This window comes from Paenibacillus sp. BGI2013, assembly GCF_002843485.1.
Lineage (GTDB): Bacteria > Bacillota > Bacilli > Paenibacillales > Paenibacillaceae > Paenibacillus > Paenibacillus amylolyticus.
In genome coordinates this window covers 634,388-683,509 of the sequence record NZ_PJFA01000004.1, presented here as the reverse complement: position 1 = coordinate 683,509, position 49,122 = coordinate 634,388, and the positions used below count along the sequence as shown (strand labels likewise).

Here is a 49,122-nt window from a genome sequence, read left to right as displayed (position 1 = left end):
ATGAATTAAAAACGCTATTGTAATCTGCACGCCCATGAATGACAAACATCGGAAAGCCGTATGAGGGAAAACCTCACGTACGGTTTGATGAGGAGAGGCTGGGTTTTGCCAGCCTTTTACTCTAGTACCGATGAACTTAAAGCTTGTCAGACTATACGTATACATATAAACTACATATGCACCAGTTTTAATTTAATTATGGGATTCGTATATATTTGGAGGTTTCCGCGTTGTCAAAAACGAGAAGATTTACGATACGCTCCAAAATTTTATTGGGCTATCTTGTGGTTGTGCTTTTGTTTGGAGCTGTTCTGTTAGTGCTTACGGCCCAAATTAATGTGTTACAGAAGGAAAATGATTTTATCTCCCATCATGATCTGGAAGTACATAATCTGACCAACGCGATTGAAAAAAATGTCTTGAACATGGAGACAGGACAGCGTGGATTCATGATTACAGGTAATGAAAGTTACTTGGAGCCTTATTCCCAAGGCCTATCCCAGTGGAGTTCCAACTATGATCAGTTGAATGCTCTCATTAGCGATAATCCTTCACAGCAGCAGAGTCTGCAAAGCATCAAAGCTCATATTACACGCTGGATTGAGATCGCTGGGGAGCCGTCGGTGGACTTGAAAAAGCAAGGGGATCAAGCGAAAGTTGTTGCATTCTTTCAATCTGATCCGGGTAAAACTGAAATTGATCTGCTGCGCTCTCAACTTACAACCTTCCGTAATACAGAGATCGCTCTGACCGAGGCGAGGGTTACTGAACTTGCCAGACGCAGCTCCACACTGCTGACGATTATGTACACGCTGTGGGGTATTATTGCAGCATTATCCATTGCAGCTGCGATTGTGATATCCGGAAATATCGTCAAAACGTTGCGAGATGTTATGCAAACCATCAGTGATATCTCCAAAGGTGGAAACCTGAAGCAGCGAATTCAGGTGCGCACACATGATGAAGTGGGAGACCTGGGCCACGAAACCAACAAATTACTGGATGAAGTACAGGAACAGAATCGGGTCAAGGACCAGATTACAGGCATTGCCACACTCTTACAGAACCCGACCAATCTGGAAGGATTGTCCCGCTTGTTCCTGAACGAGCTTGCCGTGTTGTTTGAAGTTCCCTATAGCGTCTTATATTACTGGAAAGACAATCGACTGTTGCGCGTGGCTGCATATGCTGGGGATGGAGAGAAAGAACGTTCGCTCGGTAAAGTGTCGCTTGCCCCGGGTGAGGGGCTTGTAGGTCAAAGTGCTGTGGAGAAGCGAGTTTTACGCATGAATGATCTGCCCCAGAACTATATCCGAATCTCTTCGGGTCTTGGGTATACATCTGCCACATCACTTACTGTAGTCCCGATCCTGTTCGAAGGCAGAACGATTGCGGTAATCGAGCTTGCTTCAATGAAGCCGTTGCAAGAGAATGATATGAAGCTAATGCAAGAACTGACGGATATTTTTAGTGTTTCCCTACACTCTACCGTCACTCGCATGGAATTACAGCAATTATATGATGAGTCACAAGTTCTAAATGAAGAATTACAGGCACAATCGGAGAAACTTCAGGCTCAGACCGAAGAGATGTTGTCTCAGACGGAGGAACTGCAGATGCAGACCGAAGAACTTCATATGCTTAACGATCGTCTGGAAGTACAGAAGAGTGCTGCAGAGACATCAGCCAATGAACTTTCGGTTGTGGCAGATCAGTTACGAACGAGCTCGGGGTACAAATCCGAATTCTTGGCGAACATGTCCCATGAACTGCGGACACCGCTCAACAGCATGTTGATTTTATCTGAGATATTGTCTGAAAATAAAAATCAACACTTGAATAGTGAAGAGCAGAACTATGCTTCAGTCATTCACAAATCAGGAAAAGACCTGCTGAATCTGATCAATGATATTCTGGATCTATCCAAGGTGGAAGCCGGACAGATGGAAGTGGATTTCGATGATGTCTATCTGGGCAGTGTTCCTGAAGTTATGAACCAGTATTTCCTGAAAACAGCGGAACAGAAAAAAATAGATTTCCGAATTCAGCTCCAAAGTCCTTTACCGGAAACGATCGTGACGGATGAGATGAGATTGCATCAGATTCTCCGAAACCTGCTCTCAAACGCATTCAAGTTCACCAGTGAGGGTGAAGTTGCCTTAACCATCTCCAAAATGAGTCTGGCTCATCCTGAATTGAAAGATCAAGAGACCGACGTGATTGCTTTTTCCGTCAGTGATACAGGGATCGGAATTGCGGATAACAAACTCGTGCAGATCTTCGATGCTTTCAAACAGGCGGATGGAGCTACAGCACGTAAATACGGGGGAACCGGACTTGGCCTGTCTATTTCTCAATCGCTTGCGAATTTGCTGGGGGGTTCGATCTCGGCAACAAGTCGTGAGGGGCAGGGCAGCGTGTTCACGCTATTCCTGCCACTGCGAAGAGATGAACCTGAGACTATGAATGCATCGCGGTTGTTCCTGGATGAGGTGGCTACCACTACACCTGAGATCAATAAGCTTCCTTCAATCACTTTCGGACAATCGGATGTTTTATTGACACCTCTGGAAGAAGCGTTGCTCAGCGGACGCCAAGTACTTGTCGTTGATGATGATATACGTAATGTATATGCCCTGGCTAACGCCCTTGAGCAATACGGTATGAATGTCATTTCAGCGCAGAACGGGTACGAGTGTCTGGAATTGCTGGAGCGTGGAGGAGTCAAGCCTGATATCATCATGATGGATATTATGATGCCGGAACTGGATGGTTATGAGACAACTCGCCAGATCCGTGAACGACTTGGTCTGACTCAGCTTCCGATTATTGCGCTGACAGCCAAGGCCATGAAAGAGGATCGGGAGAAATGTATTGCAGCAGGTGCTTCGGACTATCTCAGCAAACCACTGAATATCAAAGATGTATTATCCCGTATGAAATTATGGATGAATCACGAAACCATGGAAATCTGATCTAAAAACCTATGCCGATTACAGGAAAGTGCGCTGTAATTAGGTCATAGGTTTTATTTTTTGCCGTGTAAGCTTTATTCGGAAAATTGATGTTATAATACTTAACGACAAATAAAAGTTAAACACATGAATATGGATTTATTTAGAAGAAAAATGCGAGAATTAGTTTCGTTAACCAGAATGACATAATATTGTGTTATATATATGGGAGGTAGTGTCCATGCAACTTACGGTTAAAGAGGCTTTACAGGTGTACCCGTTGTCAGAGGCCAAACTGGTTGCGGGTGGAGAAGGGACTTCACGGATGATGAAATCCGTTAACGTCATGGACGCTCCTGATATCGCGGATTGGATCAAATCCGGAGAAATGTTGTTCACCACCGCTTTTATTATGAAAGACAGTGAAACGGATGCATTACGTTTGATGCGACGTTTGAATGAACGCGGCTGTGCAGGACTCGGCATCAAACTTGGACGTTTCTGGCAGTCCATTCCCCAAGGTATTGTTGAGGAAGCCGATCGGCTTCGGTTGCCACTCCTTGAGCTCCCCTTTCAATTCACCTTCTCCGACCAGATGAATGCCTTGTTCAAGGCTGAACATGAACGTAGCAACCGATTGCTGCATGAGGTTGTGCAAAAGCAGAAAAAATTAATGCAGTTTGCACTGCAACAGCAGCCACATCGGAATGTATTTGCCGAACTTGCCACGGTGCTGAACTATCCGCTTGCTGTCATTGGTTCACGTGGGCATGTGCTATATGGTAGTGAAGGCATTGCAGGGGATGCTGTAACCCAAGGCTGGCCTTGGAAATCCGTCATGCACCGAGTGAAATGGAATCAGGGAAGTTGTCATCGCGTACCCATCAAGCAAAATGATGAAGAATACGGATCGTTGCTTGTGTTTACCGATTCAGCCTTATCACTTAGAGCGGAGGAAGAGCTGTTCCAACAGGCTGCGGATGTACTGGCATTTTATATGGATATGACTTATCGCGAGCATATTAATCCGACTGTGCAAGATGAGATGCGTACACTGCTTTCACAGTATCTGGATAACAAAATGACTGTTCAGGAATTGACCACTTTGAGTGAAAACAAAGGTGTACATCTATTCCAGGGAACTTATCAGTGCGTACTGATTACACTTGAGCCGACTCTGTTTGCCGAGGGAAAGTTGCTTAAACAGATTCATCGTGAGTTGCAATACAATCCGCTGATGCAATTCACGGCCTCACAGCATTTTCAGATCGAAGATGGCATTCTGTCCATCTACACCTGTCCAACAGGGCGAGATTATGGAGAGGAGCTGTCAAGTTTTCTCTTGAGCCGTTTCGGTGATGTTCTGGCAGCGCAAGAAGCAAAAGGAGCACCGGCTCCGCGTTTCTGGATCAGCAAAATGAAACATGAGCCCAAATCGCTCCGTGAAGCATACCAGGAGTGTCTGGATACTCGACAACTGGCTCGTCGATTCGGCATGAAAGACCGTGCGTTGCAATTTGAAATGCTCGAATTTGCCTATGTGTTCCAACACGTACCGGATAACATCATGGAGAACTACTGCAATAAAGTACTCGAACCACTACTTGCCAGGGATGGTGATCCCAATCAGGTGCTGATGAATACATTGGAGTCCTTTATCGAGAATGACGGACTGATCAATGAAGCTGCCAAGCAACTGTTTGTGCATCGCAACACCGTTACCTATCGGATGGAGAAAGTCGGCAGCTTGCTGCAAATGGACTTTAAGAAAACGAATGACCTTCTTAAGTTAAAGCTGGTATTCACCTTCCGCAAGTTTGTGCGGGACAAAGCAGCTGCAAGACCGCACAATGTCCAACTCTAGACCGCACATTGTGCAACATGACAATGCTACCGGGTTAGACCCCCAAGAACCGCATTCCGTTGATGGAGTGCGGTTTTTTCATGTTTAAGGGTAACTAAAGCTGCTCTTCCCGTGCACAGCAAACAAATCACAACTCTGATGTTATGTTATATTACAAAATTGCGTAAATATTGTTGTCGCGACATTGAACGGCACTTAGAATGAAGAACAATAATCCACAACAGACCGGAGGTTCTAACATGAGCGACTTAATTAAACTTGTTAACAACTGGTCTATCACACAGTTTGTGCATACGTTTGGGGGCTTATTTGAGGAATCACCATGGGTGGCTGAGCGAGCCGGGCTTTTACGACCTTTTGATTCATTTGAACAGATGATGAAAGTGATGAAAAACGTGGTTCAGGCATCGGATGACCAGGTGAAGTTGCAGTTGCTTCGAAATCACCCGGATCTTGGAGCGCGAATCAGCATGAGCAGCAACTCCGTTCAGGAGCAGGCTGGTGCAGGGCTGGATTCACTTTCACAGGAACAATTCAACGAAATTCAACAATTAAACAAAGTATATACAAGCCAATTTGGCTTTCCATTCATATTGGCCGTTAAAGGCCATACCGCAAGTTCCGTCCTCGAATCCATGCGGCAACGTCATCGCCGAGGCAGGGAAGAAGAATTCGAGACTGCAATGAAGGAAGTATTCAAAATTGCGGGCATTCGTTTGGAGCAGTGGCTTGCACAGATCGGTCATGAACATGAGTTCGTGAGCAAGCCAGCCACAGTGCAGCAGCGGACGATGTATTACGGTAAAGGGGATGTGTGGATGTACCGTTCCTACGCCAAACCGTTGACGGGTATCCAGTCCATTCCGGAATCTCCTTTTATGGGACGCAGCAATATTCTGTTTGGATTGAACATCAAGGTGGCTGTGCAGGGGGATGAATTCTTGCCTTCTTTTGCAGAAGGGGATAATTCGCTGGTGGTCGCAACCGATTCGATGAAAAATTTCATTCTCAAACATGCAGCGGATTACACAGGAGCGACGGTGGAAGGATTTCTTGCGCTGGTAAGTCGGCGTTTCCTGGAGACGTATCCGCAGATGAGCAAGGTTCAGATGACAGCGGACCAGATTCCGTTTGAAGATATACCCATTGGATTAGAAGGAAGTTATCGACCGAGTGCGCTCGTATTTCGTTATTCGCAGAATGATCGGGCGACAGCTGCTGTGGAAGCAGAACGATCAGGAGACTCGATTGAACTCAGCAACCATTTCAGTGGTGTAGCCGATCTGAGACTGATCAAGGTCAAAGGCAGTGAATTTGCCGGATTCATGCAGGATGAATATACCACTCTTCCAGAGACATGGGATCGACCGTTATTTATTTTTCTGAACATCAATTGGCGTTATGAAGATCCGAGAGATGGCATGGACGATCAGCGTGGACGGTATGTAGCGGCGGAACAGGTCAGAGATTTGGCTGCTGCGGTATTTCATGAGTGTCGATCCGCTTCCATTCAACATCTGATCTACCAGATTGGACGAAGGTTGTTAAGTCGATTCGAGCAACTGAGTGAGGTTTCATTTGAGTCCAACAACCGGACATGGGAGACAGTGCTGGAGGAAGTGAACGAGGGGGAAGGCAAAGTGTTTACCGAGCCGAGACCGCCATATGGATTCCAGGGTTTCTCGATGACAAGGGATGATCTGGGAACAGACGGCCGTGACTCCGGGAAAGCAGGTGACGTCTAATGGCGCTGTCTGATGGACGAATTACAACTCATGTGCTGGATACATCCAAAGGCGTGCCTGCTGCGGGTGTTCGGATCGAGCTGTATACCCTGAAGAGGGATGGGGAGCAGGAAAGCAAGACAAAAGTGGCTGAGTCGGTGACCAATGCGGATGGACGTTTGGATGCACCGCTGTTGGATGGTGGCAAGTTGGAGCCAGCCATATATGAGCTTCAATTCCATGTCGAGAGTTATTACGCACAGCGTTCGTTGGAGGAGCTAGGCCAGGCATTATGGACGATTGTTCCGATTCGTTTTGCCGTATCTGATGGCTTAAGCCATTACCATATTCCATTATTGATTGCTCCAGGAGGTTACAGTACATACCGGGGAAGCTGAACATGCACACATCCGGTTCTGATTCAGGGGGAGGGTCATCCACATGACAACATTTGATACCATCATCCGGGGGGCCCGGGTGGTGCTGAGAGATCGGGTAGAGCAACTGGATATTGGCATAACTGGTGAAAAAATAACGGAACTATCCACGCGGCTGACCGCTGGTGAAGCGACTTGCATCATAGAAGCTGAGGGGCTTACAGTGATGCCGGGTGTCGTGGACATTCATGTACACTTCAATGAACCCGGACTCGCCAGTTGGGAGGGATTTCGATCGGGTTCGGCAGCCCTTGCCGCAGGGGGAATCACGACCTATGTCGATATGCCGCTTAACGGTGTACCACCAACCACAAGGCCGGAAGCATGGGAGATGAAAATGAAAGCAGCGGCAGACCAATCCTATGTTGATTATGCCTTCTGGGGAGGTTTGGTTCCCGGCAATCGTGAGGAACTTGCGCCACTGGCAGGGTTGGGTGCTGCCGGATTCAAGGCATTTATGTCTGAGCCGGGAGGCGAAGGGGAAGACATCTTTGCCAGAGCCGATGACCACACGCTATTGGACGGAATGCATGAAATTGCAACATTAAAACGTGTGCTGGCACTTCATGCAGAGGACGAAGGCATGGTTGCCGAACTCGGCGCGAAAAGCATTGCGGAGGGAAAGACTGAACCGATGGATTATGTCCGGTCCCGTCCTGTTGAAGCCGAAGTCGTCGCGGTTGCGCGGGCATTGAGATACGGTGAACAGACCGGGTGTGCGCTGCATTTTGTGCACATTAGCACCCGGGAAGCACTGGATCTGATTGCAACGGCCAAACGGCGTGGGCAGGATGTCACTTCGGAGACATGCCCTCATTATCTGACGCTAATTGATCAGGATGTGGTCCGATTGGGTGCTGTAGCGAAATGCGCTCCACCGCTTCGCAGCTCTTCCGAACAGGAGCTGTTATGGGATGCACTGACGTCAGGATTAATTGATGTTATTGCTTCAGACCATTCTCCATGTCCGCCATCCATGAAACAATCCGATAACTTTTTTGAAATCTGGGGCGGTATATCCGGTGCACAAAGCACACTGCTAATCATGCTGGAGGACGGACATCTTCAGCGTAATATAAACCTCCCGTTGCTCGGAAGAGTACTCTCCCTGCAGCCTGCCAGAAGGCTTGGTCTGGAGAGTAAAGGGGAGATTGCAGTTGGCATGGATGCAGATCTCGTTCTGATTGACTGGGAGAGAAGCACAACCCTGAACACGGAGGATCTGCTCTATACGCATAAACAGAGCCCTTATGTGGGACGTACATTTAACTGTCAGATTGCAGACGTATTTTGCCGTGGGCAACGGGTATATAACTCGGAATCCGGATTATCTCCTGTGCCTCTCGGGCAACACATTGTGGCTTACTCTTCTAGTCCCATCGAAGCGGGAATGGAGGAGACGCCATGACAGAATCTGGAGTATACCGGTCATCCGGTACAAATAATGCACCTCTTCCTTTGCCGGATGTGGAACAGGTGGAGCTGCAAGCCATGCTTGACTGGCTGTCGACATATGGCGCGGATGCACAGGGCGGCGTTACAAGACTGTTGTATGACTCGGCTTGGTGTGAAGCACAAGGTGCCCTTGCAGCCAAAATGCAGGAGAAAGGGCTGTCTCCCGAATTTGACCAGTCCGGTAATCTGTATGGCACACTCAAGAGTGAGGGTAAGGAATCAGCGACTGGTGCTGAAGAATTGCCGATTGTGACCGGATCACATATTGATACGGTGGTGTATGGCGGCAAATATGATGGTGCTTACGGTGTGGTGGCTGGTGTTCTTGCTTTGGAGTATTTACAGAAGCATTTTGGAGCACCGAAGCGAACACTTCAAGTGGTATCGTTATGCGAAGAAGAGGGAAGTCGATTCCCTTTTGCGTATTGGGGTTCACGCAGTATAACAGAAATAACGGCTCTGGAAGATGTAGAGCATCTGAAGGATCAAGACGGCGTTACCTTTGCACAAGCGATCCGGGATGCGGGTTTTGGACCTGATAGTGCATATAGACCTGCCGCGAAAAATTACGGTGCCTTTATTGAGCTTCACATTGAGCAAGGTCAGGTTCTGGAACGTCTTGGACATTCGATTGGAGTTGTATCCGATATCGTAGGTCAGAAGCGGTTCAGTATTACCGTAAGCGGGGAAGCGAATCACGCAGGAACGACGCCGATGTCCTGGCGCAAAGACGCACTTGCCGGAGCAGCCGAGATGATTACTGTGGTAAGGAGTGTCGCATTGGATGCAGGAGAACCGCTTGTAGCTACGGTTGGGCGAATCACGGCCGATCCGGGTGTTGGGAATGTAGTTGCAGCACGGGCGGTGTTTTCACTCGATATCCGCCATATCCGGCAGGAGAGTATTGATCGCTGTTGGCAGGATATGCTCCAGGCATTTAGTCGTATCGCAGCCGAGCAGCAGCTTGTACTGGACTGGGAAGAGCATCTATCCGTCACACCTATTCCCATGAACGCACAGATGATCTCAGACATTCAGGATACCTGTGAGCAGGAGCAGTTGTCCTACTGGTTAATGCCAAGCGGCGCGGGACATGATTCGCAGATTTTTCAGCCGGCTTGTCCGACGGCCATGATCTTTGTGCCGAGCCAGGACGGTATTAGTCATAATCCACTTGAATATACAGCTGAAGCAGACCTGATTCACGGTTTTCAGGTTCTGGTCCGGCTACTCTATAAATACGGTTACGGGAGTTGAATGCAGATGTCCAACTATAAAGAGTTATCTCCGTCCTTGCGGACCATTATGACCCCGGGACCCGTTGAGGTTGATCCGCGTGTGCTAAGAGCATTATCCTTTCCGATCCTGGGGCAGTTTGACCCGGAGTTCACATCCTTGATGAACGAGACAATGGCGATGCTGCGAGAGCTGTATATGACAGATAACGAGTGGTGTTATCCAGTTGATGGTACATCCCGTTCAGGGATAGAAGCTGTGTTGGTCAGCCTAATTCAGCCCGGTGACAAAGTTCTCGTTCCGATCTACGGGCGATTCGGACATCTGCTGGTTGAAATCTCGGAACGTTGCGGTGCAGAGGTTGTCTTTTTTGAAACGGAATGGGGAACGGTATTTGATCCGGAAGAGGTGATCAAGGCGATCCATACCCATAAACCAAGTCTGGTTGCAATGGTTCACGGTGAGACTTCCACCGGTCAGATGCAGCCCCTTGCCGAGATTGGCAAAGCCTGTCGCGACCTTGATATTTTACTCGTTGTAGATGCTGTAGCAACCATTGGTGGGACTCCGGTAGAGACGGATGCCTGGCATCTGGATGCGGTAATGGGTGGTACGCAGAAATGCCTGTCTGTTCCTTCAGGGATGGCACCTCTCACATACAACAGTCGAGTGGAGCAGAAACTGATGAGCCGCAAAACAGTTGAACGCGGACTGCGAGATGCAACCAGTGCGAGGGCAGAAGGCCGCACGATTGCCAGCAATTATTTTGACCTGAGCCAATTGCAGGATTACTGGAGTTCAGCACGGTTGAACCACCATACAGAAGCTACCTCCATGCTCTACGGTCTTCACGAAGGATTACGTATTCTGCTGCAAGAAGGATTGGAGGCAAGGTTCCAGAGACATCTGGTGAATGAACGTGCGTTGGTTGCTGGAATTCAGGGAATGGGACTACAGTTGTATGGGGATATGTCCAGTAAACTTCCGGTGGTCACTTGTATCACGATTCCGGAGGGGATCGATGGTGAGTCGGTGCGCAGCATGTTACTGAACGATTTCAGCATTGAGATTGCCAGTTCATTTGGACCGTTGAAAGGGCAGATCTGGCGGATCGGTACAATGGGATTCAGCTGCCAACGCAAGAACGTACTTCATGTGCTGGGAGCGCTGGAAGCTGTTCTTCTCCGTCATCGTCACGTATTACCAGCCGGTGAAGCGGTGCAGGCCGCATTGGATGTGTATGCAGGGAAGGAGGGTGCCTTATGTTAAATCAGATGCCAATCTCCAGAGAGGTTATGGTCACCTCTCCTCATTATCTGGCAAGTGTAGTGGGAAGCTCCATCCTCCAGCAGGGCGGGAATGCTTATGATGCCGCTGTTGCGGTCAGTGCAGCTCTGGGTGTGGTATATCCGCATATGACCGGACTTGGCGGGGATGCCTTCTTCCTGATTCATGACGGAGCCAGCGGTGAGATTACCGCCTATAACGGAAGTGGCCGCTCAGCCGCAGGCATTCATGCGGATACGTTCAAAGCGATGGGCATGAATGCCATCCCTCAACGTGGTGTGCTTAGTGCCATCACAGTTCCGGGAATGGTGGATGCCTGGTGGGAAGTCTGGTCACGGTACGGTAAGTTACCGTGGGAGCAGTTGCTTGAACCTGCCGCGCAGTATGCGGAAAAAGGATGCCCTGTATCCCGGAATCTCCGCTTGTGGATGGAAAGGGATGAAGATTTCATTATGGGGCATACACCGCTGCGAGCGGTATTTGCGCCTTTGGGTACACTTTTGCAGGAAGGTGAGCTGCTGATCCAGCCTGATCTTGCTGCCTCCATTCGTCTGATTCAGACGGGTGGAAGAGACTCTTTTTATACAGGAGAACTCGCGAATCGTCTGACTTCGGCTATTCGTGAGGATGGGGGCATGCTTGCCCCAGCAGACTTTGCAGGGCATCGGGGCGAGTGGGTGAAACCCGTTAGCACGGAGTATCGTGGTTATGAAGTTCATCAGATGCCGCCCAACTCGCAGGGATTCTCGATGCTGATGATGTTAAATATGCTGGAGCATACGGATCTGTCCTCTGTAGCACGTACCTCACCGGAATTCTATCATCTGATGGCGGAAGTGGTGAAAAAGGCGTTTCGTGATCGTGATCGTTATCTGACGGACCCGGATTTCAGGGACATTCCGCTGGATCATCTGTTATCCAAGGATTACGGAGACCAATTGTGGAATGAGATTCAGTCTGCTCCACCTGTGGCACAGCCGTTTTTGTCCAAAACGATAGGTCAGGACACCGCGTATGCAGCGGTTGTTGATAGCGAAGGCAATGCCGTTTCATTCATCCAAAGCCTGTATTTTGACTTCGGTGCAGCGTATGTTCCGGGGGATACGGGGGTTATCATGCAGAACCGGGGGTCGTTTTTCTCCTTAGATCTGAGGGATGCCAACGTTCTGGAACCCAACAAACGCTCATTCCACACCCTCATGCCGGGCCTTGTTACACGAGATGGCAAACCTTATATGCTCGTGGGTACACAGGGGGGAGAAGGGCAGCCGCAGACACAATTATCTGTGCTTACCGGAGTGCTTGATTATGGGCTGAACATTCAGGAAGCAATCAGCCTGCCGCGTTGGGTGTATGGACGTACCTGGGGCGAAGAAGGCGATACGATGCGTGTGGAGAACCGATATCACGATGACGTATGTGCAACCCTTGCCCAATGGGGACATAACGTTGAAGCGAGAGCGCCGTGGGACGGCATTATGGGACAGTCGCAAGGCATTGTCATTCGTGAGGACGGCATGATTAGTGGCGCAGCAGACCCTAGAGGTGATGGTATGGCTATTGGGTGGTAACAGCTACATTGGACATTTATAAGTTCAACTAGATATTTACACGATAACAGCGATCGGAAGATTGGTCTGTCATCGGAGTGCAAGTGTAAATATGTATGAGTTGTAATATATAGACAGACACAGATAGGGGAGATTGGCATGGGAACGATCCTGCTGAAAGGTGCACAGCTTGTGACGATGAATGCAGAAGAGGAAGTGTTCATTGGAGATCTGTTGATCGAGGATAATAAAATCAAGGAGATTGCAGCGCACATCGACATGCAAGCTGACCAAGTCATTGATGCTCGTGGTAAAGTGCTGTTGCCAGGTTTCATCCAGACGCATATTCATCTGTGTCAGACCTTGTTCCGTGGACGTGCGGATGATCTGGAACTGATGGATTGGCTCCGTCAACGTATCTGGCCGCTGGAAGCAGCGCATGATGAGGAGTCCGTGTATTATTCGGCAATGCTTGGACTCGGCGAATTGATCTCCAGCGGAACCACGACCATTCTGGATATGGAGACGGTACATCACACGGACTCGGCGTTTCAGGCGATGGCACAGAGCGGCATCCGGGTCATCTCTGGCAAAGTGATGATGGATCATGGAGACGAAGTTCCGGAACCCCTGCGTGAGGATACAGCAACTTCGCTACAACAGAGTGTGGATCTGCTGGAGAAATGGAACGGGTTTGGCGGAGGTCGCATTCAGTATGCTTTCTGTCCACGCTTCGTTGTATCGTGTACCGAAGAATTGCTGGTAGAGGTGCGCGACCTGTCGAATAAATATCATGTCAAAGTCCACACCCATGCCTCCGAGAATCGCGGAGAGATTGAACTGGTAGAACACGAACGCGGAATGCGTAACATCGTATACCTCGATCATATCGGTCTGGCGACCCCCAGATTGGTACTGGCACACTGTGTATGGCTGAGTGAGGAAGAGAAGGAGATCATCCGCAAACGTGGTGTCAAAGTCACTCACTGTCCTGGATCAAATATGAAACTTTCCTCCGGGGTAGCAGATATTCCGGATCTACTGAATCGGCAGATCGCGGTTGGGATTGGGGCAGATGGTGCCGCATGCAACAATAATCTGGATATGTTTCAGGAGATGCGCCTGACGGCCCTGATGCAGAAGATTCCTCATGGTCCAACGGTGATGGATGCTCGGACCGTATTACGCATGGCTACCATGGGCGGAGCAGAAGTGCTTGGCTTGTCGAAGGAAATTGGCAGTCTCGAAGTGGGCAAAAAGGCAGATATGCTGCTGCTGGATCTGGATGATTTCCACACATACCCTTCCTATGAGACGGATGTCTATTCCCGCGTAGTGTATTCCGCAACACGTAGCTGTGTGGATACCGTTATTATCGATGGTAGCATTGTACTCAAGAATCGTAAGATTCAGACGATTGATCGTGGCATTGTGCTGCGTGAGTCGGATAAGAGTATTGCGAGATTGATGAAACGTATCTGATCGAAGGAAGTTTATGCAATTCCAGAAAGGATGGGGACCGCTATGGAAATGCATGATCTGTGTGCAATTGCAGCCCGTGAAACGCGCTGCGTGCTCGCAACAGCGATTAAGGTAGAGGGTCATGCTTACCGTAAGCAGGGAGTCTCTATGCTGTTGACTGAGGATGGCAAAATGGTTGGCAGTATCAGTCCGGGATGTCTGGAGAGTGATCTTCAGGCCCGGGTGAGCCATGTGCTGGATACAAACCAGATGGAATTCGCGGAATACGACATGCGTCCCGAGGATGATCTGTCTTGGGGTGAGACGATTGGGTGCGGCGGACTCGTTGTTGTGTTGCTTGAACCTGTGTGTGGTGAACTCCGACATATTTTGCAGAAGATGCATGAGTGTCTGCAATCCGGGGCTACAACAACGTTAATCCGAACGTTCCAAGATGATTACACAAGGGTTGAATATGGATGGAAACGGATTGAGCCTACAAGTACACGGCGCCAGCCAATCTTACGTCCTTCGCTCGTCCCTCTTCATGATCGCGTGGCGAATTATAATCCAGCTTCATTGCAAATTGAGGTACAGCACAGCAGTGGTAATATCAAGCATGAACATTCGGCATCAAAACAACATTCTCCCGACATACCTCGCCTTACGCTTGTGCCTGACATGGTAACTGCTACGTCAAATGGAACTCACTCTTCCCATCTATCCGGTGATTCACAACATATCTCTGATACTGATGCTGAAATACCTACAAATGACGGGATTTCAACGAATCCCTGGGACCTTCCACAGCAACTCACTTCACTGTACACGCCTAAACCTCGCCTAATTATCATCGGAGCCGGGAATGATGTTATACCTGTTGCCAGACTCGCCCAATCCGCAGGATTCCGTGTTGTGGTAGCCGATTGGCGAGAGTCTTTATGCACCTCGGAACGATTCCCTGGAACCGAACTTGTACTGGGTTTCCCATGTGAGATCATGCCTCTGTTAAACGTAAACAAAGGGGATTATTTAATTCTGATGAGTCACAACTTTCCTCGCGAACGTGAACTGCTGGAGATGTTAGTGGACTGTGAGTATACGTACCTTGGCATCATGGGTTCCAAAACACGAACAGCCCGTCTGCTGGATGGCTTACCACCGTTGAAATATGTGCATTCTCCCGTTGGTTTGAGTATCGGAGCAGACGGTCCCGAACAGATTGCCATCAGCATTGCAGCAGAATTGATCTCATGTAAACATAAGGTTTCTTCATTGAGTTCTGAGGTGCAGAAGGGGAGCGTTGTGCATGCGAATGACGGGCATAGTTCTGGCAGCAGGTAAGAGTCGTCGGCTTGGTCGGGATAAACTCTCGGTTGTCATGCCAGACGGGAGGTCCCTGGCTGGCTGGTCACTGGAAGCTGCGCTGAATTCGGAGCTAGATCAAGTGGTCTGTGTGGTCAAACCGGAAGATTCGCTGGCATGGCTGCCTGTAAAATGGTTTGATTCTGCCGCGTATGCCTATCATCCCACAGCAAGACTTCGAATTGTGGCCTGTGCTGACTATGCTTGCGGTATGGCCAATTCTCTTCATTCTGGCGTATTGTCGGCCATGCAGTACAAACCGGAGGGCATTCTCATGTTACTGGGTGATCAGCCTTTATTAAAGACGCAGGATATTAATCGGGTGACTACAGAACTGGCTACCCACAAGTTATGTGACTATGTCGCAGCTACCGACGGTGAGGGAGGCAAGCCGCCCGTTGCTTTTCGCTCCCATATGTTTGGCCCTCTGTTATCCTTGCATGGAGATGAGGGGGCACGCAAGATTATGCGCAGCGCTAACTATTCAGGTGTACATGTACTTCTGTCTGAGACTAGTTTCTGGGATGCGGATACAGAACCGGAATTGGAACGCATTTTGAGTCATGTATATGAATCGGGAAGGCAGACTAAATAACAGGAGAAGATTAATGACTATGTATAATTTAATGAAATGATCAGGTCAGCCAAGCATTCTGGTTGGCCTGTTTGTCTTCTTTTCAAGTATGGTGAAAGAGAGCCAATGTTGGCTTTCGATAGATCATGATGCATCAAGCACAAATAAAACGCAGGTTTTATACATTTATCCAAAACGATGTAAAGGTAATTGACGTTGCTGCTGAACTCTCATATGATTTGAAGAATTATCTGGATCAGACGGTTGAATTTCCTGCCCAAGGAAGAGAGAGAAAGGGGATGCAGCGATGGTAACACCGGCATACGGTTCTGGAGCCATGCCATCGGTATGGCAGCCTGAGAACCTGCAAGAACTGCAAACGTTGAGAAGTAGACTCAAGGGGATATGTTGTTTCTCGGCAGGTGGAACATTGTTACGAACCCAGTGGGAGGGTGGCTTGGTTCCAGCGCCTGAACACATGATTAGTCTGGGTTGTATTCCTGGAATGAGCGGTATATCTATTCGTGGAGATGAGATGGTCATTGGCGCAATGACCCGATTAAAGGAATGTGCTGCACAAGCGTTGCTGCATCATCTGCCGATCCTGCAAGAAGCGGTGAATGCAATTGCGGCCCCTTCCATTCGTAATGTGGCAACCATTGGCGGGAACATTGTGTCCGGAGTAGGGGATACGCTGCCTGCTTTGCTTGTATATGATGCGGAGCTGCACTGGTTGACAGACAGCGGCATTGAGATCCGCAGTGTGTCTTCCTGGCTTCAGGGTGGACGGGATGGCAGCCGTAATCCAGGGGACGTATTAATCTCGATTCATATCCCGATGAGACCGTCATCTATGTTTGATGTGGACAGTGAGCACAGACCTGCTGCACGAGAAGTTTCCTTTTACCGCAAGCTGGGTCGACGGGAGACGTTCAGTGCTTCGCTGGTGACGGTTGCGTTATACGGTGAGATTGATTTGGATAACCGCTGGACCAAGATTGCGATTGCGGCTGGTGGAGGCTCAGGCATGGCGATGCGACTTCTGAAGTCGGAACAACAGCTTCTTGGTAGCGAAGCTACTGTCATGCAAGCAGCAACTCTTGCAGCTGCTGTGACTGACGAATTTACGACGTATGGCGATGTATTTGCAACGGAACATTATCGCAAACAGACCGCAGGCAACATGCTTGGTGCCGGGCTATGGGAAGCACTTCACGAATAGAAGACTTCGATCAAGGAAAGGAGGAGAGGCATCATGCTGCTGAATCGGAAACAGAGCGGGAAACGCTGGCACCTGCGGCCAGATGGGGCACCCAAAGTTACAGGCCAACTTCAATATCTGACGGATATGACGTTACCTGACATGATCCATGGCAGAGTATTGCGAAGCGAATATCCTTATGCTCGTCTATTGTCTATAGATACTTCGGAAGCTGAGGCGTTGGAAGGTGTCTATGCGGTTTTGACCTCCAAAGATGTGCCTGGTCTGAATCGTTTTGGCATAGCGACCCCGGATCAGCCTGTGTTCTGCGAGGATATTGTTCGTTATGTTGGGGACGCCATTGCAGCGGTTGCTGCGGATTCCCCGGAACGTGCGGCGCTTGCACTGGATGCGATCCGTGTAGAGTATGAGGAACTCACTCCGCTGAATAGTACAGACGCTGCATTGGCTCCCGGCGCACCAGAGCTGCATGAGCATGGTCCAGGTAATGTGCTGCATCGGACGGAGATTAAACGCGGAGATGTTGAGCAAGCCTTTGCCACGTGTGATCATATCGTGACAGAGACGTATTATACGCCTCGTCAGATGCATGCGTACATGGAGACAGAAGGTGGCCTGTTTGTCCCGGATGAAGAGGGAAGGCTGAATGTATACGCGGCAACGCAACATGGCTATAAAGACCGGATGCAGCTTGCACGCATTATTGGCTGTCCTGAAGAAGATATCCGGGTGGTGTCTTCACCGATTGGTGGTTCGTTTGGCGGAAAAGATGAACTAAACGTACAGCCCTATGGTGCACTACTGGCCTTGAGATGCGGACGTCCTGTGAAAATGCATAATTCTCGTAAAGAATCCGTGCGTGCAGGACTGAAACGTCACCCAATGAAGATTGAAATGCAGACCGGCATGAGTCGAGAAGGCATCATCCAAGCGCATCGTGTCCGTATAACAGCAGATACCGGAGCGTACGCCACACTTGGTGCACCCGTACTGAACTTCTGTACCGAGCATTGCCTTGGACCGTACGCTATTCCAAATGTGGATGTGGAAGGCGTATCTGTATATACGAATAACGGGCTGTCAGGTGAGTTTCGCGGATTTGGCGGGAATCAGGCGATTTTTGCCATGGAAGGCCAGATGGATCGACTTGCAGCAATCATGAACATGGACCCTTGGGAGTTCCGCAGACGTAATATGAGGGAAAAGAATGATCCTGGACCACTGAATCAACGCATTCTGGTTACGGATGGACTGTCCCAAGTGTGGGAGGCATTGGATCGCTCCGAACTGTGGCAAAAACATCAGAGTCCCCCGGCAGATCCTGCTCTGCCGCCGTGGATCAAACGCGGAGTCGGAGCAGCCATCGCCATGCATGGTGCAGGGCTGGGTTATGGCATTCCAGATCCTGCAGGAGGCCGCCTGTCCCTGAACAACGAAGGCAAGATTGAGGTGGCGTTCAGCTACGAGGAATTTGGTCAGGGGCTCATTGCAACGCTGGAAATTATGTTATGTGATCTGTTCCAATGCAGTACATCGGATCTCAGTATTATCATCGGCGATACGGATCGTGTGCCCCACAGCGGATCAAGTACAGCTTCACGTTCAACAACGATGGCATGGATGGCTCTTCAACGCTTGCAGACTCCATTTCGTTCCCGTGTTCTCGCTGTCGCGTCTGAAATGTCAGGCGTTCCGGCAGATGAACTGTTAACAGGACCTGGTGGTATATGGCGCAAAGGCCAGCTTCCTGCCGAAAGTTCAGAAGTAGAAACAGATGTGCAAAGAACAGGAAAGAGCGAGAAGGCTGAAAGAACTGAAGTGGCTGATATCGTTGCTGGAGGGACTGAAAGTGATCAAACTGCTGAAAGTAGTTATTTAGGTGCATCTCAATACCTGGCGAAACAGGGAGTTTCATCAGGCTTAGTGATCTCGTATGCCGAACTCGCGACGCAGGGCGAAGCCGATGAATGGATTTTTGATACAAAGTTTGATTACCCAACTACGCCAGACAACGTGGTAGGCGGGCATTATTTGTATACGTATGCGGCGGTTGCGGCAGAGGTGGAAGTAAATACTTTGAGCGGAGAAACCAAGCTTCTTGATACGCGCCATGTTGTAGCGGCAGGCCCGGTTATCAACCCGATGGGTTATATCGGACAGATTGAAGGCGGGAGTGTCATGGCACTTGGATTCACGTTAACGGAGGATGCGGTCATGCAGGACAGCCGTTATGTAACCACGAACCTCGACACGTATCTGATCCCAACCATTCAGGATATTCATACCAATCTGGAGGTTGAGGCTATTGAAGACTTACCCGAAGGTGATGCATTTGGCCCTAGGGGGATCGGTGAGATAGGCTCCGTTGCGCTTGCGCCGGCCATTACAGCCGCAATTCATCAGGCGACAGGCGTATGGGTTAACCGTCTTCCTGTACCGAGGGAACAACTGGTCAGACCTTTAAATGTACCTTTGCAGGAAGGAGTGAGTCCATCATGAGTAAACCACTTGAGAATCACTGGACAGCCGTTGTGAATGGCGAACAGAAACATCTGGAGATCGCGCAAACGACCCGACTTGTCGATGTGCTTCGGACTCATTTGCAACTAACGGGTACCAAAGTATCCTGCGAAGTTGGTCGCTGCGGCGCATGTATGGTTCTGATGGATGGAGAACCCGTGAACTCCTGTCTTGTCATGGCTTATCAATGTGAAGGCAGTGACATTATGACGATTGAAGGTCTGCACGGCGAGGAGAAAGGCACTCTGCATCCGATTCAACAGGCTTTTGTGGAGGAAGGTGGCTTTCAGTGCGGCTATTGCACTCCGGGCATGGTGATCTCAACCAAGGCATTACTGGATGCACATCCTGAGCCTTCTCAAGAACAGATTGAAACGGGATTGTGCGGGAATCTGTGTCGTTGTACCGGCTACGGTGGCATTATTCGGGCGGTACGCAAGGCAGGGGAACGCTGTGTGGTAAAAGAAACGTCTGCCGAGGAAACCGTAAGTTGAGGCGGGATCTAGGCCGAAGATATAAGCAAGGACAATTGAAGAAACATACGTGAAAAAGCATCCGAATAGGAATGCTTTTTTTTTGTTGTTTATCAGTTTTTCTTTCAAGTACACATCTAATGTGAGATGAAGTTTCATACGCTAAATTGATTGGATTATGAACCGTTTTCGTCAATTATCAAGTCGGAAGAGAGAAAGGAGATATAATGTTCAAAGTACTGGTACAAAAGAAGTTTAAACATTTAAATAAACCATATATTTACAAAAATTGATGCGCATGCTATGTTTAAAATGAAAGCGCCATCATGAATGGGTTCATTGACATTTCATTATCATATTTCACTTGGGAAGGAAGATGGAATTGATGAAAAATTTGCTCGAAAAGGCAACCGCAATGATGCTGGCATTGGTCCTACTGCTTGGATTAATGACAGCGCCCGTTCATGCAGACACACCATTGTTCACCATCGAAAGCGAAGATGCGCAGCTCACCCCGGATCTTCAAGTGGTTACTTCAATCTATGGGCAACCCAAGCCCGGATTCTCAGGGGCCGGATTTGTCTGGATGCAGAACTCTGGCACATTAACCTTCACAGTAACTGTCCCGGAAACCGGCATGTACGCGATCTCCACACGATATATGCAGGAGCTCAGTGCAGATGGCAGGTCACAAAATTTAATCGTAAATGGTGTTACGAAAGGGGCGTACATGCTGCCTTACACGACAACATGGTCAGACTTCGATTTTGGCTTTCACAAGCTGAATCAGGGTGCCAACACGATTGAACTGAAGGCTGGCTGGGGCTTCGCGTATTTTGATACTTTTACAGTGGATCATGCTGATCTGGATCCCCTGAATGTGCAGCCAGTTCTCACTGATCCTGAAGCTACACCGGAAACTCAAATTTTGATGAATTATTTAACGGAGGTATACGGAAACAACATTATTTCTGGTCAGCAAGAGATCTACGGAGGAGGGAATGACGGAGATACAGAGCTTGAATTCGAGTGGATTCATGATCTTACTGGAAAGTATCCGGCAATCCGTGGCTTTGATCTGATGAACTATAATCCGTTGTATGGTTGGGAGGACGGTACAACCGATCGTATGATTGATTGGGTGAATAACCGTGAAGGTATTGCAACAGCTTCCTGGCATATCAATGTGCCTCGTAATTTCAATACGTATGAGCTTGGGGACTTTGTGGATTGGAAAGAGGCGACCTACAAGCCAACAGAAACGAATTTTAATACAGCCAATGCGGTAATTCCCGGTACCAAAGAGTATCAATACGTGATGATGACCATCGAGGATCTGGCAGAACAATTGCTGATTTTGCAAGATAACGATGTGCCAGTGCTTTTCCGTCCGTATCATGAAGCAGAAGGCAACGGCGGGCTGAACGGGGAAGGTGCATGGTTCTGGTGGGCTTCGGCAGGCGCAGAAGTGTACAAAGAGCTATGGGATCTGCTGTATACCGAACTGACCGAGACGTATGGCTTGCACAATCTGATCTGGACCTACAACAGCTACGTATACAGCACTTCTCCTGCCTGGTATCCGGGCGATGATCAGGTAGATCTTGTCGGATATGATAAATACAATACGATCTACAACCGTTATGACGGTTTGTCCGGCGTACCGAATGAAGATGCGATTACCTCGATTTTCTATAAGCTTGTTGAGTTGACGAACGGTACGAAAATGGTAGCCATGACGGAGAACGACACGATTCCAAGTGTGAAAAATCTTACAGAGGAGAAATCAGGATGGCTGTACTTCTGTCCTTGGTATGGCGAGCATCTGATGAGTTCTGCTTTTAATTACCCGGCAACATTGAAAACGCTTTATCAAAGTGATTATGTCATTACGTTGGATGAGCTGCCAAATCTAAAGGTTAACAATCCCAATCCCAGTGCATCCATCACACCTGGAAACGTCGAATTTGACAAATACACACCCAATCAAAGCGATAAAACCGTAACCGTGAATGCAAACGGCAATACGCTAACTGCTCTCCGGGCAGGTAACAATGCGTTGACCGCAACGACAGACTATACCTTGAACGGAAGCACATTGCTGTTGAAAAAAGCTTATCTGGCAACCCTGCCAGTTGGCGAGCATTCGATTGTTCTGGACTTTAATCAAGGTCAGGACCCTGTGTTAAAAGTCAAAATTGTGGATTCAACACCGGGTACAAATGCTGTGATTTCTCCTGTGAATGCAACATTTGATAAAGCGACGAATTCAGCACAGGATATTACCGTATCTCTCACCTTAAACGGCCGTCAGCTTACAGGCATCACAAAGGGGAATGTTACACTTGTATCAGGTCAGAATTATACAGCATCCAGCTCTGCTGTTGTTCTGAACAAATCCTATCTTGCTACACTACCGCTGGGCCAGAACGTATTGACCTTTCACTTCAATGGAGGAAATAACGCTGTGTTAACGGTGAACGTCGTAGATAGCACGGTTACTGTGCCAGCGGGTGATTTGACGATTCAATCTTTTAACGGCAATACAAGTGCATCCACCAACGGCGTCTCACCCAAGTTCAAATTGGTCAACTCAGGCAATTCGGATATTCCGTTAAGTGATGTAAAACTTCGGTATTACTATACAATTGACGGGGAGGAAGCTCAGAGTTTCTGGTCCGACTGGGCCAGTATGGGCAGTGCGAATGTAACGAGCAATTTCGTTAAACTGGCGACTCCAGTTACCGGAGCGGATCATTATCTTGAAGTGGGTTTTACAAGTGCGGCGGGATCACTGAATGCGGGCCAGAGCGCAGAGATTCAAACGCGCTTTTCCAAAAATAATTGGTCGAATTACACTCAGACTAACGATTACTCGTTCAAGGCAACCGGTAGTCAGTTCGCAAACCATGATAAGGTTACCGGGTATGTGAACGGTCAGCTGGTATGGGGGATTGAGCCGTAAAGGTAGATAGCACGTTTAATGGGCTGGATCAGGGTTTGAACCTCTGATTCAGCCTTTTTATGGTGTAGAAGGTGTACACCGATTAGACGGAATGTTCTTTTTCACTTGTAGTATGTGACGACGTATCCACGTCTGTTAATATGCGATCTATTATCTTTTTCGTATGGCCCATAATGAACTGAAGAAGTACACCTGCACAACATACGGTTATCAACGTTCCAACCCCGATTGGCCCACTGAGCAGAAACGCCAGAATTAAAAATACAAGGTAAATGAACGTTCTCGATACAAATAAGGGTGTTTGAGTGATTTCATGCAAGATTAATGTTAAGCGGTCAATCGGAATGGGTGCAAAATTGGTCTGTAAATAAATTGCCGTGCCGATACTTATGATCACTAAACCAATGACAAAAGTCATTAATTTGCTGTACCAAACTTCGGGTGTGATCAAGGAATCAGATACATAAAGCCAGATATCAATCCCCACACCAGTAATGAATGCAGTGACGAGACCCAGGAACTCGGGTTTTTGCTGCTTCAAAAGCGAATTACATCCAATTAATAGGAAAGCAATGATGACCTCCCAGCTTCCTACACTAAGCCCTACATGATGTGACAGCCCTACCAGAAGCGCATCAAACGGTGAGGTGCCCAGTTCAGATTGGATGGTAAGGGAAATGCCAAGTGTTAAGATGAGAATACCTGCGACAAAAAGTACATATTTCAAATTCATTCAACCTCTTTTTTGATATTATGTTGCAAATACAACAAAATTGAGCTAAATTTAATGTAACCCTTTTTTAGTGCATTTGCAACAAACGATTAACTTGTTAAAGGAATGTGAATATAGATGACGATTCGTATAGAGAGATGTACCATTGAACATGTATGTGAACTGCAGGAGATTAGTTATGAGACGTTTAATGAAACGTTTAAAGCGCAAAATTCACCCGAAAATATGAAAGCTTATCTGGAAAAGGCGTTTAATCGGGAGCGATTAGAAACTGAACTGTCCATAGCGGATTCACAATTTCTTTTTATTTATGTCAACCATAAAGTGGCAGGATACATGAAGGTGAATATCAATGATGCTCAGACGGAGAATATGGGTGTGGAATCCCTTGAGATCGAGCGTGTGTACATCAAGAAAGAGTTCCAAAAACATGGCTTGGGTAAGGTACTGCTCCATAAAGCCATAGAGATGGCAACAGAACAACACAAAACGAATATCTGGTTAGGCGTGTGGGAGAAAAATGAAAATGCCATTGCATTTTATGAAAAGGTGGGTTTTGTACAGACAGGAGCCCATGCTTTTTACATGGGAGATGAGAAACAGATTGATTTTATAATGACCAAAAAGATATTGTAACTGGATCATCGAGTGAAAAGCTTGGGAGAAAAATGCTATTGAGCAGAATTCTTTCAGGCTTTTTTATGTTTTGTCAGAACCGTTGAATCATTAAATGAAGAAATCGACGAATGTTAATACATAATAAATATTATGTAAACTTATTATTTTCGATGACCTTCATAAGCTGCATCTATGGCTTTAGTAAAAGTTAAAGGCCTGATTAATACATAACTGGCAGTATAATTTTGCTCAATAATCGTGAAGGTAATAGGCTGATCTCAAGGGTCATCAACACAATTTATTAGTTTATTTCTACGTTTGGACAGTCAGCCGAAAATCGTTTTCGTTCGTAGTTTGTTAGATAGCGTTACGTTCTTAATAATCAGTATATAAGTTGTATATACCTCATGTTAAAAGAACTTTTTGCTCATGAAACAGCGTGTTAATTCACAATGTTGAATTATTCAGTTTTCGAGCGGAAAATGGAAATTAAAATTAATATTTCAAGTGAGAAATCAGGTGGATTGGACTCTTAAAACCAGCCGAAAAAAGGAGCGAAATCGATCAATATATTAATTGGATAAATAAGTTATAAATCGTTAAAAAGGCGCTACTACGCTGATTATAGATCAATTTCATATGGATTTGCGATGGATTTAGTACCGCTTTCACGTTATGCTTTTGGAAATTGGAAAGGAAGTGGGAAAAATGGAACGCGAACTGGCGTTGGAAATTGTCAGAGTAACAGAATTGGCTGCGTTAGCTTCAGCACCCTGGATGGGACGAGGCGACAAGAACAGTGCAGATGAAGCGGCTACTTTGGCCATGCGCGCCATGTTCGATTCCGTGTCCATTCGCGGCACGGTGGTAATCGGTGAAGGAGAAATGGATGAAGCACCCATGTTGTACATCGGCGAGGAAGTAGGCAACGCTGAGGGGCCTGAGGTTGACGTGGCTGTAGACCCGCTCGAAGGTACAGAAATCGTGGCCAAAGGACTAAACAACGCTCTATCGGTTATTGCAGTGGCGGGAAAAGGTAACCTGCTCCACGCACCGGACATGTATATGGAGAAACTGGCGGTAGGGCCTGCGCTTGTAGGCAAGGTCAGCATTGAAGACCCGGTTGAAGTCACACTGGAGAAAGCCGCTGCTGCATTGAACAAAAACATCTCGGACCTCACTGTGATGATTCTGGATCGTGTGCGACACGAGAGTACCATCAAGACGCTACGCAAGGTTGGCGTACGGATCAAGTTTCTCAGTGACGGTGATGTTGCGGGTGCGATGGCACCGGCCTTCCCGGAGGCGGGCATTGATCTGTATGTCGGATCTGGAGGAGCGCCAGAAGGTGTGCTGGCTGCCGCAGCGCTATCTTGCCTTGGGGGTGAGATCCAAGGTCGTCTGATGCCTGCCAACGCAGACGAATTCCAGCGCTGCTTGCAGATGGGGATCGATAATCCCTACAAAGTGTTAACGATGCAGGATATGATCGGCACGGAGGATGTCATTTTTGCCGCAACGGGTGTGACGCCAGGTGAGATCTTGGGAGGGGTACGATATCTTGCGGATGATCGTGCCGAGACGGATTCGATAGTTATGCGTGCCAAAACCAAAACAATTCGGTTTATTCGTTCCCAACACTTCCTGCCGAACAAAGAAGTGTTGCACAAAGTAAGACAGCTCCAATCCACGCCAGAACCCTCGGATCGCATTCCGAGTCATGCGAAAACGATGGAGCAAGCTGAGTTTAGTCAATCCTCCGTTGATCTTGGCGTTACAACGACGTTGTGAGCTGCACTCCCCATAATTGAACAAACAGGATCAACTGAAATCGTTGTATTTAAGGTTGATAAGTAACTTGAACCCCTAAGATTACAGGGCACGGATTCAATGAAAGTACCATCTCTGGCAAGATAATAATGAGGGCTTGGATTAACCCGAGCTCTCATTATTTTTTGTGTCAAAAGCATTGACAACGGTTACATGGCATGAGAAAATGTACGCGCGTACATAAATATCGATTTTTAATTATTACATCATTAATAGGTGAGCTAGAAGGGGGTGAAATTCATGGCATCTCGTAAAGAAGTGGCTGATCTTGCGGGTGTTTCCGAGGCGACGGTCTCCCGGGTGCTTAATGGGGTAGGTCCTATTAAAGAAGAGACACGCCGCAAGGTTCTTGAAGCTTCCGAACAGTTAGGCTATGTGCCCAGCGCGCTTGCTCGCAGTTTTGCCAGAAGTAAAAGCGGAAACCTTGGCGTGGTATTACCTTATGTTCCGAAGGCGCATCTGTTCTCGGCGTATTTCTTCTCGGAAATGCTGAGTGGGATTGGTAGCAAAGCCAGAGACAATAGCATGGACCTGTTGGTTATGTTCCGAACACCCGGTGAAGTGATGAATTATACGGATCTGTTCCGGCGTCAGAAAGTGGATGCCTGCATTATCCTTGGTGCCAGAGATGATCATGAAGAACTGGCGGCCATGCAGCAACTTCATCAGGAAGGACACCCATTCTGTGTCATGAATCAGCATTTTGAGGGCCAATCGTTCACGGAAGTGGATGCGGATCATGTGGAAGGAAGCAGACTTGCCATACGTCATCTTACGGATCAGGGGTATCGCAAAATCGCTTTTCTCAATGGTCCAGACAGCTATTCCAACAGCCAGGAGCGAATGGAAGGCGTTTGTCTTGGCCTGCAAGAAGCAGGTATGGAGCTGGAGCCGAGTCTATTGCTTAAAGGGAATTATAGTAGAAGAAGTGGCATTGAGGCGGCAGCGATTGTAGCAGATCGCCTACATGAGATTGATGCTGTATTTGCGGCCAATGACCGGATGGCCATTGGTGTCATGCATGGTTTACGTGAGCGGGGAATAGGGCCTGCGGATTTTCCTGCATTTGTGGGTTATGACGACTCCGATGCCGCCGAGATGGCGGTTCCGCCGCTGAGCAGCGTCAGGGTTCCATTTTTTGAGATGGGTGAACTTGCAGTATCGAAGCTTATGCATGGGTCTGTGGGTGATACACATGAAGCGAATAACTCTGTTGTAGCGGTACCCAAATCTGCGAGAGCGTTGTTGCCTACCGAACTGATTATCCGTGCTTCTTCTATCCGTCAATAGTTTATTGGTACACATATTGAAAGACTTTTTATTATTCCAAAGGAGGAAATGATCATGTCAAATCGTCTTCGTGTCGGAATGGTTGGATACAAGTTTATGGGGAAGGCCCACAGTAATGCCTATCGCAGTCTGCCGATGTTTTTCCCGTCTGCTCCGTTGCAGCCTGAGATGTCTGTGATCTGTGGACGTAACGAGCAAGGAGTTCAAGAGGCGGCGAATCAGTTCGGCTGGTCCGAAAGTGTGACTGATTGGCGTGAACTAGTGAAGCGGGATGATATCGATCTGATTGATATTAACGCGCCAAGTGATGCCCATAAGGAAATTGCGTTGGAAGCAGCTCGTCAGGGCAAACATCTGTTTTGTGAGAAACCACTGGCCCTGTCGCTTGCGGATTCGCGCGAGATGCTTCAGGCAGCAGAGGATGCTGGAGTCGCACATATGGTCGGGTTCAACTACCGTTTCTCACCAGCGGTGCAATTAGCGAAGGATCTGGTGGAGAGCGGACGACTGGGTAAGATCTATCATTTCCGTGCTTTTTTCTTGCAGGACTGGATCATGGATCCTTCGTTCCCGCTGGTATGGCGTTTACAAAAAGAAGTGGCTGGCTCCGGTTCCCATGGGGATCTGGGCGCGCACTTAATCGATCTGGCTCGTTTCCTTGTTGGTGAATTTCAGGAAGTCATCGGCATGAGCGAAACCTTCATCAAAGAAAGACCACTTGCAGCAGAGATGACCGGGCTGAGTGCCAAGGGCAGTTCGAATGCGGATGCACCGAAAGGAGAAGTGACCGTCGACGACGCTACGTTGTTCCTGGCAAGATTCGCAGGAGGTGCGCTGGGCAGCTTCGAGGCTACACGTTTTGCAGCGGGGCATCGGAGTACAAACTCGTTTGAGATTAACGGCAGTCTCGGCAGTGTACGATTTGATTTTGAACGGATGAATGAACTGGAAGTCTATTTCACAAAGGATGAAGAGGACGTACAGGGATTCCGCCGTGTACTGGCAACCGATCCGGCACATAAATATGCTGAAGCTTGGTGGCCTGCCGGACATACGATTGGATTCGAGCACACGTTCACCCATGAAATGCTGGAGCTGGTGACAGCGATCTCTGAAGGACGCCAACCATCACCGAGTTTCCACGACGGGGTCGCTTGTCAGGCTGTACTGGAAGCAGTAGAACGTTCGGTAACAGAACGGCGCTGGGTGACGCTTGAAGAGATGTGAGCAAGCAAGACAGTGACGTCAGAAATAAGGTTGAACACATAAAACTAGGCGAAAGCGAGTGAATAAACGATGAGTAAAGCACTGATTGTATGGGGCGGCTGGGATGGACATGAACCGGAGCAGGTAGCAGCGATTTTTGAACGTATTTTGAAGGAAGAGCAGTTTGAGGTTGAAGTCTCGAATACGTTGGAGTCTTATGCGGATGCAGAGAAGCTGATGGGTCTGGATCTGATCGTGCCGTTGTGGACGATGGGACAGATTGAGCAGGAACTGGTCAATAACGTATCAGCGGCTGTCCAGAGCGGTGTGGGCTTGGCTGGTCTTCATGGCGGGATGTGTGATGCCTTCCGAAATAACGTAGATTGGCAGTTTATGACGGGTGGACAATGGGTTGCCCATCCAGGTAACGATGGTGTGGAGTATATGGTGAACATGAAGCGCGGCTCTAGCCCGTTATTGGATCATATTGAAGATTTTCAGGTAAAAAGTGAACAGTACTACCTGCACGTAGATCCGGCAGTGGAAGTGCTGGCAACAACTCGTTTCCCAGTGGTGACTGGTCCGCATGCAGCGAATGGCCCCGTAGATATGCCTGTTGTCTGGACGAAACGCTGGGGCGCAGGGCGGGTATTCTACAACTCCCTGGGACACCATGCAGACATTGTAGACATGAAACCCGTGACTGAAATGATGCGTAGTGGATTCAAATGGACAGCAGCAGGCAAAGAGCTTGCCAAGAGTCGAGTAAGTGCATCAACCGAAGTGTACACAGGTATGGCGGACAACCAGAACTAATGAGATTGTAGTTGGATTGCAAACGTAACTTCAGTGTTAACCATTCATCCTCAATGGATAAACCATTTCTGATCCACGGCGAAGGGAGCCCCAGGTATGAAAACAATGAAAGTAGGCATTATTGGCTGCGGTAAAATCAGCGGTATTTATATGGAAAACTGTCACCGGTTCGAGGTGCTGGAACTTGTTGCTGTTGCGGATCTCGACCGGAAACGTGCCGAGGAGCAGGCAGCAGCCTATAACGTGCCTAACGTATACAGCGTCGACGAAATCTTGGCTGATCCCGAGATTGAGCTGATCATCAACCTGACGATTCCTTCCGTTCATGCGGATGTATGCTTGCGGGCACTTGAATCTGGCAAACATGTTTATGTAGAAAAACCGCTCGCGGTTACCCGTGAAGAAGGGCAGGCCGTGCTCGAAACAGCGAAGCGTAAAGGATTGCTTGTGGGCTGTGCACCAGAAACGTTCTTTGGTTCAGGTATCCAGACTTCACTTCAATTGGTGGAAGAAGGGGTAATCGGCAAGCCGGTGGCGGCGACCGCATTTATGATGAGCCGTGGTCATGAGCACTGGCACCCAGATCCGGAGTTTTATTACGCGTCAGGCGGTGGGCCAATGTTTGACATGGGTCCGTACTACCTCACGGCATTGGTCCAACTGATGGGACCGATCAAGTCAATTGCAGGCATGACAGGTAAGGCCATGGAAGAACGGACGATTACGAGTGAGAAAAAGAGAGGTCAGACGGTTCCCGTCGAAATTCCAACTCACGTTACCGGTCTGTTACAGTTTGAACAGGGAGCCATTGGCACACTGATTACAAGTTTTGACGTATTTGGCGGAAGTGCATTGCCACCGATTGAGATATATGGCACGCACGGTACATTGCAGGTACCTGATCCCAATACCTTCGGCGGTCCAGTTCGTTACCGTTTGTTAGGTGAACATGAATGGACGGAAGTTCCACTTCTCCCAGGATATCAGGAAAATACACGCGGCATCGGTGTGGCAGATATGGCCTATGCAGCACATAGTGGACGTGCACACCGTGCGAGTGGGGAACTGGCATACCACGTACTTGAGGCCATGTGGGCATTCCACGATTCATCGGATGAACAGACGTTCTACCAGATGAAAAGTTCATGTCAGCGCCCGGCTGCGTTGCCGGTGGACCTGCCATTGTATACATTGGATAAATAAGATAGCCATTATGCTTTATATCATGACGAACAGCCCTTTTCCTTCGAACAAGGAAAGGGGCTGTTTTTTATTAAATCAAAAAAATCTGGGATAACAGCGATCGGAAGGTTGTTCTGTCATCGGAGTGACCAGTGTAAATATTCTTTAGTTCAATTTGTATAGCCGATTAAGGCTCAAATCCCGCCTGACTGATCCAAATCTCATCCTCGGCAAAAACGTTTTTCATCCGCTGAACCACAGTCTGATACGCATCTGGATGATACCAGTGCTCCATCCCCACTTCTTGATAAATCGACTCCATGCCGAGTCGCCGGGTTCGCTTGCCCTCGCTGCCATCGCCCATGAAATAATCGTCAATGCATACACGCTGAACCAGAGGTCTCAAGATGGCAGCAAACTGTTCACTGCTGGGTAATACGGGAGCAATCGCAACCTGCGTGGGTATTCCGGCATCCCGCAACTGTTCCAGTGCACGTAATCGGCCTGCAATCGGGGGAGCGGAAGGACTGAAATGCTTGCGCATATCGTCCAGATCCGTCTCCACCGTCATGCTGACCCGAACCCGGTTACCTAACTGTTGTAGCAGATCTATATCCCGGGTAACGAGTGGACTGCGGGTCTGGACTAATACAAAATCGGGCGGATGCTGTAACATGGTTTCAAGCAATGAACGCGTGATACACTCCTTGTATTCGGCGGGTTGATACGGGTCGGTACTGGATGACATGAACAGAGTGACTTTCCCTTTGGTCTGGGCACGCTGCAACTCTTTGGCGAACACCCGGGAGGCCTCTTGTTTTACATCCACCCAGCTTCCCCAATCCTCTTTACGAAATAGGGAGACAGGCATCTGTCTGACATAACAATAAGAACAACCGAAGGCGCAGCCTGTGTAAGGATTCATTGTATGTGTATAGCCATTAAGGAACCCTGTCCCCTTGTTGAGTAACGTTTTGGGTACTTTGTAAGTAAGATTTGTCTTCATAAGTTCTCATGCCTTTCGCGGTAGTGTGCAGGTGTGAGACCTGTGTGTTTGCGAAATACAGTAATGAAATAAGCTGAGTTAGGTATACCGACATGGCGGCCAATATCGGTGACGGTAAGTCCGGTATGTTCAAGCAACTTCCGGGCTTCGGTAATTCGTTTATCCTGAATATATTGAACCGGTGTGCGGCCTGTAATCCGCTTGAACACACGATGCAGATGATATGGACTGCCATGACTTACAGTGGCTAGGACATCCAAGGTTAGAGGTTGGGCGTAATGATGTTCGATGTAATCCGTGATCCCGTATATCCACTCCTGATCAGGTACCCGCTCTCCTGTAGGTTTGCAACGTTTGCAGGGTCTGAACTTTAATGCTAACGCTTCTTCAACATGTTGAAATATCAGCACATTTTCAGCTTTGGGTGCTCTGGACTTACAAGAAGGTCGGCAAAAGATACCCGTTGTCTGCACACCGTAAAAGAACGTTCCATCATAAGAATTATCGTTGTGGATGATGGCGTGCCAGTATTTTTCATCTATAGATTTGGGCAGTATGCGATCTTGATCTGGACTTTCCACGGTGATCACCTCATCTTTAATTATACCCCTGATTCCAAGGGAATGACGAAGTTTAAACTTAAAAAGCAAGATATCAATATTTGGGGATATGGCTCCTTCCTTCAATCTGAACGAAATATGAGCTACAATATACAGAATGGAAGTGGTTTATATCTCAAATGAAATTTATAGATGAAAGAGGTAGGTAAGCATGGTTCGTTTTGGAGTAGTGGGTACCAACTGGATTACAGAAAGGCTTCTTGAAGCCGCAGCACAGGTTGAAGGATTCAAATTAACCGCCGTGTATTCAAGAACTGAAGATAAGGCTAATGCATTCGCAGATAAATATGATGTTGAACACCGCTTCACCGATCTGGAAGAGTTGGCGGCAAGTGATGTGATTGATGCAGTCTACATCGCAACACCGAATACGGTTCATGCGGAGCAGGCTGAGCTTTTTCTGAGAAACGGTAAACATGTATTGTGCGAGAAACCTCTGGCTGCAAATAGCGCCGAAGTTCGGAGTATGATCGATACTGCACGAGAACACGAGGTTCTGCTCATGGAAGCGATGAAATCGACCCTTGTTCCCCAGTTCAAAATGGTGCAGAAGAGCCTGCATAAAATCGGTCCTGTCCGCAAATACGTAGCAGGATACTCTCAGTATTCTTCGCGTTACGACAAGTACAAAGAGGGGATTGTCCTGAACGCGTTCAAGCCTGAACTCGCTAATGGGGCGTTAATGGATCTCGGTGTGTATTGTCTCTATCCATTGATTACGTTGTTCGGTGAACCTAACCGGGTTCAATCCCAAGCGATGATGCTGAAATCTGGCGTGGATGGACAAGGTAGTGTGCTGCTGGACTATGATGGGATGGATGCGGTCGTTACATACTCCAAAATCTCCAACTCTCATCTACCAAGCGAAATCATGGGTGAGCTTGGCAGCATCATCATTGACAAGATTGGCTCACCGGAACATGCAGAGATACGTTACAATGACGGTACGGTGGAGCAGCTCACAGTCAAACAAAACCATCCGGCGATGTATTATGAAGTGGAGGAGTTCGTGAATCTGGTTGAGCAGGGCCAAAAGGAGTCTGACATGAACACGTATGAACGCTCTTATGTGACGATGCAGGTTATGGATCAGATTCGGAAGCAGATTGGGCTTGTGTTCCCTAACGATTGATTCAAGCGCAGGAAAGGAAGCTGAGACGAGATGAGCAGAGATGAGCAGAGCAACAGTAAAGAAGTGCAGAAGAACAGTAGAGAAGATCAGCAGTCCAATGATTCTGGAGGTTTGGAACTGAAACAGATCGTTTTCATAGGAAGAACCTTCGAAGAATATATGAAGATGTTCAACCTGAAGGTGGACGAGATTAATGGCAAGTCTATTCTGGATTGTCCAGGTGGAGCATGTTCGTTCAGTAGCCAGGTGCGCAAGTTGGGTGCTGATCCCGTGGCCGTGGATATTGCCTACGAATACGAGATCGACGAGCTTGAAGTAAAGGGATTTCAGGACATTGAGCATACGATGAAACAGATGGAACCCGTGCAAGGGATATATGTGTGGGATCAATTTGGATCAATCCAGGGGTTAAAGGAAGAACGAACTCGTGCCATCACAGATTGCATCGCAGATATGAGAATGTTTCCTGACCGTTATGTGGCGTCTGTGCTCCCGGATCTACCCTTTGCCGATGAACAATTCGATCTGACGTTATCCGCCCATTTCCTGTTTACTTATGCGGATCGATTGGATGTTGATTTTCATGTTGCAACCATAATGGAGCTGCTGCGTGTGAGCAAACGAGAGGTTCGCATTTTTCCAACAGTGGATCTGTCTGGCGAACGTTACAAGCACATGGATGAGTTGAAATTAATACTCGAAGAACGTGGGTGTACGGTATCCGAAGAACCAACTTCATATGAGTTTCAACGGAATGCTCATACCATGCTTCAAATTGTTAAACATAATCGAACAAGATAGGAGGTTTTTTGGATGAATAAAGTTCTTATACTTGGGGGTACACGTTTTTTCGGTAAACGTCTGGTGGATCACTTGTTGTGGGAAGGAAAGTCTCAGATCACAGTCGCAACTCGTGGTAAAACGGATGTTGACTTCGGACCCGAAGTAAACCGAATCAAGATGGATCGTGAAGACCCGGAATCTCTGGCAGAGGTTGCGCAGACAGACATGTGGGATGTCGTGTACGACAATATCTGTTATTCCCCAGATGCGGCGAAAGCGGCATGTGAAGCTTTTGCAGGACGCACCAAAAGATACGTTCTTACATCCACACTCTCGGTATACGGTGATCCCCGACCTGGATTTAAGGAAACGGATTTTGACCCGTATACATATCCATTGCAGTATGGGAGTGCGGAGGATTTTTCGTATGGAGAAGGCAAACGGCTTGCGGAGGCTGTATTTTTCCAGGAAGCGGATTTCCCGGTTGTGGCGATGCGCATTCCCATTGTACTCGGGATTGATGATTATACGAGAAGACTTCATTTTCATATTGAACATGTGCAAAAAGGAAAACCGATCGGCATGCCAAATCCGGATGCGGAGATTGGATTTATCAATTCCACAGAAGCGGCAAGATTTCTCGCTTGGCTTGGACATTCGTCCATTACCGGTCCGGTGAATGCAGCTTCCAAGGGTGCGATTACGCTGTCAGCCATGATACATCTGATCGAGACGGTCACGGGCATGCAGTCCCAGATCCTCACGGAAACGGTGAAAGAGGACATGTCACCCTTCGGAATTGAGCAATCATGGACGATGGAGACGACCAAAGCTGAACAAGCGGGATATACGTTCGAAGCTCTGATGGACTGGTTCCCGGGACTCGTTCGTGAGGTCGCTCTTGCATTACAGTCGGAGCGGTAGAATATCGGCTCGGATGGAACTGAAGGAAACGACGAGTCTGAATGAAACAGACGAACCAAACGGCTCGAACGACGGATTATTTCAGCGAATGAACTTCAAACAGGGTGCAACCAGAGCGTAATCTCCGGTGCACCCTGTTTATGTTGTACATTTTTCGAATTTGAACAGGACCTAATCCAGATAAGTTGGACTAATCATTTACACGATAATATTTAGTCAACTCACGCGCTTAACTCTATTTTTGCTTACGTGGAGCAGTAGCTGAAGCCCGTATGCGCAGTTCTGACGGTAGAATGACGGTTTGGGCTTCGGAAGGGGACTTACCCTCAATTCGGTCAATCAGCATCTGTACGCCCTGAAACCCAAATTCATATGCTGGCTGTGCAGCTACAGTCAGGAAAGGATCGAAGGCAGAAGCCAGATCCAGATCGTCGAAACACACAACAGAAATGTCTTCTGGTACACGTAGTCCCCGTTTGCGCAAAAGCCGAATGACCCCAATCGCCAGCATGTTGTTGGCTGCAAAAATGGCTGTTGGTTGATTTGGTTGAGAGAGTAGTCGATCGAGTCCCTCTACATCACTGAAATCCCGGTACCCGGTTCGAAGCACAAGCTCGGGATCAATATCAGCTCCGGCCTCTCGTAAACCCGCTATATAACCTTCCTCCCGCAGTCTGGCGGTAGAAACCTCCGAAGAACCATTGACCAGTGCAATGCGCCGGTGGCCCAATTGCACCAGATATCGGATCAGAGCAATCGCGCCTTCCCGGCTATCTCCAGCAATGATATCTGACGTAATGCCAGGTACGGTGCGGTCTAGAAAGACAAACGGAATGTGACGTTCCTGCAGCTGTTTCAGATGTTGGAGAGAACGATCTCCCGCTGGGGCAAAGAGTACACCATCCACACGAGTAGACAGAATCGCATCTACATAATCCTTTTCCTTTTTGTAATCCTCGTCACTATTGCCGAATAAAAGACGGTACCCACGAAGATGGGCTGCATCTTCAGCACCACGCGCCAGTGTTGTATAAAAAGGGTTGGTAATATCCGTAATAAGCAGGGAGAGCATCTGGGTTCGTTGAAGCACAAGGCTGCGTGCATTGGAGTTCGGGATGTAACCCAGTTCGTCGATCACCTGTTGCACACGTTCACGTGTCGCGGAACTTATACGGCCTGTATGATTAATGACCTTGGAGACCGTCATGGCGGAGACGTTGGCTTTTTTGGCAATATCGTAAATGGTAATCATTAGAATCTAACCTTTCCGCAACTTAGTCTTACCATTCTATAGGATAATGTCAATTGACAGCAAGATAGGCTCGTGCTATGTTAGGGTTACCGATAACCCTAAAGGGTTCTGAACGTCTTTACTACATAAACCATTTCGTTGAATTCGCTCATGCACGTTCCATTTTCTTGAATAGAGGAACTACATACATAGCTAATTAATGAAATGGTTTATTGTTATTTTTTTAAATATGTAAACGCATTCAAACTAAAATAAGGCTCTTGGCAATCTGTGTATGCAGTTCTTGTATACCATTCGGGTATCGGTTGTATTTCCTTCATTATTTCATTCCAATCAATGCATATGAATCAGACAGAAGGTTTCTCAATTCAACCCAAATTCTATGAAACGAATTGAAGGAGGACATTCCAGTATGACACATCAGGATTATCGTTATAAACAGGCTTTCCCCAAGATTGGTATTCGTCCCACGATTGATGGAAGACGCAAAGGCGTTCGGGAGTCACTGGAAGAACAAACGATGCGGATGGCGACATCTGTTGCCGAGTTGCTTGCAGCAGAACTACGTTATCCTGACGGGTCCGCAGTGGAGTGTGTTGTGGCTGAGACCTGTATTGGCGGAGTAGCTGAGGCGGCCGCAGCATCAGAACTATTCAGCCGTTCCAACGTGGGCGTAACGATCACCGTGACACCGTGCTGGTGTTATGGTACGGAAACGATGGATATGTCACCATCCATTCCTACAGCCATCTGGGGTTTTAACGGGACTGAACGTCCGGGTGCAGTCTATCTGGCAGCGGTACTTTCTGCTCATGCACAGAAGGGGATTCCTGCCTTTGGAATCTATGGAGAGGATGTTCAAGACGGCGGGGATACAACAATTCCCGAGGACGTGCGTGAGAAATTGCTCCGGTTCAGCCGCGCGGGTCTTGCAGCCGCGACCTTGAAAGGGCAAGCGTATCTGTCCATTGGATCGGTATCCATGGGGATTGCAGGTTCGATTGTGAACGATTCATTTTTCCAAGAGTATCTGGGCATGAGGAACGAATATGTGGATATGAGCGAATTGACTCGTCGTATCGAAGAAGAAATCTATGACCCCGAGGAGTATAAGCTCGCACTGGCCTGGGTGAAGGAGAATTGTAACGAAGGTCCGGACAACAACGCTGCCCATCTGCAAACGGATCGCAAACGCAAAGAGTACGAATGGGAAACCGTTGTGAAAATGACCCAAATCGTGCGTGACTTGATGGCGGGCAACCCAAGATTGGCAGAGCTTGGTTTTACAGAGGAATCGATGGGTCACCACGCGATTGTATCCGGCTTCCAAGGGCAACGGCAGTGGACGGATCATTCACCTAACGGAGATTTTCTGGAGTCGATATTAAACTCTTCCTTTGACTGGAATGGCAAACGTGCGCCTTATCTGGTTGCAACGGAGAATGACAGCCTGAACGGGGTATCGATGTTATTCGGTTCGTTGCTGACGCATACGGCACAGATCTTTGCTGATGTGCGGACGTATTGGAGTCCGGATTCGGTACAGCGTGTGACGGGGCACCAGTTGGAAGGAAACGCAAAGGACGGCATTCTGCATCTAATCAACTCTGGTTCGGCAGCCTTGGATGGCACTGGACAACAGTCCAGAGATGGTAAGCCTGTACTCAAGCCATTCTGGGAAATTACAGATGAGGAAGTTCAGGACTGCCTGAAAGCAACATCGTGGAGACCGGCATCCGTAGAGTATTTCCGCGGGGGCGGCTATTCAGCGGATTTCCTGACCAAAGGCGGCATGCCTGTAACGATGACACGTCTGAATCTGGTCAAAGGACTGGGACCAGTGCTGCAAATCGCTCAGGGTTACACGGTCGATCTGCCTGAAGATGTACATGATACGCTGGATCAGCGGACAGATCCAACCTGGCCATCCACCTGGTTTGCTCCTGTTCTAACTGGAGCGGGAGCTTTTACTTCCGTATACGAGGTCATGAATCAATGGGGCGCTAACCATGGCTCCATCTCGTATGGACACATCGGTGCTGATCTGATTACGCTTGCTTCCATGCTTCGCATTCCGGTAAATATGCATAATGTACCTGAAACGGAAATTTTCCGTCCGCGTGCATGGGGGTTGTTCGGCACAAGTGAGCCGGAGGGCGCAGACTACCGTGCTTGCAGTGTGTTTGGCCCGTTGTATCGTTAAATAAAGTTCCATTCCTGTCAAACGCCATGTTCCTTGTGAAATGAGGTAACATGGCGTTCTCTTGAAAACTGTGTTCAGAACTCGAATACGGCTTATCGCGTAGAGTTAAGGAGGCTTGAAAGAATGGGCGATCAAGCAACACACGTGCTTGCTGCCGATTACGGCGCTGGGAGTGGACGCGTAGTCCGGGGTTCTTTTGATGGAAGCAGACTCTCGTTACAAGAAGTGCATCGATTCAACAACGAACCCGTGCAACTGGGGGATGGACTGTATTGGGATTTCTTGCGACTTTTTCATGAATTAAAACAAGGCATTGTGAAAGGGACGCAAGGCGTCTCTCCATCGGTCCGTTCTATAGCAGTGGATACGTGGGGAGTGGACTATGGACTGGTGGATGGTGCGGGAAGGTTGTGCTCGAACCCGCGTCACTATCGGGAAGCACGCAACGCACAGTGGATGGAAGAAGTTCTGCACATGGTGAAAGATGAAGAACTGTATGCCATGTCCGGCGTTTTGCCGCAGCAGATCAATACAGTATTTCAACTACTAGGCAGTGTACGAGAGCAGGCCGAAGGTTTGCGTACGGATGTGCGCATGTTATTTATGCCGGATTTATTTCACTATTATCTATCCGGTCAGAAGGCTTGTGAGTATACGATTGCAAGTACTAGCGGGCTGTTGCATGCAGGCGAGGCGCGTTGGAATGAACATCTGATCGGGCGTCTCGGTATACCGGAAACATTATTTCCAAAACTCGTTCAACCGGGTACCGTGCTGGGCGATCTAACAAATGAGTTGTGCGCCGAGTTACGGACTGGACCGATGCAGGTAGTCTCTGTGGGCTCACATGATACGGCATCTGCCTTGGCAGCGATTCCTGCAATGGATTCGGATTTTGCTTTTATCAGCTGTGGTACCTGGTCTCTTATGGGGGTGGAGCGTGATACACCTGTATTGGATAACCGAAGTCGTGCATTAGGATTCACCAATGAAGGGACGGTAAGTGGAAAAGTACGCACCTTGAAAAATCGTTCAGGCTTGTGGTTGCTACAGGAATGCAAACGACAGTGGGAGCGGGAGAATCAACCTTTTACACATGAAGAACTGATTCAATTGGCTACCTTGGCAACGCCGCATCAAAGTTATGTATCGCCGGGAGATGGCGTGTATTTGGCGCCAGGAAATATGTCTGAACGAATACGGCAACAATGCAGTCTCACCGGACAGACTGTGCCTGAAACGACTGGAGCGATTGTGCGCTGCATTCTGGAAAGTCTTGCATTGGAATTCAGACAGACGCTGGATGAATTGCAGTTGATTACAGGTACAAGACCTCGTGTCATTCATATGGTTGGTGGCGGTGTGCACAATCGACTATTATGCCAGTTTACAGCCAATGCAGCCGGTGTCCCGGTAGTGGCAGGCCCGGCAGAGGCGACTTCAGCCGGGAATTGCATGCTGCAATTCCTTGCGCATGGAGAAGTGAGTAGCTTGGCCGAGGTACGGGAGGTCATGGCTGCTTCCTTTTCCCCCGAGACCTATGAGCCTGAGGATACAGAGCTGTGGCAGGAAGCTTATGAAAACTACCAAAGTCTGAATCAAATCAAAAGGTAATGAACAGATTCAATGCAATGAGCATTGACGCAAAATGCTAAAAAGAAAAGTATGAGGAGTGGTGAGCAACATGTCTGAACAGCAAGTAAGGGAAGAGTTGACGAAGTATGCACGTAGAGCAGTTGCCCAAGGGTTGGTGGTAGGACCCGGTGGGAATCTGAGCGCTCGCTCTGGGGGAACAATGTTGTTGTCTCCGAGTGGTTATGCACTTGAGGATCTGGAGCCTGACGAATGGATCGCCATTGATATCGAGACAGGAGAGACTCGTGCGGGATCAACACGTCCATCTTCCGAAGTATTGATGCATCTGTACAGTTATCGTGTGAATCCTGATATCCAAGCCATTGTGCATACGCACCCGGCATACACGATCGCACTTAGTCTCGTTTTCGATGAATTGCCACACTTGTTCCCTGATCAGTCCGCCTTGGTAGGTGATATCGGATTTGTTCCATATGTTCTACCAACGACGAAACTACTTGCCGATGCAGTCTCAGCAAAGGTAGAAGAACATACGGCACTCATTCTCGTCAATCACGGATTGGTTACGACCGGTAAAAACCTCCGCGAAGCCTATTACCGCACTCAGGTGGTGGAAGAAAGTGCGAAAGTATATATGATCGCCAAAGTAGCCGGGGAACCCAAAGTGCTTACTGCCGAAGAATATAAGGAAATTCAATCGCTTGAAAGTGAAGCCTACCGTGTGCAGTTATTGCAACAACTCAAGTCCTGATACCTGATTTGAGTATTAATGATTACATTTGTGATCTTAAAAGATTGCTACGTTAAGGGCAGATTGCATCCTCCAGATAAACGCTGGAATAAAGGATGTGAAATGCTCTTTTTTAATTTTGATTTTGAATTGAAAAGGTGCACAGTATAGCTGAGGGAATAATTCGCACTATTTCGATGAGAATTGTTGAAATTATGATGTCTGCAAGGTATACTAACGTTAATCATCAGTGAGTAACAACTACGAAGAAGATTAAAAAACAATTAAGTATCTAAGAGGGGTGAGATCAGTGGGTCCTGAGCTAAACGAAATGGAGTTGGAATACGAACTGCTAAAGCAGCTTCGAGACGCTAATGCTCCCATCGGGGCCAGTACGTTGGTTCATACTTTGGGCAAAACGTATGGTCTGAGTCAGGCAACCATCGGAAGAAGACTTATGGAGATGGATGTTGAAGGTTTTACAGTTCTGGAAGGTCGAAAGGGAAGAACTTTGACCGAACATGGTCTGGATCGAATGAAGACGTTGGAAAAAGATTTGCAGCAACAAAGCGTGAATTCACAGTTAATTCAGATGCTGAACCATTCCGGGGAAAAGGCTCTGCTAGATGTTCTCGTTGCCAGAAGGGCTCTTGAACGGGAGATCGCTTCCCTCGCAGCACAGCGTGCCTCGAAAGAATACATAGTACTGTTGCAAGCATCGATTGCGAACCAGCATGAATTGCTTTCCAAGAATATTATACCATACGAGGAGGACCGGGAGTTCCACAGATTGCTGGCTTATGCTGCGCAAAACCAAATTCTTCTGCACGCCGTTGAACTGGTATGGGAGACAAGCCGCGATTTTCTGGAAACCGCGTATATTCGCCGGAGAGTAGGAAGCGAATTAGTTGTGGATCATCAGCAGATTCTGGATGCTATTGTAGCGGGCTCTCCGGAGCAGGCTGAAGCGGCAATGGTGAATCATATCAACCAAATGATCGATGATGTCAAACGTTATTTCGCCATGCAAAACCAATAACATTCCTTAGAAACAGACCCGGTGATAAAGGAGTTGAGCTTGTGGACACAATCTACCGTCTAGGCATAGATATCGGAGGTACTTTCACGGATGCGCTGGTGATGGACCATCAGGGCAGGGTGATTGCGGCGCTGAAAACGCCATCGATTGCAGTAGCTCCTGAACAGGCGATTTTTAACGCACTTGATCAGTTAAAGGCGAGTGGCGTGAATATTCATGAGATTGATCTGTTTGTGCATGGAACAACGCTTGGCGTCAACACGTTGATTGAGCGAAATGGCGCAGTTACAGGTCTGCTGGTCACTAAAGGATTCCGTGACATTCTTGAAATCCGCCGGTTGCGACTTGAGGATACAACCAATCTGTATGGTGACAAGACCGATGCACTAGTACCGAGACATCACGTTAAGGAAATCGATGAACGGGTCATTGCGAGTGGGGGCATACTCCAGCCACTGAATGAGGAACAACTGTTGCAAGCGGTGGATGAGCTGGTGGAGGATGGCGTTACCGCTTTGGCGATTAGCTTTTTACATGCTTATGTGAATCCCGCTCATGAGCAGCTTGCGGAAGATCTGATCAGGGAACGTTATCCGCAACTGTTCATCTGCCGAAGCAGCGCCATCTGGCCACAACAGCGTGAGTTCGAACGAACACTCGCAACGGCCATGAACGCTTATGTAGGTGAACGGATGGGGTCTTACTTCCTGCGTCTGCAAAAAGGGATCCAGGCATACGGCCTCAAAGCCAACTTGCTGTCAACCATGTCCAACGGTGGAATTATGACGGCTGCCAGAGCGGCTAATGAGCCGGTACGTACGCTTCTGTCCGGGCCTGCTTCCGGTGTAATCGCCGCGACCCATATTGCTGAACGAGCGGGCATTCATCAGGTCATCACATTTGACATGGGTGGGACAAGTGTTGATGTTGCCCTTATTGACAAAGAACCGAGTTATTCTTCTGAGAACAAGGTTGGAGACTTTCCTGTCATCATTCCCGCTGTTGATGTAACAGCGATTGGGGCTGGTGGTGGTTCAATTGCTTGGCTTGATTCCGTAGGCGTACTCAAGGTTGGACCGCGCAGCGCGGGAGCCAATCCCGGTCCGGCATGTTATCAGCGCGGGGGAGAAGAGCCGACAACCACAGATGCCTATCTACAGCTCGGTATCCTGCATGCTGACCATTTCCTTGGCGGACAAATGCGTCTGTATCCCGAACTTGCAGAGCGTACTCTGGGCAATCTGGGAGAGAAGCTTGGACTGAATGCCGAACAGACTGCACAAGCCATTCTTGATGTGGCAACTGCCAATATGTACGCCCAGTTTTCTCCCCTCATGGCTCGCAAGGGCGTTGATCCCCGCGATTTTACGTTGCTCGCATATGGTGGAGCCGGCCCGATGCATGCTTTTCTGATGGCACGTGAGGTAGGTATCGGCAGAGTGTTGATCCCGCCATCTCCGGGAACATTGTGTGCCATGGGCTGCACGGTTGCCAATCTCCGCAATGATTTCGTTCATACGTTACACAAAAGTACCCAGACTCTGGAGTCTGGTGAATTAAGCTCTCTTTTTGCTGAATTGGAAAACCTGGGACGTAGCTGGGTAGATGAGGAAGCCCGTGGTGGTGTCAAGCTGGACAATATTTATTGCCTGTACAGTGCGGATATGCGATATGAGGGACAGGCCTTTGATCTTGAGGTCACGCTGACATTGGAAGAAATTCAAGATCCCAAGAAGGCAGGGATTAAATTCCATACATCTTACCAAAACGTGTTTGGCATTAGTCAGCCAGAGGCAGAGGTCATGTTTGTAAGTCTCAGAGCAACCATTGTTGGTGTTTTACCTACCCATAACACGGTAGATCCGGCAAATTTGCCATTTGATGAGAGTGTAGCGGAAGAAAGGCTCATCACCTTTGACCATGTACAGCAGATTGCCAAGGTACTGAAAAGGGGACAAATTCCATCGGTGGATGCCCCCATCCCCGGGCCCATTATTGTGGAGGAATATGATACAACGATCTTTATTCCGCCAGGATATAAGGTATACCGGGATGTGCATGGGAACGTGATTGGGGAGGTGGAAGCATGATCGGTGACAAGGTCTTTCTTGAGATTTTTAACAATCGAATTCAAGCTGCCGTGGAAGAAATGGCAAATGTTGTTCTGCGCACAGGATTCACCGCTTTTGTCAAAGAAACTGGCGATTTTGGAACCTACCTCTTAACTCCATCCGGGGAAACGTTCGGATCGCCGCTGGAGACGGGTTACAATCTGTCCCTGGGCATCCCTGCTGCTGCGACCATTAACAGTATAGAAGACTGGAAAGAAGGGGATCTCGTCATATGTAATGATCCTTATTCCACCAAAGGCATGGTCACACACCTTCCAGACATTCATCTCATCAAGCCTTATTTTCACGAAGGGCGAATCATTGCTTACGGCATGTGCTTTGTCCATTCATCCGATGTGGGCGGCAAGGTACCGGGGAGCGTATCTCCCAGCGCCTACGATATTCATATGGAAGGCATTCGAATTGCACCAGTCAAGCTGTATGAAGCTGGTGTTCTCAACGAGCAGATCCTGCGAATGTTTATGGACAACAGCCGAATTCCGGAGCAAAATCTCGGTGATCTCAAAGCGCTTATGGCTGCATTGAATCGGGGAGAGCAACGGCTTGAGGAACTCATTGCACGATATGGCGTGGGAAAAATCCAGCAGGGCATCGAACATTTGCTGGAATATGCCGAGCTGAAGGCACGTGTTATCGTGCAAGATGTCCCGGACGGTTCCTATGACTTCTGGGACTATCTGGAGAAAGGACCAGGAGGATATCCTATTCGGTTGCGTTGCAAGATGACGATTGAAGGTAGTGACATTCATCTGGACTTTAGCGGCACCGATCCTCAGGTTAGGGCTTCATTCAACATTCCTACCCACAACCAACAGGGCCATTACATGCTGGTGCCCGCACTCATTCGTTATTTCCGTACGCTCGATCCGACCATTCCTTGGAATTCGGGCATGATTCGTATGGTGCGAAATTACGCGCCGCCTGCTTCCGTACTAAACCCGGAGCCGATGGCAGCAGTTGGGGCACGTGCTGCGACCTTTATCCGGCTGATGGACGTTATCACGGGAGCACTGGGGAAAGCTCAGGGCAGTATGGTTCCCGCGGCAGGAGCTGGACAAGCCTGCATCGTCATGATGGCGATGACAGATGCATCCGATGGCAAGAAAAAGGTGGGCGTAATTCAGCCGATCTGCGGAGGTTCGGGAGCTAGGCCGATGAAAGACGGCATTGATGGCATGGATTTTGCGGTCGGTCATCTTCGGAATATTCCTGCGGAAACGGTGGAATCCGAGATGCCTGTGTTGATTGAGCATTATGGTCTTCGTGCTGACTCGGCGGGTGCAGGAACCTTCCGTGGCGGAAGCGGAATTGATTTATGTGTCAGAATTCTAACACCGGATACCGTGATGACGGCCAGAAACATGGAGCGTATGGAGTTCCAGCCCTGGGGCAGGCTCGGTGGTGGCGTAGGTTCACATGGAGAAGCGATTCTTAATGCTGGACGTGCAAGTGAGCATCATCTGGGAAGAATTGATGAGCTGCTGCTTCAACCTGGAGAAACGGTTACGTTCCTGTCGCAAGGCGGAGGCGGATATGGTGATCCACTTGAACGTGAACCACGCCTAGTTCTGGAGGATGTAAGAAGTGGGCTGGTATCCCCGGAGAAAGCTCTTGAGTTATATGGTGTTGTGATTGACGGCCTGGAGCTGAACGAGAGCGATACCGAACAAATGCGAGCCAAGCGACCACGGCAGCAGGAGGAATTCGCCTTTGGCAAGGCGCGGGAGCAATTTGAAGACATATGGAGCGATGAGATGCAGGTAACACTGAATCAGGCCTTGCTGAATGCTCCGCTTGCACTAAGAGACTACCTGAAGCGTCAGACCATGGGCGTTGTAGAGGAGAAGTATAAGGATTCCCTATCTGTAGATCCACGGGAGATATCCGACATTATGGAAGGTTTACGCCAGCAAATAGGGTTGCATTGATCAAGTATATGGAAACTATCTAGTTCTGTCTTATCGGTAAAACCAACTACATGGATGGGGGAATTTGCATGTTCAAATCCAACAAAAAACGCTTTCTCAGCCTCGCCTCTCTGACACTGGCCGGTACATTGGTGCTTTCCGCCTGCGGTGGAGCAGGCAGCTCAAGTAATACTGCCGGAGAGAGCGACTCTTCAGGAGCAAGCGGAGACAAAGTTAAGCTGACGATGTTTATCTGGGCTGGCTCCAATCAGGATGTCGTTCCGAAAGAAGTGGTTGCCGAGTATGTGAAAGAACATCCCAACGTTGAAGTCACCTTTGAGGAATCCTCCAATTCGGTAATGTACCCCAAGATGGTTGCAGGCAAGCAGGCTGATGCCAACAATCCGATTGTTAACTTCGGTTACTTCAATGCAGATGCGACGGCAAAAGGATTGAATGATGACATGTGGGAGCCACTGGATACCAGCATTGTGACCAATATTAAGGATATTCCGGAGTCCTTCCACAAGCCAGACAATAAAGGTGTGGTCTGGGGCGTTTCAAGCTTCGCCCTGGTGTATAACAAAGACCTGGTGAAAACGCCGCCTACCAGCTGGAACGATCTATGGGATAACGAGGAGTTCAAAGGGAAAACTGCGCTCTGGGACTATATGTTCTATTCCTATATCTCCCCACTTATTGCTGCCAAAGGTCAAGAGATTGGCGCATCCTATGAAAATCCCGAGCCAGCCTTCCAGTTCTGGGCAGATCGTAGTGACCAGATTGGCACATTGGTTTCATCCAATGATCAGCTGAAGGCACTCCTGGAGTCAGGTGATGCGCTCATTGCCCCATTCAGTGCACAGGTTGCACAGACATGGATTGATGGTGGTTCTCCACTTGCCGTAGCGTATCCGAGTGAAGGTGCCATCTCCTTCCCATACACACTTCAGGTAGTGAAGGGCTCAACACCTGAGCAGGCACGTGTTGCAAATGAAATTATTAACGAGTTGTTGAGCGCGGAGGCGCTGTCACAATATGCAGAAGCAACGGGTACGCCAGTAACCAGTACGACAGCTGCAGTTCCGGACAAGTACAAGGATGATCCTTCATTCTCCGTGGAAACGCAAAGTAATGGTATTAATCCAGACTGGGATGTGCTTGCACAGAACAGCTCTTCCTGGAAAGAACTATGGGACCGTCTCGTGAAAACAAAACTTCAATAAAAGGATTGTTGCCAGGCACACAATAATTCCGGGTTCTGTTATGAACCCGGAATGGATGGGAGGGAATCAGAGATGAGCAGCGGACAAGAGACCATATCCATTGAAACAAGGGAAGTCACGAAGACTTATGGTAAGCGAGCCGCCGTTGATCAAGTAACACTCCAAGTGAAAAAGGGTGAATTCGTTTCCTTGCTTGGTCCGAGTGGCTGTGGCAAAACAACACTGCTGCGCATGCTTGGCGGACTTGAGCAGCCGGATCAGGGCACCATTATGCTGGGAGGTCGGGATGTTACTGGCATCCCGGCTTATGGACGCAATAGCAATATGATTTTTCAGCAGCTTGCGCTGTTCCCTCATATGGATGTATTCAACAACATTGCCTATGGCCTAAAGGTGAAGAAGTTACCAAAAGTCGATATCCAACGGCAGGTAGGTGAAATGCTTGATCTGGTCCAGCTCGGAGACTATGGCAGGCGTGCTGTATCCGAGCTGTCCGGGGGTCAGGCACAACGCGTCGCCATTGCTCGCGCACTGATCAACAGACCCGAAGTGCTACTGCTTGATGAACCTCTCTCTGCATTGGACATGCAGCTGCGTCTCGATATGCAGCGTGAACTGAAACGCATCCAGCGTGAATTCGGCGGAACGTTTATCTTTGTAACGCATGATCAGAGCGAAGCCATGAATATGTCTGACCGAATTGGCGTTATGCGCGATGGAAGGCTGCTGCAATACGCAACCCCTGATGAAATCTATGAAAGACCGACCGATAGTTTCGTGGCCAAGTTTATTGGAGATACCAATCTCTTTGAGACGGAATTACTGGGACATGATGTGAATGGAATTCGGGTGGAATGCTTCGGCAAGCCATTGCTGGTGAAAGTCAGTGATGGCAATGCTGTACCGAAAGCGGGAGCACGACATTCCTTATCAATCCGCAATGAGTATATTCGACTTGGAGAAGATGCAACTCATTGCCTGAACAAGCTGGATGGACACGTGATTGAAGCGGTGTATGGCGGAGCAAATATTCGATACAGTGTGCAGATTGCTGAAGGTTTTCTGGTTCAGGCCAGTGTGCTGCATCAGCGGGGAGCTTCACGTTATAGTCCAGGTGAGCCAATACAAATTGGCTTTGATCCAGAGGACGCGCTCTTGTTATCCGAACCCATTGATGACCGTGTACAGGGGGCAAGAATATGAACCGGATCGCGGAACGGATCGTGAATCTGTATTCCTTTGGAAACCGCACATGGGTAACCCGGTTGCTGCTTCTGTTGCCTGCGCTTGCTCTGATGGGCATCGTGTATCTGGGCGGGTTGCTGATCTTTGGCAGATATAGCTTTGATATGTATGAGAATGGAAAGCTTATTCGGGGCTGGGATTGGGGGGCCTATCGTGCGTTTCTGTCCGACCCTTATTATTGGAAGCTGATTGGCACAACGTTTCGCATTGCCTTCAAGGTTACGCTATGGAGTCTTCTGCTTGCCTATCCGCTGGCCTATTGCATTGCGGGTCTAAAGAAGCCTGGCATGAAGCAATTGTTGCTGCTGCTCACGTTTCTTCCGCTACTGGTCAGTGCCGTTGTGCGTTCTTACGGATGGCAGCTTTTGTTGTCCAAACAGGGCTTCATGAACTGGCTGTTCATCCGTCTGGGGCTAACCGAGGAAGGATTCAGCATGATATACAACGAGACAGGTGTTGTTGTGGCCCTTGTCCATATTTTCCTGCCATTTATGGTCTTTCCGATTCTAAATGTACTGTCCCAAAGTGACGCTTCCTTAAAGGCAGCTGCTCAGGATCTGGGGGC

37 protein-coding genes (1 of these 37 running past the window's edge) are annotated in these 49,122 nt (G+C 48.4%); 33 read left to right on the top strand and 4 right to left on the bottom strand.

Going from position 1 to position 49,122, the window contains the following annotated elements; all coding sequences use genetic code 11:
• The first annotated feature begins 230 nt into the window (after positions 1-230).
• The 15 genes from CXK86_RS13965 (at position 231) to CXK86_RS13895 (ending at position 23,087) form a co-directional block, all read left to right on the top strand.
• The gene (locus tag CXK86_RS13965; protein ID WP_257467842.1) at positions 231-2,975 is read left to right on the top strand and encodes a CHASE3 domain-containing protein; all 2,745 of its coding nucleotides are present in this window, start codon (positions 231-233) and stop codon (positions 2,973-2,975) included.
• 220 nt (positions 2,976-3,195) lie between these two features.
• Positions 3,196-4,818: a PucR family transcriptional regulator gene (locus CXK86_RS13960; protein WP_036613758.1), complete on the top strand. Its 1,623-nt coding sequence runs from the start codon at positions 3,196-3,198 to the stop codon at positions 4,816-4,818.
• 239 nt (positions 4,819-5,057) lie between these two features.
• Positions 5,058-6,563 (top strand): factor-independent urate hydroxylase, encoded by a 1,506-nt coding sequence (gene pucL / locus CXK86_RS13955; RefSeq protein ID WP_076250336.1) that lies wholly within the window; start codon positions 5,058-5,060, stop codon positions 6,561-6,563.
• Complete coding sequence (gene uraH, locus CXK86_RS13950; RefSeq protein WP_076250339.1) at positions 6,563-6,940, top strand: hydroxyisourate hydrolase; 378 nt, start codon at positions 6,563-6,565, stop codon at positions 6,938-6,940. Before pucL ends, uraH begins: the two co-directional genes overlap by 1 nt.
• 43 nt (positions 6,941-6,983) lie before the next feature.
• On the top strand, positions 6,984-8,387 hold the full coding sequence (gene allB / locus CXK86_RS13945) for an allantoinase AllB (RefSeq protein WP_076250340.1): 1,404 nt from the start codon (positions 6,984-6,986) through the stop codon (positions 8,385-8,387).
• Complete coding sequence (locus CXK86_RS13940; RefSeq protein ID WP_076250343.1) at positions 8,384-9,691, top strand: M20 family metallo-hydrolase; 1,308 nt, start codon at positions 8,384-8,386, stop codon at positions 9,689-9,691. Before allB ends, CXK86_RS13940 begins: the two co-directional genes overlap by 4 nt.
• Positions 9,692-9,697: 6 nt before the next feature.
• The gene (locus CXK86_RS13935) at positions 9,698-10,939 is read left to right on the top strand and encodes a pyridoxal-phosphate-dependent aminotransferase family protein (RefSeq protein WP_076250345.1); all 1,242 of its coding nucleotides are present in this window, start codon (positions 9,698-9,700) and stop codon (positions 10,937-10,939) included.
• Positions 10,933-12,528 carry a gamma-glutamyltransferase gene (gene ggt / locus CXK86_RS13930; RefSeq protein ID WP_076250346.1) on the top strand — a complete coding sequence of 532 codons (1,596 nt, stop codon included), beginning with the start codon at positions 10,933-10,935 and terminating at the stop codon, positions 12,526-12,528. The genes CXK86_RS13935 and ggt overlap by 7 nt, the downstream gene beginning before the upstream one ends.
• A 138-nt stretch (positions 12,529-12,666) precedes the next feature.
• Positions 12,667-13,989, top strand: a complete 1,323-nt coding sequence (locus tag CXK86_RS13925) for a 5'-deoxyadenosine deaminase (protein ID WP_047843321.1) — start codon at positions 12,667-12,669, stop codon at positions 13,987-13,989.
• 42 nt (positions 13,990-14,031) lie between these two features.
• On the top strand, positions 14,032-15,312 hold the full coding sequence (locus CXK86_RS13920; protein ID WP_076250347.1) for an XdhC family protein: 1,281 nt from the start codon (positions 14,032-14,034) through the stop codon (positions 15,310-15,312).
• Positions 15,284-15,928: a nucleotidyltransferase family protein gene (locus tag CXK86_RS13915; protein ID WP_179087844.1), complete on the top strand. Its 645-nt coding sequence runs from the start codon at positions 15,284-15,286 to the stop codon at positions 15,926-15,928. Before CXK86_RS13920 ends, CXK86_RS13915 begins: the two co-directional genes overlap by 29 nt.
• Positions 15,929-16,214: 286 nt before the next feature.
• Positions 16,215-17,129 carry an FAD binding domain-containing protein gene (locus CXK86_RS13910; protein WP_076250350.1) on the top strand — a complete coding sequence of 305 codons (915 nt, stop codon included), beginning with the start codon at positions 16,215-16,217 and terminating at the stop codon, positions 17,127-17,129.
• Positions 17,130-17,162: 33 nt separating this feature from the next.
• Complete coding sequence (locus tag CXK86_RS13905; RefSeq protein ID WP_076250352.1) at positions 17,163-19,628, top strand: molybdopterin cofactor-binding domain-containing protein; 2,466 nt, start codon at positions 17,163-17,165, stop codon at positions 19,626-19,628.
• Positions 19,625-20,143, top strand: coding sequence for a (2Fe-2S)-binding protein (locus tag CXK86_RS13900; protein WP_036673756.1), 519 nt, complete (start codon positions 19,625-19,627; stop codon positions 20,141-20,143). Before CXK86_RS13905 ends, CXK86_RS13900 begins: the two co-directional genes overlap by 4 nt.
• Before the next feature lie 364 nt (positions 20,144-20,507).
• Positions 20,508-23,087 (top strand): X2-like carbohydrate binding domain-containing protein, encoded by a 2,580-nt coding sequence (locus tag CXK86_RS13895; protein ID WP_101313862.1) that lies wholly within the window; start codon positions 20,508-20,510, stop codon positions 23,085-23,087.
• An 82-nt stretch (positions 23,088-23,169) separates the two neighbouring features.
• On the opposite strand, the gene CXK86_RS13890 is transcribed toward CXK86_RS13895, so the two are convergent.
• Positions 23,170-23,814 (bottom strand): YczE/YyaS/YitT family protein, encoded by a 645-nt coding sequence (locus CXK86_RS13890; RefSeq protein ID WP_076250639.1) that lies wholly within the window; start codon positions 23,812-23,814, stop codon positions 23,170-23,172.
• A 123-nt stretch (positions 23,815-23,937) separates the two neighbouring features.
• Between CXK86_RS13890 and paiA the strand changes: the two genes are divergently transcribed.
• The 6 genes from paiA to CXK86_RS13860 all read left to right on the top strand — a co-directional run bounded on the left by paiA (position 23,938) and on the right by CXK86_RS13860 (position 30,783).
• Positions 23,938-24,456, top strand: coding sequence for a spermidine/spermine N(1)-acetyltransferase (gene paiA / locus CXK86_RS13885; RefSeq protein WP_076250355.1), 519 nt, complete (start codon positions 23,938-23,940; stop codon positions 24,454-24,456).
• Positions 24,457-25,146: 690 nt separating this feature from the next.
• The gene (gene glpX, locus CXK86_RS13880; protein WP_036613775.1) at positions 25,147-26,229 is read left to right on the top strand and encodes a class II fructose-bisphosphatase; all 1,083 of its coding nucleotides are present in this window, start codon (positions 25,147-25,149) and stop codon (positions 26,227-26,229) included.
• Between the two features lie 279 nt (positions 26,230-26,508).
• Positions 26,509-27,558 carry a LacI family DNA-binding transcriptional regulator gene (locus CXK86_RS13875; RefSeq protein WP_036613777.1) on the top strand — a complete coding sequence of 350 codons (1,050 nt, stop codon included), beginning with the start codon at positions 26,509-26,511 and terminating at the stop codon, positions 27,556-27,558.
• Positions 27,559-27,612: 54 nt separating this feature from the next.
• The gene (locus CXK86_RS13870; RefSeq protein WP_036613779.1) at positions 27,613-28,785 is read left to right on the top strand and encodes a Gfo/Idh/MocA family protein; all 1,173 of its coding nucleotides are present in this window, start codon (positions 27,613-27,615) and stop codon (positions 28,783-28,785) included.
• 69 nt (positions 28,786-28,854) lie between these two features.
• Positions 28,855-29,580 (top strand): ThuA domain-containing protein, encoded by a 726-nt coding sequence (locus tag CXK86_RS13865; protein ID WP_076250357.1) that lies wholly within the window; start codon positions 28,855-28,857, stop codon positions 29,578-29,580.
• A 96-nt stretch (positions 29,581-29,676) separates the two neighbouring features.
• Complete coding sequence (locus tag CXK86_RS13860; protein ID WP_047843312.1) at positions 29,677-30,783, top strand: Gfo/Idh/MocA family protein; 1,107 nt, start codon at positions 29,677-29,679, stop codon at positions 30,781-30,783.
• Positions 30,784-30,949: 166 nt separating this feature from the next.
• On the opposite strand, the gene CXK86_RS13855 is transcribed toward CXK86_RS13860, so the two are convergent.
• Positions 30,950-31,768: an SPL family radical SAM protein gene (locus tag CXK86_RS13855; protein WP_076250360.1), complete on the bottom strand. Its 819-nt coding sequence runs from the start codon at positions 31,766-31,768 to the stop codon at positions 30,950-30,952.
• The gene (locus CXK86_RS13850; RefSeq protein WP_076250362.1) at positions 31,765-32,349 is read right to left on the bottom strand and encodes a bifunctional transcriptional activator/DNA repair enzyme AdaA; all 585 of its coding nucleotides are present in this window, start codon (positions 32,347-32,349) and stop codon (positions 31,765-31,767) included. Before CXK86_RS13850 ends, CXK86_RS13855 begins: the two co-directional genes overlap by 4 nt.
• A 190-nt stretch (positions 32,350-32,539) precedes the next feature.
• On the opposite strand from CXK86_RS13850, the gene CXK86_RS13845 reads away from it, so the two are divergent.
• The 3 genes from CXK86_RS13845 to CXK86_RS13835 are packed head-to-tail and all read left to right on the top strand — an operon-like array spanning position 32,540 to position 35,227.
• Positions 32,540-33,520 (top strand): Gfo/Idh/MocA family protein, encoded by a 981-nt coding sequence (locus CXK86_RS13845; protein ID WP_076250364.1) that lies wholly within the window; start codon positions 32,540-32,542, stop codon positions 33,518-33,520.
• A 30-nt stretch (positions 33,521-33,550) separates the two neighbouring features.
• Entirely contained in the window at positions 33,551-34,321 is a 771-nt protein-coding gene (locus CXK86_RS13840; protein WP_083684356.1) for an SAM-dependent methyltransferase, read from the top strand.
• Between the two features lie 12 nt (positions 34,322-34,333).
• Positions 34,334-35,227 (top strand): NAD-dependent epimerase/dehydratase family protein, encoded by an 894-nt coding sequence (locus CXK86_RS13835; RefSeq protein ID WP_076250366.1) that lies wholly within the window; start codon positions 34,334-34,336, stop codon positions 35,225-35,227.
• Between the two features lie 235 nt (positions 35,228-35,462).
• Here the strand turns inward: CXK86_RS13835 and CXK86_RS13830 are convergent, their stop codons facing one another.
• Positions 35,463-36,479, bottom strand: coding sequence for a LacI family DNA-binding transcriptional regulator (locus tag CXK86_RS13830; RefSeq protein WP_076250368.1), 1,017 nt, complete (start codon positions 36,477-36,479; stop codon positions 35,463-35,465).
• A 412-nt stretch (positions 36,480-36,891) separates the two neighbouring features.
• Between CXK86_RS13830 and CXK86_RS13825 the strand changes: the two genes are divergently transcribed.
• The 9 genes from CXK86_RS13825 to CXK86_RS13785 form a co-directional block, all read left to right on the top strand.
• A complete protein-coding gene (locus tag CXK86_RS13825) occupies positions 36,892-38,682 on the top strand; it encodes an L-fucose isomerase (protein ID WP_076250370.1) in 1,791 nt (596 codons plus the stop codon).
• Between the two features lie 123 nt (positions 38,683-38,805).
• Complete coding sequence (locus tag CXK86_RS13820) at positions 38,806-40,296, top strand: rhamnulokinase (protein ID WP_076250372.1); 1,491 nt, start codon at positions 38,806-38,808, stop codon at positions 40,294-40,296.
• A gap of 70 nt (positions 40,297-40,366) precedes the next feature.
• On the top strand, positions 40,367-41,029 hold the full coding sequence (locus CXK86_RS13815) for a class II aldolase/adducin family protein (protein ID WP_076250375.1): 663 nt from the start codon (positions 40,367-40,369) through the stop codon (positions 41,027-41,029).
• A gap of 289 nt (positions 41,030-41,318) precedes the next feature.
• Entirely contained in the window at positions 41,319-42,047 is a 729-nt protein-coding gene (locus CXK86_RS13810) for an FCD domain-containing protein (protein WP_256719991.1), read from the top strand.
• Positions 42,048-42,088: 41 nt separating this feature from the next.
• Positions 42,089-44,137 carry a hydantoinase/oxoprolinase family protein gene (locus tag CXK86_RS13805; protein ID WP_076250377.1) on the top strand — a complete coding sequence of 683 codons (2,049 nt, stop codon included), beginning with the start codon at positions 42,089-42,091 and terminating at the stop codon, positions 44,135-44,137.
• On the top strand, positions 44,134-46,107 hold the full coding sequence (locus tag CXK86_RS13800; RefSeq protein ID WP_076250379.1) for a hydantoinase B/oxoprolinase family protein: 1,974 nt from the start codon (positions 44,134-44,136) through the stop codon (positions 46,105-46,107). Before CXK86_RS13805 ends, CXK86_RS13800 begins: the two co-directional genes overlap by 4 nt.
• A 68-nt stretch (positions 46,108-46,175) precedes the next feature.
• On the top strand, positions 46,176-47,312 hold the full coding sequence (locus CXK86_RS13795; RefSeq protein ID WP_076250381.1) for an ABC transporter substrate-binding protein: 1,137 nt from the start codon (positions 46,176-46,178) through the stop codon (positions 47,310-47,312).
• Between the two features lie 72 nt (positions 47,313-47,384).
• On the top strand, positions 47,385-48,515 hold the full coding sequence (locus CXK86_RS13790; RefSeq protein ID WP_076250384.1) for an ABC transporter ATP-binding protein: 1,131 nt from the start codon (positions 47,385-47,387) through the stop codon (positions 48,513-48,515).
• Positions 48,512-49,122, top strand: partial view of an ABC transporter permease gene (locus CXK86_RS13785; protein WP_076250386.1) — the 5' portion only. It continues 307 nt past the right edge of the window; only the first 611 of its 918 coding nucleotides appear in the window; its start codon is at positions 48,512-48,514; the stop codon falls past the right edge of the window. The genes CXK86_RS13790 and CXK86_RS13785 overlap by 4 nt, the downstream gene beginning before the upstream one ends.

What these genes read in the sequence shown, in the direction of transcription:
- CXK86_RS13855 (WP_076250360.1), bottom strand. Translation starts at nt 31,768, where the DNA reads ATGAAGACAAATCTTACTTACAAAGTACCCAAAACGTTACTCAACAAG.
- CXK86_RS13920 (WP_076250347.1), top strand. Translation starts at nt 14,032, where the DNA reads ATGGAAATGCATGATCTGTGTGCAATTGCAGCCCGTGAAACGCGCTGC.
- CXK86_RS13895 (WP_101313862.1), top strand. Translation starts at nt 20,508, where the DNA reads ATGAAAAATTTGCTCGAAAAGGCAACCGCAATGATGCTGGCATTGGTC.
- CXK86_RS13840 (WP_083684356.1), top strand. Translation starts at nt 33,551, where the DNA reads ATGAGCAGAGATGAGCAGAGCAACAGTAAAGAAGTGCAGAAGAACAGT.
- CXK86_RS13910 (WP_076250350.1), top strand. Translation starts at nt 16,215, where the DNA reads ATGGTAACACCGGCATACGGTTCTGGAGCCATGCCATCGGTATGGCAG.
- pucL (WP_076250336.1), top strand. Translation starts at nt 5,058, where the DNA reads ATGAGCGACTTAATTAAACTTGTTAACAACTGGTCTATCACACAGTTT.
- CXK86_RS13790 (WP_076250384.1), top strand. Translation starts at nt 47,385, where the DNA reads ATGAGCAGCGGACAAGAGACCATATCCATTGAAACAAGGGAAGTCACG.
- glpX (WP_036613775.1), top strand. Translation starts at nt 25,147, where the DNA reads ATGGAACGCGAACTGGCGTTGGAAATTGTCAGAGTAACAGAATTGGCT.
- CXK86_RS13875 (WP_036613777.1), top strand. Translation starts at nt 26,509, where the DNA reads ATGGCATCTCGTAAAGAAGTGGCTGATCTTGCGGGTGTTTCCGAGGCG.
- CXK86_RS13815 (WP_076250375.1), top strand. Translation starts at nt 40,367, where the DNA reads ATGTCTGAACAGCAAGTAAGGGAAGAGTTGACGAAGTATGCACGTAGA.
- paiA (WP_076250355.1), top strand. Translation starts at nt 23,938, where the DNA reads ATGACGATTCGTATAGAGAGATGTACCATTGAACATGTATGTGAACTG.
- CXK86_RS13900 (WP_036673756.1), top strand. Translation starts at nt 19,625, where the DNA reads ATGAGTAAACCACTTGAGAATCACTGGACAGCCGTTGTGAATGGCGAA.
- CXK86_RS13870 (WP_036613779.1), top strand. Translation starts at nt 27,613, where the DNA reads ATGTCAAATCGTCTTCGTGTCGGAATGGTTGGATACAAGTTTATGGGG.
- CXK86_RS13820 (WP_076250372.1), top strand. Translation starts at nt 38,806, where the DNA reads ATGGGCGATCAAGCAACACACGTGCTTGCTGCCGATTACGGCGCTGGG.
- CXK86_RS13960 (WP_036613758.1), top strand. Translation starts at nt 3,196, where the DNA reads ATGCAACTTACGGTTAAAGAGGCTTTACAGGTGTACCCGTTGTCAGAG.
- CXK86_RS13845 (WP_076250364.1), top strand. Translation starts at nt 32,540, where the DNA reads ATGGTTCGTTTTGGAGTAGTGGGTACCAACTGGATTACAGAAAGGCTT.
- CXK86_RS13940 (WP_076250343.1), top strand. Translation starts at nt 8,384, where the DNA reads ATGACAGAATCTGGAGTATACCGGTCATCCGGTACAAATAATGCACCT.
- CXK86_RS13800 (WP_076250379.1), top strand. Translation starts at nt 44,134, where the DNA reads ATGATCGGTGACAAGGTCTTTCTTGAGATTTTTAACAATCGAATTCAA.
- CXK86_RS13865 (WP_076250357.1), top strand. Translation starts at nt 28,855, where the DNA reads ATGAGTAAAGCACTGATTGTATGGGGCGGCTGGGATGGACATGAACCG.
- CXK86_RS13860 (WP_047843312.1), top strand. Translation starts at nt 29,677, where the DNA reads ATGAAAACAATGAAAGTAGGCATTATTGGCTGCGGTAAAATCAGCGGT.
- allB (WP_076250340.1), top strand. Translation starts at nt 6,984, where the DNA reads ATGACAACATTTGATACCATCATCCGGGGGGCCCGGGTGGTGCTGAGA.
- ggt (WP_076250346.1), top strand. Translation starts at nt 10,933, where the DNA reads ATGTTAAATCAGATGCCAATCTCCAGAGAGGTTATGGTCACCTCTCCT.
- CXK86_RS13830 (WP_076250368.1), bottom strand. Translation starts at nt 36,479, where the DNA reads ATGATTACCATTTACGATATTGCCAAAAAAGCCAACGTCTCCGCCATG.
- uraH (WP_076250339.1), top strand. Translation starts at nt 6,563, where the DNA reads ATGGCGCTGTCTGATGGACGAATTACAACTCATGTGCTGGATACATCC.
- CXK86_RS13935 (WP_076250345.1), top strand. Translation starts at nt 9,698, where the DNA reads ATGTCCAACTATAAAGAGTTATCTCCGTCCTTGCGGACCATTATGACC.
- CXK86_RS13925 (WP_047843321.1), top strand. Translation starts at nt 12,667, where the DNA reads ATGGGAACGATCCTGCTGAAAGGTGCACAGCTTGTGACGATGAATGCA.
- CXK86_RS13825 (WP_076250370.1), top strand. Translation starts at nt 36,892, where the DNA reads ATGACACATCAGGATTATCGTTATAAACAGGCTTTCCCCAAGATTGGT.
- CXK86_RS13905 (WP_076250352.1), top strand. Translation starts at nt 17,163, where the DNA reads ATGCTGCTGAATCGGAAACAGAGCGGGAAACGCTGGCACCTGCGGCCA.
- CXK86_RS13835 (WP_076250366.1), top strand. Translation starts at nt 34,334, where the DNA reads ATGAATAAAGTTCTTATACTTGGGGGTACACGTTTTTTCGGTAAACGT.
- CXK86_RS13795 (WP_076250381.1), top strand. Translation starts at nt 46,176, where the DNA reads ATGTTCAAATCCAACAAAAAACGCTTTCTCAGCCTCGCCTCTCTGACA.
- CXK86_RS13915 (WP_179087844.1), top strand. Translation starts at nt 15,284, where the DNA reads ATGACGGGCATAGTTCTGGCAGCAGGTAAGAGTCGTCGGCTTGGTCGG.